The sequence below is a fragment of the Streptomyces sp. NPDC002870 genome (genome assembly GCF_042888505.1).
GTDB lineage: Bacteria > Actinomycetota > Actinomycetes > Streptomycetales > Streptomycetaceae > Streptomyces.
In genome coordinates this window covers 1-53,771 of record NZ_JBIAPW010000049.1, presented here as the reverse complement: position 1 = coordinate 53,771, position 53,771 = coordinate 1, and the positions used below count along the sequence as shown (strand labels likewise).

General features: G+C 70.4%; 19 protein-coding genes and 2 pseudogenes. 6 read left to right on the top strand and 15 right to left on the bottom strand.

Translation table 11 applies throughout. The annotated features are described in order from the left end of the window. Window positions 1-353: 353 nt before the first annotated feature. The 3 genes and pseudogenes from ACFYWY_RS35585 to ACFYWY_RS35575 form a co-directional block, all read left to right on the top strand. Window positions 354-6,728, top strand: a pseudogene (locus ACFYWY_RS35585) (type I polyketide synthase); the annotation flags it as partial. Window positions 6,729-6,825: 97 nt separating this feature from the next. After that, window positions 6,826-17,487, top strand: a pseudogene (locus ACFYWY_RS35580) (type I polyketide synthase); the annotation flags it as partial. Between the two features lie 13 nt (window positions 17,488-17,500). Next, window positions 17,501-18,568 (top strand): ketoacyl-ACP synthase III family protein, encoded by a 1,068-nt coding sequence (locus ACFYWY_RS35575; protein WP_389194803.1) that lies wholly within the window; start codon window positions 17,501-17,503, stop codon window positions 18,566-18,568. 77 nt (window positions 18,569-18,645) lie between these two features. Here ACFYWY_RS35575 and ACFYWY_RS35570 read toward each other — a convergent pair whose 3' ends face one another. The 6 genes from ACFYWY_RS35570 to ACFYWY_RS35545 all read right to left on the bottom strand — a co-directional run bounded on the left by ACFYWY_RS35570 (window position 18,646) and on the right by ACFYWY_RS35545 (window position 25,793). Further along, window positions 18,646-19,419 (bottom strand): FkbM family methyltransferase, encoded by a 774-nt coding sequence (locus ACFYWY_RS35570; protein ID WP_389194800.1) that lies wholly within the window; start codon window positions 19,417-19,419, stop codon window positions 18,646-18,648. 125 nt (window positions 19,420-19,544) lie between these two features. Continuing rightward, a complete protein-coding gene (locus ACFYWY_RS35565; RefSeq protein ID WP_389194797.1) occupies window positions 19,545-20,312 on the bottom strand; it encodes an ABC transporter permease in 768 nt (255 codons plus the stop codon). Between the two features lies 1 nt (window position 20,313). Beyond that, window positions 20,314-21,321 carry an ABC transporter ATP-binding protein gene (locus ACFYWY_RS35560; protein ID WP_389194794.1) on the bottom strand — a complete coding sequence of 336 codons (1,008 nt, stop codon included), beginning with the start codon at window positions 21,319-21,321 and terminating at the stop codon, window positions 20,314-20,316. A 192-nt stretch (window positions 21,322-21,513) separates the two neighbouring features. After that, window positions 21,514-21,729, bottom strand: a complete 216-nt coding sequence (locus ACFYWY_RS35555; RefSeq protein WP_389194792.1) for a DUF5988 family protein — start codon at window positions 21,727-21,729, stop codon at window positions 21,514-21,516. Between the two features lie 119 nt (window positions 21,730-21,848). Then, window positions 21,849-24,767, bottom strand: coding sequence for an AAA family ATPase (locus tag ACFYWY_RS35550; RefSeq protein ID WP_389194790.1), 2,919 nt, complete (start codon window positions 24,765-24,767; stop codon window positions 21,849-21,851). Window positions 24,768-25,019: 252 nt separating this feature from the next. Continuing rightward, window positions 25,020-25,793 carry a thioesterase II family protein gene (locus ACFYWY_RS35545; protein WP_389194787.1) on the bottom strand — a complete coding sequence of 258 codons (774 nt, stop codon included), beginning with the start codon at window positions 25,791-25,793 and terminating at the stop codon, window positions 25,020-25,022. A 321-nt stretch (window positions 25,794-26,114) separates the two neighbouring features. Here ACFYWY_RS35545 and ACFYWY_RS35540 point away from each other — a divergent pair, with 321 nt between their 5' ends. Further along, a complete protein-coding gene (locus ACFYWY_RS35540) occupies window positions 26,115-26,822 on the top strand; it encodes a 4'-phosphopantetheinyl transferase (RefSeq protein ID WP_389194784.1) in 708 nt (235 codons plus the stop codon). Window positions 26,823-26,916: 94 nt separating this feature from the next. Here ACFYWY_RS35540 and ACFYWY_RS35535 read toward each other — a convergent pair whose 3' ends face one another. From ACFYWY_RS35535 to ACFYWY_RS35510, 6 genes are all read right to left on the bottom strand, one after another. Beyond that, window positions 26,917-29,799, bottom strand: a complete 2,883-nt coding sequence (locus ACFYWY_RS35535) for an ATP-binding protein (RefSeq protein WP_389194782.1) — start codon at window positions 29,797-29,799, stop codon at window positions 26,917-26,919. Window positions 29,800-30,545: 746 nt separating this feature from the next. Then, window positions 30,546-32,072 (bottom strand): PucR family transcriptional regulator, encoded by a 1,527-nt coding sequence (locus ACFYWY_RS35530; RefSeq protein WP_389194780.1) that lies wholly within the window; start codon window positions 32,070-32,072, stop codon window positions 30,546-30,548. Further along, window positions 32,069-33,190, bottom strand: coding sequence for a DUF917 domain-containing protein (locus ACFYWY_RS35525; protein ID WP_389194777.1), 1,122 nt, complete (start codon window positions 33,188-33,190; stop codon window positions 32,069-32,071). Before ACFYWY_RS35525 ends, ACFYWY_RS35530 begins: the two co-directional genes overlap by 4 nt. Beyond that, window positions 33,187-34,584 (bottom strand): hypothetical protein, encoded by a 1,398-nt coding sequence (locus tag ACFYWY_RS35520; RefSeq protein WP_389194775.1) that lies wholly within the window; start codon window positions 34,582-34,584, stop codon window positions 33,187-33,189. The genes ACFYWY_RS35525 and ACFYWY_RS35520 overlap by 4 nt, the downstream gene beginning before the upstream one ends. Before the next feature lie 455 nt (window positions 34,585-35,039). Beyond that, a complete protein-coding gene (locus tag ACFYWY_RS35515; protein ID WP_389194772.1) occupies window positions 35,040-35,705 on the bottom strand; it encodes a LuxR C-terminal-related transcriptional regulator in 666 nt (221 codons plus the stop codon). Window positions 35,706-36,256: 551 nt separating this feature from the next. Then, complete coding sequence (locus tag ACFYWY_RS35510; RefSeq protein WP_389194770.1) at window positions 36,257-39,082, bottom strand: AAA family ATPase; 2,826 nt, start codon at window positions 39,080-39,082, stop codon at window positions 36,257-36,259. 932 nt (window positions 39,083-40,014) lie between these two features. Here ACFYWY_RS35510 and ACFYWY_RS35505 point away from each other — a divergent pair. Further along, entirely contained in the window at window positions 40,015-40,761 is a 747-nt protein-coding gene (locus ACFYWY_RS35505; protein ID WP_389194768.1) for a VC0807 family protein, read from the top strand. Window positions 40,762-40,803: 42 nt separating this feature from the next. Here ACFYWY_RS35505 and ACFYWY_RS35500 read toward each other — a convergent pair whose 3' ends face one another. Genes ACFYWY_RS35500 through ACFYWY_RS35490 form a run of 3 tightly spaced genes read right to left on the bottom strand, consistent with a single transcriptional unit; the run spans window position 40,804 to window position 43,984 of the window. Continuing rightward, window positions 40,804-41,571, bottom strand: a complete 768-nt coding sequence (locus ACFYWY_RS35500) for an NAD-dependent epimerase/dehydratase family protein (protein ID WP_389194766.1) — start codon at window positions 41,569-41,571, stop codon at window positions 40,804-40,806. Window positions 41,572-41,573: 2 nt separating this feature from the next. Continuing rightward, window positions 41,574-42,662: a Gfo/Idh/MocA family protein gene (locus ACFYWY_RS35495; protein ID WP_389194763.1), complete on the bottom strand. Its 1,089-nt coding sequence runs from the start codon at window positions 42,660-42,662 to the stop codon at window positions 41,574-41,576. After that, on the bottom strand, window positions 42,575-43,984 hold the full coding sequence (locus ACFYWY_RS35490; RefSeq protein WP_389194760.1) for an NDP-hexose 2,3-dehydratase family protein: 1,410 nt from the start codon (window positions 43,982-43,984) through the stop codon (window positions 42,575-42,577). Before ACFYWY_RS35490 ends, ACFYWY_RS35495 begins: the two co-directional genes overlap by 88 nt. A 365-nt stretch (window positions 43,985-44,349) precedes the next feature. On the opposite strand from ACFYWY_RS35490, the gene ACFYWY_RS35485 reads away from it, so the two are divergent. Beyond that, window positions 44,350-53,771, top strand: a 9,422-nt coding sequence (locus tag ACFYWY_RS35485) for a type I polyketide synthase (protein WP_389194758.1), incomplete at its 3' end; no start/stop codon positions are given.

The window sequence follows — 53,771 nt, the reverse complement described above, 5'->3', positions numbered from 1 at the left end:
CCGGGCCGGAAGCGGTCTCGCTTCAGTTTGCGGACGCTGCCGGTGGTGCTGTGGGGTCGGTCGATTCGCTGGTTCTGCGTGAGGCCTCGGCTGAGCTGCTTGTCGGTGTCCGCAATGGCGGACACCGCGACGGACTCTTCCAACTCGACTGGATCACATCACCGACACCCGACGCGCCCGCCGTGTCCGAGGGCGAATGGGCTGTGGTCGGAGAGCCCGCGGCACAGGACGGCACTGCCCTGCAAGACGCGCTCGCCGTCCCCGTACAGGCGTGGACCGACCTGGCCACGGTGGCCGCCAGTGACGGGGATGCCCCGCAGACGGTTCTCTACCTCTGCGGACTGCCTGACTCCCGGACCGGTCTGGCCGAGACGACTCATGCCGTGACCCGGCAGGTGCTGACGCTGGTACAGGAATGGCTGGCCGAGCCGCGTTTCGAGGGCTCCCGCCTGGTCGTCGTCACCGAGGGCGCAGTGGCCTTCGATGAAGATGCCCCTGATCCCGCCCTGGCCTCCGTCTGGGGTCTGGTCCGGGCCGCACGGACCGAGAACCCAGGCAGGTTCGTACTGGTGGATGTCGACGCGACAACGGAATCCTGGGGCGTGCTCCCGGTCGCGCTGGCCTCGGGAGAGCCGGAGTTGGCCCTGCGCGGTGGGTCCGTCCACGTGCCGAGGCTGGTGCGAGCCGGCTTCCGGCCGACGCCCACGTCCTCCCTGCCTGACGGTGCCGGCCCCCGGCCGACGCCCGACGGACGCACCCTCTCGGACGGGACGGTGCTGGTTACCGGTGGGACAGGCGGTCTGGGCGCGTTGGTGGCGCGGCATCTGGTGACCGAGCGGGAGGTGCGGCACCTGGTGCTGGCCAGCCGGCGCGGGGCGAACGCGCCGGGCGCCGGGGAGCTGGTGACGGAACTGACCGGCCTGGGCGCCGAGGTGACTGTAGCGGCCTGTGACGCGGGGGACCGCAAGACGCTCGAAAACCTGCTGTCCTCGATCCCATCGGAGCATCCCCTGACGATGGTGGTCCATACGGCGGGCGTGATGGACGACGGAGTCGTCTCCTCGCTGACTGCGGAGCGCCTGGACACCGTGCTGCGGCCGAAGGTGGACGCCGTGGCCAACCTCGACGAGCTCACGCAGTCCATGGACCTGTCGGCGTTCGTGGTGTTCTCCTCTGCGGCCGGGACACTCGGTGGTGCGGGCCAGGCCAACTACTCGGCCGCCAACGCATTTCTGGACGCCCTGGCGCAGCGACGCCGCGTTCTCGGTCTGCCGGCCGCGTCGTTGGCGTGGGGCCCCTGGGCGCCGGACGCAGGCATGACGAGTGAACTGAGTGAGGTGGATCTGCGCCGGATGGCGCGAGGCGGCGTCCTGCCGCTGAGCGCGGAACAGGGGCTGGGTCACCTCGACACCGTGCTGGACGGCGGACCGGATCTCGCACGGGCCGTACTGCTGCCGGTGAACCTGGACATGGCGGCGCTCAGGGGGCAAGGGGAAGAGCTTCCCGCACTGATGCGGGGTCTGTCGCGCGCACCGCTGCGCCGTACGGCCGGATCCGGTGCACAGGGCGGCGGGGCCGACGACCTGGTCCAGCGCCTTGTCCCGATGTCCCCGGCCGATCGCGAACGATTCATGCTGGAATTGATCCGTGCTCAGGCCGCGTCGGTGCTCGGGTATTCCTCGGCCGCGGATATCGAGCCGGATCAGTCGTTCAAGGTACTGGGCTCGGACTCGCTGACGTCGGTGGAGCTGCGCAACAGGGTGAACGCGGCGACCGGGCTGCGGCTGTCGGCGACCTTGGTGTTCGACTATCCGACTCCCGCCGCGCTGGCTCGGCATGTGCTGGGCGAGTTGGTGGGCGGCAAGGAAGAGCTCTCCGGATCCGCACTGCCCGCCATGTCAGGGGTGGACGACGATCCGGTGGTGATCGTCGGGATGGCCTGCCGGTACCCGGGCGCCGTGGAGTCCCCTGAGGATCTGTGGCAGCTGGTCGTTGACGGCGGTGAGGGAATCGGCGGGTTCCCGGGCGACCGTGGGTGGGATCTGGAAGGGCTGTTCGACCCGGATCCGGGGAAGCTCGGCAAGACGTACGTACAGAAGGGCGGGTTCCTCTACGACGCGGCGTCGTTCGATGCGGGGTTGTTCGGGATTTCGCCGCGTGAGGCGTTGGCGATGGATCCGCAGCAGCGGTTGCTGCTGGAGACGTCGTGGGAGGTCTTCGAGCGGGCCGGGATCGCCCCGGAAACGCTCCGGGGGAGGCGGACCGGTGTCTTCGCGGGCGTCATGGGCCAGGACTACGGCTCCTGTCTGCGGGAAGGCGTGCACGAGTCCGACGGCTATCTGCTGACCGGCAACACGGGCAGCGTCGCCTCCGGCCGGATCTCGTACGCCTTCGGTCTGGAAGGCCCGGCGATGACGGTGGACACGGCGTGCTCCTCGTCCCTCGTGACCCTGCACCTGGCCGCCCAGTCGCTGCGGTCGGGCGAGTGCGATCTGGCGCTGGCCGGCGGCGTGACCGTGATGTCGACCCCTGACACCTTCGTCGACTTCAGCCAGCAGCGGGGGCTGGCCGCGGACGGGCGCTGCAAGGCGTTCGGCGCAGGCGCGGACGGCACGGCGTGGTCCGAGGGTGTGGGTGTGCTGCTGGTGGAGCGGCTGTCGGACGCCCTGCGCAACGGTCACCGGGTGTGGGCGGTCGTCCGTGGCAGCGCGGTCAATCAGGACGGCGCGTCGAATGGCCTGACCGCGCCCAACGGCCCGTCGCAGGAACGGGTGATCCGTCAGGCGCTGGCGGGGGCGGGCCTGTCGGCGGCGGATGTGGACGCGGTGGAGGGGCACGGCACCGGGACGCCGCTCGGGGATCCCATCGAGGCGCAGGCGTTGCTGGCGACGTACGGGCAGGGCCGGCCGCAGGACCGGCCTCTTCTGCTGGGGTCGTTCAAGTCGAACGTCGGTCACACGCAGGCGGCTGCGGGTGTCGGCGGCGTGATCAAGATGATCATGGCGATGGAGCACGGTGTGCTGCCGCGCACCCTGCACGTGGACGACCTGTCGCCACATGTGGACTGGTCCGCCGGAGATGTGAAGCTGCTGGCGGAGAACACCGAGTGGCCGGAGGCGGACCGGCCGCGTCGGGCCGGTGTGTCGTCGTTCGGTATCAGTGGGACGAACGCGCACGTGATCATCGAGCAGTCCCCTGCCCTCGAAGCGGTTGAGGTCCAGGAAGAACCGGCAGCGACCGGGGACGGGCCGGAGCCGGCGGCCGAGTACGAGCTTCCTGTGACACCGGTGGTGATTTCGGCGGCCGACCCTTCCGCCTTGCCGGGCCAGGCAGAGCGGCTGTGGGCACGGGTGGACGCCGACCCGGAGCTCCGGCTCAGCGATGTGGCGCTGTCGTTGGTCACGACCCGGTCGGTGGCCGAGCACCGTGCGGTCGTCCTGGCCGAAGGCCGGGAGGAATTGCTTCGAGGTCTGCGTGCATTGGCCGTGGGGCAGCCCGATCCCGGTGTCGTCCTGGGGACGGGCGGGCGGTCCGGCCGCCGGACGGCGTTTCTGTTTGCGGGTCAGGGTTCGCAGCGGTTGGGGATGGGGCGGGAGTTGTACGGGGTGTTCCCTGCCTTTGCCCGGTCGTTCGACGAGGTCTGTGAGCGGTTCGACGGTGAGTTTGGGTGTTCGCTGCGTGGGGTGGTGTTCGGTGATGATGCGGAGTTGCTGAACCGGACTGAGTTCGCTCAGCCTGCGCTGTTCGCGCTGGAAGTGGCTCTGTTCAGGTTGGTGGAGTCGTGGGGTGTGCGGCCGGATGTGCTGTTGGGGCATTCGGTTGGTGAGTTGGCGGCCGCGTATGTGGCGGGGGTGTGGTCGCTGGAGGATGCGTGTCGTCTGGTGGCGGCGCGTGGCCGGTTGATGCAGGCGCTGCCCGAAGGCGGGGCGATGGTGGCTGTGCAGGCGTCGGAGGCGGAGGTGTTGCCACTCCTGGCGGGCCGCGAGAGCGAGGTGAGCCTCGCGGCCGTCAACGGTCCGCACTCCGTGGTCGTGTCGGGTGTGGAGGCAGCGGTCGCGGAGGTCGCTGACTATTTCCGCGGTTTGGAGCGTAAGACGACGTCGTTGCGGGTGAGTCATGCGTTCCACTCGCCGTTGATGGACCCGATGCTGGAGGACTTCCGCCGGGTCGCGGAGAGCATTTCGTACGACTCGCCGCCGCGGATCGCGATCGTGTCCAACGTGACAGGCGAACCCGCCACACCGGAGGAACTCACCTCGCCGGAGTACTGGGTCGGGCATGTCCGTCATGCGGTGCGGTTCGCCGACGGCATTGAGCGTCTGGAGGAGCAGGGTGTCAGCCGGTTCCTGGAGTTGGGACCGGACGGCACGCTGTCCGCCATGGCCCAAGCATGTGTTGAGGACTCCGAGCAGTTGCTCGTGCCGGTCCTGCGCAAGGACCGGTCGGAGGCGGGCGCGCTGCTGTCCGCCGTCGCCGCAGTGTTCACCCACGGTGTGCGGGTGGACTGGAAGGCACTGTTCGACCCTGCGCGACCGTCGAAGGTGGACCTGCCGACGTACGCGTTCCAGCGTGAGCGTTTCTGGCCGGACGGCGCGCAGCCGGGTTCCGGACCGGTCGCTTCCGATGGGGCGGACGCGGGCTTCTGGGACGCGGTCGAGCGTGGAGACCTCCCGTCGTTGGCGGGTTCGCTGGGGGTCGACGAGCAGGTGCTGGGTGGCTTGGTACCGGCCCTGTCGTCGTGGCGGCGCGGGCAGCGGAAGCGGTCGCGGGTGGACGAGTGGCTCTACCGGGCAAGCTGGAAGCCCTTGGGCACGGTTTCCGGCGCCGTATCGGGGCGCTGGCTGGCCGTGGTTCCGGCGGGCCTGGAGAAGGACGCCTGGGCCGGATCCGTGATCGAGGGCCTGGTTTCCAGAGGGGCCGGCCTGGAGCCGGTGGCGTACGAACCCGGCATGGGCCGTCCGGAGCTTGCCGCCGCCCTCGGTGCAGCCGCGGGCGAGGCGCCGGTCGCGGGTGTCCTGTCTTTCCTGGGGCTCTGCGGTGCCGGTGACGGCGGGGTGCCGGCGGGACCGGCGGCCACGGCGGCGCTGGTCCAGGCGCTGGGTGACGCCGATGTCCGGGGGCCGGTCTGGGTGCTGACGCGGGGAGCCGTGTCGGTGGGGCGCTCGGACGGGGCTCCGGATCCGGCGCAGGCGGCAGTGTGGGGTCTGGGCCGGGTGGCGGCGCTGGAGTACCCGGACCGCTGGGGTGGTCTGGTGGATCTGCCCGAGGTGATTGACCGGCGGGCGGCGGCCCGGCTGGCAGGGCTGCTCGCAGGTGCCGAAGGCGAGGACCAGGTCGCGGTCCGGGCGTCCGGCGTGTTCGGTCGCCGGCTCGGACGGGTCTCGCCCGGCGGCCTCGGCGGGGGATGGAAGCCGTCGGGGACCGTGCTGGTCACCGGTGGTACGGGTGCGCTCGGCGTACGAGTGGCGAGGTGGGCCGCGGCGGGAGGCGCGGAGCATCTGGTGCTGGTGAGCCGTCGTGGCCTGCAGGCGCCCGGCGCGCCCGAGTTGCGCGACGAGCTGGCCGCCTCGGGTGTGCGCGTGTCGGTGGTGGCGTGCGATGTGGCCGATCGTGACGCGGCGGCAGGGCTGCTGGCGGAGTACCCGGTGGATGCGGTGGTGCACGCGGCCGGTGTGCTCGACGACGGTGTGATCGAAGCACTGACGCCGGAGCGGTTCGCCGCGGTGCTGCGGGCGAAGACCGTTGTGGCCACGCACCTCGACGAGCTGACACGAGAGCGCGACCTGTCGGCGTTCGTACTGTTCTCGTCGTTCGCGGGGAGTATCGGTTCTCCGGGGCAGGGCAACTACGCGGCAGCGAACGCGTATCTGGACGCGCTGGCCGAACAGCGCCGGGCGCTGGGGCTGCCGGCCACGTCGGTGGCCTGGGGACCGTGGGCCGATGGCGGCATGGCGGTTGACGAGGGGCTGGGAGAGTACCTGCGCCGACGTGGCCTGAGCGCGCTGGATCCGGAGTCCGCGTTGGTGGCCCTGGACCGGGTCGCGGGCGGTGAGGAGCCCGCCGCCGTGGTGGCCCAGGTGAACTGGTCGCAGTTCATACCGGCGTTCACTGCCGGCCGGGTGAGTCCGTTGCTGGCGGATCTTCCCGAGGCGCGTGCCGCATGGGATGCAGCGCGGTCCACGGCAGGAGCCGATGGGCTGCGCGAACGGTTGGCGGCGTGCCCGGCCGAAGAACGCAGCCGCATGCTGGTGGATGTGGTGCGGGAGCAGGCTGCTCTGGTGCTGGGGCACGCGAATGCGGAATCGGTCGACGCGGCCCGTGCCTTCCGGGAGTCGGGCTTCGATTCACTGACGGCGGTGGAGTTCCGCAACCGGCTGAACGCGGTGACGGGCCTGCACCTGCCCGCCACCCTGGTGTTCGACCACCCCGCTCCGCTCGACCTCGCCTCGTTCCTGCACAGCGAACTCCTCGGTCCCGACACCGATGCCCCGGAAAGTACCGGGGTCGTCGCTGACGTCGACAAGCTGGCGGCTGTGCTGGCCGCGGCCGGGTCGGCGGAGACGAACGGGGAAACGCACCTGAGGGTCACCGCCAAGCTGCGTGAACTCCTGGCGCTTTGGACGGGCGTCGAGGCTGCGGACGATGCGGGCCGCAAGGTGGCGAGGCTCGACGAGGCCACCGATGACGAGATGTTCGATCTCATCAACAAAGAACTGGGAATCTCCTGACCCCGGTCTCTGTAACGCTCGCTCATACCTCCCCTCAGGAAAGTGGTAGACGATGGCGAACAACGAAGAGAAGCTGCGGGAATACCTCAAGCTGGTCACAGCAGATCTTCGGCAGACCCGCAGCCTCCTTCAGGAGGCGGAGACGCGTCGGCAGGAGCCGGTCGCGATCGTCGGTATGGGGTGCCGGTTCCCGGGCGGAGTGGACTCGCCCGAGAGCTTCTGGAGGCTGCTGACCGAGGGCGAGGACGCGGTTTCCGAGTTCCCGGCGGACCGCGGGTGGGACCTGGACGGGATTTACGACCCGTCGGGCCGGCAGGGGACGACGTACACACGCCGGGGCGCCTTTCTCTACGATGCGCCGCGGTTCGATTCGTCCTTCTTCGGGATATCGCCGCGCGAGGCGGCGGCGATGGACCCGCAGCAACGGCTGCTGTTGGAGACGACCTGGGAGGCGCTGGAGCGGGCGGGCATGGATGCGGGCGCGCTGCGGGGGAGCCGCACCGGCGTCTTCGTGGGATCCAACGGCCAGGACTACCTGGCCCTCATGCTGAACCGGCCCGAGGACGCCGACGGGTATCTCGCCACGGGCATCACGGCGTCCGTGATGTCGGGCCGGATCGCGTACGTGCTGGGGCTTGAGGGCCCCACGCTGACCGTGGACACGGCGTGCTCGTCGTCGCTGGTGGCGCTGCATCTCGCCGCACAGGCCCTGCGGTCGGGGGAGTGCGACCTCGCGCTCGCCGGTGGTGTGACCGTGATGTCGACGCCGAATGTGTTCGTGGAGTTCAGCCGGCAGCGCGGACTGTCGGCGGACGGCCGGTGCAAGGCGTTCTCCGACGACGCGGACGGCACGGGGTGGGGCGAAGGCGTCGGCGTGCTCGTGGTGGAGCGGCTGTCGGACGCGCGGCGCAACGGTCATCAGGTGCTGGCGGTGGTGCGGGGCAGCGCGGTGAACCAGGACGGTGCGTCGAACGGCCTGACCGCGCCCAACGGACCGTCGCAGCAGCGGGTGATCCGGGCCGCCCTGACGGGCGCGGACCTTGCGGCGTCCGACGTGGACGCGGTGGAGGCGCACGGCACCGGCACCACCCTCGGCGATCCGATCGAGGCTCAGGCGCTGCTCGCCACGTACGGGCAGGACCGGGAGCCCGGCCGGCCGTTGTGGCTTGGTTCGGTGAAGTCGAACATCGCTCACACGCAGGCGGCCGCGGGTGTGGCCGGTGTGATCAAGATGGTGCTGGCGATGCAGCACGGAGTGCTGCCCCGCACCCTGCACGCGGATGTGCAGTCCTCAAAGGTGGACTGGTCGGCAGGCGCGGTGGAACTGCTCCGGGAGAACACGGACTGGCCGGTGGACGGGCGTCCGCGCCGGTCCGGGGTGTCGGCGTTCGGGGTGTCCGGGACCAACGCGCACGTGGTCCTGGAGCAGGCTCCGGCCGATGTTCCCGCCGAGAGCGACGAGCCCGCGGCGTCGGGCCCGCTCCCGGTGGTGCCGTGGGTGCTGTCGGGGCGCAGCCGTGCGGCGCTGCGCGCTCAGGCGGAGCGGCTGTCGCAATGGCTGGGTGCCCGCCCTGAACTGAATCCGCTGGACGTCGGCGGATCCCTGGTGACGACGCGGTCGGCGTTCGAGCACCGGGCGGTCGTGCTGGGCGCGGACCGGACTGAGCTGCTGACGGGACTCGATGCGCTGGCGGCCGGTGGGGCCGCTCCGGCCGTGGTCACCGGTACGGCGGGTGGCGCGGGGAAGACGGGCGCGGGGAAGACGGCTTTCCTGTTCGCGGGAGGCGGGTCGCAGCGGCTGGGAATGGGCCGCGAACTGTACGAGACGTTCGAGGTGTTCGCGGACTCCTTCGACGCGGTGTGCGCGCACGTGGACGTCGAGCTGGAGCGCCCGCTGCGGGACGTGGTCTTCGGCGAGGACGCCGGACTGCTGGACCGGATCGACTATGCGCTGCCCGCGCTGTTCGCCCTCGAAGTGGCTCTGTTCCGGCTGGTGGAGTCGTGGGGCGTGCGGCCGGACGTGCTGCTGGGGCACTCGACAGGTGAGTTCGCGGCGGTGCATGTGGCGGGGGTGTGGTCACTGGAGGACGCGTGTCGTCTCGTGGCGGCCCGTGGCCGGTTGATGCAGGCCCTTCCGGCAGGCGGCGCCATGGTCGCTCTCCAGGCCTCGGAGGCGGAGGTGCTGCCGCTGCTGGCAGGACGCGAGAGCGAGGTGGGCATCGCCGCGGTCAACGGTCCCGACGCGACCGTGATCTCCGGCACCGAGGGCACGGTCACCGAGGTGGCCGAGCGCATCCGTGAGATGGGCCGCAAAGCGACGCGGCTCCGGGTGAGCCTCGCGTCCCATTCGCCGCTCATGGAGCCGATGCTGGACGAATTCCGGCGGGTGGCGGAGAGCGTGACCTTCGAGGCGCCGCGGATCGCGATCGTCTCGACCCTCACCGGGGAGTCCGCCAGGCCAGAGGACATCGCGTCTGCGGACTACTGGGTGCGCCACGTCCGGCAGGCCGTGCGGTTCGCCGACGGCATCCGCCAGTTGGAGGCGGACGGCGTCACCCGCTGCCTGGAGGTGGGCCCGGACGGCACTCTGACCGCCATGGCCGCGCAGAGCCTGTCTGTGGACGGCGGGCTGCTGGTCCCCGCCCTCAGCAGGAACCAGCCCGAGGACCGGGCGTTCACGGCTGCGATGGCGGGCCTGTACGCCCACGGGGCGGCCGTGGCCTGGCCGGCGCTGTTCGCCGGGGCCGGGTACCGACGGGTGCGGCTGCCGACCTATGCCTTCCAGCGCCGACACCACTGGTTGCCGACCGCGGGCTCCGCATCGGCGGGGGTCGCGGCAGCGGGCCTGGGCGCCACCCGCCACCCGCTGCTGGGAGCCGCCGTCGAACTCGCCGATGCGCGCGGCATCCTGCTGACGGGCCGGCTTTCCCTGCAGGCGCAGCCCTGGATCGCCGATCGCAAGGTGGCGGGGGCGGTGCTGATGCCGGAGACGGCGCTGGTGGAGCTGGCGGTCCGGGCCGGGGACGAGGTGGGGTGCGGCCTGCTCCAGGAACTGACGGTGCAGACCCCGCTGGTGCTGCCCACCAGGGGAACGGTCCAGTTGCAGATCCTCGTCGAGGCCGTCGACGAGGCCGGGCGGCACGCGGTGACGATCCATTCCAGGCCGGGCGACGAGGAGTTGGAGCCCGAGTGGACGCGCCATGCCGCAGGAGTGCTGGCACCTGAGACACCGGTCCCCTCCTTCGATCTCGGTGTGTGGCCGCCGGAAGGCGCCGAGCCCGTCTCCGTGGAGCGGCTCCACGACCGGCTCGCCGCTGCCGGCTACGAGTACGGCCCCGTCTTCCAAGGGCTACGGGCGGTCTGGCGGCTGGGCGGGGACTACTTCGCCGAGGTGTCCATGGAGGAGCCGGGGCAGGAGGCCGGAGCGTTCGGGCTGCACCCGGCACTCCTGGACGCAGCCCTGCAGACGATGCTGAGTGCCCTCCCGGATCCCGCTGACTCCGCGGAAATGGCCCTGCCTTGTGCCTGGAGCGGTGTGTCCCTGTTCGCCTCGGGTGCCACGGCCGCGCGCGTGAAGCTCTCCGGCGTGGGGACGGACACGGTCTCCCTCGCGCTCGCGGACACCGTGGGCCGTCCCGTGGCCATGGTGGATGTGCTCTCGGTGCGGCCTGTCCCGGTCCAGGCGCTGGCGGGAGCCGGAAGCGCCCACCGGGATGCGCTGTTCACAGTGGACTGGAAACCGGTGACCGTCGTTGCGGACGCGGCGCCGGTCGAGTCGGCGGCCGACGGCTGGGCGGTCCTGGGCACCGGTGGTGTGCCCATGGCGGCCGGGCTCACCGCGGCCGGGGTACCCGCGCAGGCGTACGCGGACCTGGCTGCCCTCGGTGCGGCCCTGGACGCGGGTGCCGCGAAACCACCCGGGGTGGCGGCGCTGGTCCTCGGGCCGGACGCGGACACGGCGGGGCCCGGTGTCGCTGCGGCGGCCCAGGACGCTACGGCGGACGTACTGGCGTTCCTTCAGGCTTGGCTGGGCGACGAGCGCTTCGACGCGACGCGTCTGGCCGTGGTGACCTGCGGGGCCGTCGCCGCCGGAGCCGACGACCCGGTGCCGGACCTGGTGCATGCCCCCGTATGGGGACTGGTGCGTTCGGCGCAGTCCGAGCACCCGGGGCGCATCGTGCTGGTCGACCGGGAATCCGCGCAAGAGCTGCCGCCCGGGGCGGTGCTGAGCGGTGAGACGCAGGTCGCGGTGCGGGCGGGTGAGTTCCTGACGCCTCGGCTCGCCCGGATGCCCTCGCCGGCGGACGAGGGAACGGAGCCGCGATTCCGTGCCGAAGGGACCGTACTGATCACGGGCGGCACCGGAGGCCTCGGCCAGGTGTTCGCGCGCCACTTGGTGAGCGTGTACGGCATCCGGCATCTGCTGCTGACCAGTCGCCGCGGGCCACAGGCACCCGGAGCGGAGCAGCTCCGTGACGAGTTGGCCGCCCTCGGGGCCGATGTGACGATCGAGGCCTGTGACGTGGGCGACCGGGAGGCGCTGGCGGCGCTGCTGGCGGGCATACCGGCCGAAAACCCGCTGACCGCAGTGGTCCACACCGCGGGGACGTTCGACGACGGGCTGCTGACATCGCAGACGCCCCAGAGCGTTGCCAACGTCTTCCGGGCGAAGGTGGACGCGGCGGTGAACCTGCACGAGGCGACCCGTGGCCTCGACCTGTCGGCGTTCGTGGTGTTCTCCTCCGTCGCCGGTCTGCACGGGAACCTGGGACAGGGCAACTACGCGGCTGCGAACACCTTCCTCGACGCCCTCGCGCACCACCGGCGGGCGGCCGGCATGCCGATGACCTCGCTCGCGTGGGGGCCGTGGGAGCAGGCCACCAGCGGGATGACCGCGCAACTGGCCGAAGCGCACATCGCGCGTATGACCCGGGGCGGCGCACTGCCGCTGTCGACCGAGCAGGGGGTCGCCCTGTTCGACGCGGCGACAGCGGCCGACGGGGCGCTTTTCGCGGCGACCCGGCTGGATGTCGCCTCGCTGCGGTCGCGTGCGGAGGACGGCGAACTGCCCGGTCTGCTGCGCGGTCTGCTGCGAGCCCCCACCCGTCGGGCCGTCGAGTCCGCCGTCGGGCAGGCTGATTCCGGGCTCGCCCGGCGCCTGGCCGGGATGGGGCAGGCCCAGCGTCGCCGGGTGGTCTCGGAGCTGGTGCGTACGCAGGTGGCCACACTCCTCGGATACGACACGGCCGAACTGGTCGAGTCCGAGCGGCCGTTCAAGGAGCTGGGTTTCGACTCGGTGACCACGATCACCCTGCGGAACCGGCTGAGCCAGGAGACCGGACTCCGGTTGCCCGCCACGTTGGTGTTCGACCATCCCACCGCAGGCGCCCTGGTGGGGCATCTGCTGTCCGCGCTCGGTCTGGACGGCGACGGTGCGGCGGAGGACGTCCCCGCGGCGATGCCGCCACTCGTGGCGGTGAAGGACGACCCCGTCGTGATCGTGGGGATGGGCTGCCGGTACCCCGGCGGAGTCGACTCCCCGGAGTCGCTGTGGCAACTGGTCGCCGAAGGCCGGGAAGGCCTCGGGCCGTTCCCGGCCGACCGCGGCTGGGACATCGAGGCAATGTACGACCCGGATGCCGACCGGCCCGGCACGACCTACCTGCGGCAGGCCGGATTCCTCTACGACTCCGGTGAGTTCGACGCGGAGTTCTTCGGGATATCGCCGCGCGAGGCCCTGGCCATGGACCCGCAGCAGCGGCTGATGCTGGAGACATCGTGGGAGGTGTTCGAACGGGCCGGCATCGCTCCCGCCTCACTGAAGGGGAGCCGGACCGGCGTCTTCGCCGGGGTGACGTACCAGGACTACGTGTCGGGCATGCAGATGGGGACGGCCGGCAACGTGATCGCCGGGCGGGTCTCCTACGCCTTCGGCCTGGAGGGGCTGTCGGTCGCGATCGACACCGCGTGCTCGTCCGCCCTGGTGGCGCTGCACCTGGGTGCCCAGGCGCTGCGGTCGGGCGAGTGCGACCTGGCTCTCGCCGGTGGGGTCACCGTCATGTCGCAGCCCGATCCCTATCTGGCGTTCAGCCGGGAGAGGACGCTGGCCTCGGACGGGCGGTGCAAGCCGTTCGCCGCGGGCGCGGACGGGACGAACCTCTCCGAAGGCGTCGGCCTGCTGCTGCTGGAACGCCTCTCCGACGCCCGGCGCAACGGCCACACAGTGCTGGCCGTGGTCGCGGGCAGCGCGGTGAATCAGGACGGAGCCTCCCACGGGCTCACCGCGCCGAACGGCCTGGCCCAGCAGCGGCTCATCCGGCAGGCGCTGGCGAGCGCCGGGCTGTCCGCCTCGGACGTCGATGCGGTGGAAGCCCACGGAACGGGTACGCCGCTGGGCGACCCGATCGAGGCGCAGGCACTCATGCTGACGTACGGACAGGGCCGTGAGCCCGGTCGGCCGTTGTGGCTGGGATCGATGAAGTCGAACTTCGGGAACAGCCAGGCGGCGTCGGGTGCAGGCGGCGTCATCAAGATGATCATGGCTATGCGTCATGAGCTGCTGCCGGAGAACCTGCACACGGACGAGCCCACGCCGCACGTGGACTGGTCCCAGGGCGACATCCGGCTGCTGTCGGAACAGACTGCCTGGCCGAGCAACGGCCGGCCCCGCAGGGCCGGGGTGTCGGCGTTCGGTATCAGCGGCACCAACGCGCATGTGATCATCGAGCAGGCCCGCGACGAGGACGGCTCCACGGCCGTCCCGTCCGGTACGCAGAGTGCGGACGGGCAGGCCGGCTCGGGAGACGACTGGTCCGAGCTGTCGGTGGTTCCGCTGCCCCTCTCCGCCCGGAGCGCGGATGCGCTGCAGGGACAGGCCGCCCGGCTGTGCTCGTTCCTGGAGTCCGACCCGAAGCTGCGGCTTCGCGATGTGGGCCTGTCCCTGGCCACGACCCGGTCCGCGCTGGAGCACCGTGCGGTGGTCCTGGCCTCCGGGCGGGAAGCGGCCCTGCGGGAGCTTCGGGCGCTCTCCGAGGGAGATCCCGGCTGCACGGTGGTGCGAGCCAGGGCCAGATCCGGTGACAACGCCCCTGCTGTGGTCTTCGTCTGCCCGGGTCCGGGGCGGCCGGGGCAGGGTCCGCTGACCGCGGCGGCCGCGCAGCTGCTGGAGTCCTCACCGGCGTTCGCCGAGTCGATGGCCCACTGCGAACGCGCGCTGTCCGGATACGTGGACTGGTCGCTGGTGGAGGTGGTGTCGGGACCGGCGAAGCCGGGAGGGCCGGATCGGCTCGACATCGCCCAGCCCGTCCAGTGGGCGGTGACGGTCTCGCTCGCCGCGCTGTGGCGCTCCTACGGAGTCGAGCCGGCGGCGGTGGTGGGCCATTCCGAGGGGGAGATCGCGGCGGCCTGTGTGGCCGGGGCCCTCTCGCTGGAGGACGGCGCGCGGGCGGTGGCACTGCACAGCAGGGCGCTCGCCTCCCAACGGCTTCGCGGGGGCGCGGTATCGGTCGCCCTGCCGCTCGCCGAGATTCAGGACCGTCTGCGGCGGTGGGAGGGAAGGATCTCGGTGACCGAGGTGAACGGACCCGCCTCGGTTGTGGTGTCCGGCGAACCGGACGCACTCGCCGAACTGCTCGCCCGGTGCCGGGCCGCCGGCGTCCCCGCACAACGGGTGCCGGGGGAACGGCCGTTGCCCTCACAGGTCGAGCAGCTGCACGCTGAGCTCGCCGAGGCGCTTTCGGACATCCGGCCGGGTCACGCGCAAGTGCCTTTCTGCTCGGCGGTCTCGGGCGGATGGCTGGACACGGCCGGGCTGGACCCGGAGCACTGGCTGGCGCACCTGCGGGAACCTGTCCGCTTCGCGGATGCCGTACGCACCCTGCTCGACAGCCGGCACGGCGTGTTCGTCGAGCTCGGCACTCACCCGGTGCTGGCCGGCGCGGTCTGTGAGACCGCGGAGGAGGCCGGGACGGCCGCGGTGACGGTGTGTTCGGAAGAGGCCGGCCAGGGCGGTGCTCCCCTGATGGCGGCGGCGACGGCCGAGCTCCATGTGCACGGGGTCGAGGTGGACTGGCGCGCGGTGTTCGCGGGCTCAGGAGCCCGCCGGGTGGACTTGCCGACGTACGCCTTCCAACGCCGCCACTACTGGCTGAAGCAGTCCGCACTGCCGTCCGGCGCGGCCGGCACGCCGGACGGTCCCGGGCGGGCGGACCACCCCTTGCTGGATACGGCGGTGGAACTGCCCGACGCGGACGGCTGGGTTCTCACCGGCCGTCTCTCGCTGGCCTCGCACCCGTGGCTCGCCGAGCACGCCGTCGTCGGCATGGTGCCGCTGCCCACGTCCGTATTCGTGGAACTCGCAGTCCAGGCCGGTGACCAGGTCGGGTACGACCACGTGGATGAACTGACCGTGGAATCCCCGCTGGTGCTGCCCGAGCGGGAGGGCGTTCGGCTGCGGCTGACGGTCGGAGCGGAACAGGAGCCGGGCCGGCGGACACTGCGCGTGTTCTCCCGGCCGGAGGCCGCGCTGCCCGGGGAGCCCTGGACGCGTCACGCCACTGCCACCCTGGCCCCGGCCGCCCCGCACGTCCCGTTCGACCTTGAACTGTGGCCGCCCGCGGAGGCGGAGCCGGTGGAACTCGACGGCTTCTACGACACCCTGTCTCAGGCGGGTCTTGTGTACGGGCCGGCCTTCCAGGGGCTGCGGGCGGCATGGCGCCGGGGCGACGAACTCTTCGCGGAGGTCGTGCTGCCGGAGGAACAGCGCGAGCAGGCAGCCCGGTTCGGCCTGCACCCCGCCCTGCTGGACGCCTCGCTGCACGCGCTGGCATCCGAGGCGGGTGACGGCCGCGCGCCGGGGCTTCCGTTCGCGTGGCGCCAGGTGGCGCTGTACGCCTCGGGCGCCTCCTCGCTGCGGGTGCGGCTGTCCTGGACGGAACCGGACGTGATCACGGCGGCGGTGGCCGACGACACCGGACTGCCGGTTGCGTCGATCGGGGCCGTCGCACTGCGGCCGGTCGCCCCCCGGCAGCTCAGGAGCGCTCGCGCGGAGCAGCGCAGCCGGTTGTTCCGCCTGGACTGGCGCGAAGCGGCGTGCGACACCCCTGAGTCCGAAGCCCGCTGGGCGGTGGTCGGCCATGACGCCCTGGGAACCAGGCCGTCACTGATGAAGGCCGGGGTCTACACGGAGGTGTACGCGGATCTGGCCGCGCTGGGCACGGCGCTCGACGCCGGAGTTCCCACGCCGGAAGCAGTGATCGTCAGCGGCCTCCAGGAGCCTGCGGGATCTGCCGCCCGCCGGGCGATGGAACTCGCCCGGGACTGGCTCCTGGACGAACGGTTCGCCTTCTCCAGGCTGGTGTTCCTCACCCGCGGGGGAGTGGCCGCAGGTGACAGCGCCACCGGTCCGGATCTGGCCGCCGCACCGGTGTGGGGTCTCATCCGCTCGGCACAACTGGCGGACCCCGGGCGGTTCGTCCTGGCCGACCTGGACGGACACCGTGCGTCCTGGCGCTCCCTGCCTGCCGCGTTGGCGGCCCATGAGCCCCAACTGGCGCTGCGCAAGGGCCTCCTCAGGGTCCCGCGTCTCACCAGGACGGAGGACCCCGCGGCCTCGGCGGGCGCCGCCTTCCCGTCCGGCCAGGAAGGCACCGTCCTGGTCACCGGTGCCACCGGTACGCCAGGCGCGGCGGTCGCCCGGCACCTGGTCGCCGAGCACCGCGTGCGGCGGCTGCTTCTCACCGTCCGGCCGGGCCTCGAGGACAGTGCCGACGCCGCCGCGCTCAAGGACCGGCTCACCGCCCTGGGGGCCGACGTCACGGTGAGCGGCTGCGACCCGGCCGACCGCGACGCGCTGGCCGGGCTGTTGGCCGGGATTCCGCCGGAGCACCCGCTGACGGCGGTCGTGCACGCCTCGGGCGCGCCGGACGGCGCCGAAGCTGCCGCAGTGACCCCCGAAGACCTCGACGCGCTGCTGCGCCCGGGCATCGACGCGGCCCTGAATCTCCACGAGCTGACCGCCGATCAGGAGCTGTCCGCATTTGTGCTGTTCTCGTCCATCGAGGGGACGCTGGGAGCTCTCGGCCCGGGCGGCAACGCCGCACTCAGTGCCTTCCTGGACGCACTGGCGCAACACCGGCGGGCGAACGGCCGCGCCGGGCTGTCGCTGGGCTGGGGTCCGTGGGATGCGGGGAACGTTCCTGAGCCTGCGGGGGCAGATCCGCGCAGGGCCCGGCACGCAGGCCTGGCCGAGCTGTCCTGGGCGGAGGGCCTGGACCTGTTCGACGCAGCCTGCCGTCTCGACACGGCAACCGTCGCGCCGGTGCGGTTCGACCTCGCGGCTCTCGACCCGGAGGAGGTCGCCGCGGACGGTTCGGCTCCGCTCAGCGGTCTGCTGCGGACGCCGAACCGGCGCTCCGCGGGGCAGCCGGGCAGTCCGTCGGGGGCTCTCAGCCTCCTCAAGCGACGTCTGGCGGGTCTGCCCGACCCCGAGCGGGACACCCTGCTGATGGACCTCGTACGTGCGGACGTGGCGACCGTACTGGAGTACCCGTCGTCCGACGCGGTGGAGATGACACGGGCGTTCAGGGAGGTCGGGCTCAACTCGCTGACGGCCTTCGCTCTGCGTAACCGGCTGCGGGAGACCACGGGGCTACGCCTGCCCGCGGCGCTCCTGTTCGAACAGGACACTCCCCAGCGGCTGGCGTCGCACCTCAAGGAAGAGCTTCTGCGCCACCGGGCCGCAGCGGACCCGCAACACTAGGGAAAGGCAGTAAATGAAGATAGACGGCGTCTACGTCGACACAGTCGGGGTGCACCTTCCGGACGAGTGGGTGAGTGCGGAGAAGGCAGTTGAGGAAGGCCTCTACGATGAATACTCGATTCAGTACGGCACCGGGCTGACCGGTGCCTACATCGCCGGCGACCTCCCGGCGGTCGACATGGCGGTCTTCGCCGCACGGCAGGCACTGGGCAGGTCGGAAGAGGACGTCGACTCCCTCGACTTCCACATCCACGCCACCTCCGTACAGCAGGGGCCCGAGACGTGTCACCTGCCGGGTTACATCCTGCGGGAGCTCGGGGCAGGCGACGTTCCCAGCGTCGACGTACGCCACCACTCCAATGGGATGCTCGGGGCGTTCGAGATCGCCGTCGGGCAGATGACGGGTGCGGCGGCGGCCTCCTCTGTGCTGGTCACCGGGGCGGAGAACTTCACCTCCCCCATGATCGACCGCTGGAAGGGATTCGGCACCGGCTTCACCGCCAGTGACGCCGGCGCCGCCGTGCTCTTCAGCGGCGAAAGTGGCTGCGCGGCGCTGCGGGCGCTCAATTCCGGCACGCAGCCCGAGCTGGAGCAGTGGCACCGTGGTGAGGAGTCCATGCTGCCGTTCCGGGAGAAGACCGGCGGAGCTTCCAGCGTTCTCGAGCTGCTGTCGTATTTCAACCAGCACGTCGTCCCGCTGGACAAATGCATGGAGATGATCCGGGACTTCGAACTCGACATCGTGTACCGGTCGCTCGTCGACGCCGGTCTCAACGCCTCGGATCTCGCATGGGTGGTGGCGTCCAACACCGACGCCCGCATGATCGACCAGATGAAGATGCAGCCCCTCGGGCTGCCGATGTCACGCTCCAACTGGGAATTCGGTAGGATCTACGGGCACATGGGTGGTTGTGACATGGCCGTGTCGCTCAACCATCTGATGACGACCGGACAAGTCGCCGTGGGCGACCACATCCTGATGACGAGTTCGGGGCCGGGCTGGGTCTCCTCCTCGGCGGTGCTCACCATTCTCGACGTGCCGTCCTGGGCAGGCCAGAACGCTTCGGGCAATCCGGCCTGAGGCCACAACACGCAACGGCCACGACGCGCAACGGCCCGGCACCTCGCTGAGGTGCCGGGCCGAGCTGCCGACGGGCGCTACGGCTGACGCGTGGCGTACACCATGAAGTAGTGGAAGACCTCGGGCAGGTTGGCGCGTTCGACGGTGACGGAGAAGCCGTGGCTCTCCAGGATCCCGGTGATCGTGTCCAGCCGTCCGTCGAGGTCCTGGACCTCGATGACGGTCTGCCTGATCCGCTGCCAGTCGTCCGCGTCCAGGCCCTCCAGGACGTCCAGTTCGGCTCCCTCGACATCGACCTTGAGCAGATCGACCGGGCCGTCCGGAGCCCACTCGCGAAGCACCGTGGACAGTCGCTCGACCTCGACGTCGACCTCCACCCCCTGCATGACGCGGTCGACGGCCTCCTGCCCGATCTGTTCGACCGTGACGTCCTGGCCGACCTTCTTCTGCTCCGGATAGCGGGTCGAGTTGCCGGGGATAGCCGGGTAGAAGGTGAAGCGCACCCCCGGCTCGTGCTTCAGCCCGAGCGCGATCCTGCGGGTGTCGACGCCTTCGACGCCGTGCGCGTCGAGGTTGTTCCGCAGGGCCTGGTGGATGTCCGGTATCGGCTCCAGAGCGAGCACCTGCGCGCCGGGGAACTGCTGCTTGACGAAGATGGTGAAGAGCCCGACATTGGCGCCGGCGTCGACGATCCGCGAGGAGTCCGAGAGCTCGACGCCGTGCCTGAGATAGGTGCGGTCCTCGAATATCTCGTTGTAGATGAATCCGATCTCGGAGAACAGCACCCCCTCCGCCTGCGGTACGAAGAACGAGACGCCGTCGGCGACCTGTACAGACCTGATGTCGGTCATGATGGATTCTCCCGGAACGGTGTGTAGTGCCGCAGGTCATTGGCGCCCGCTGTGGAAGCGTGCACCACCGACTCCCGGCATTTTCCTAAAAGGGCCGTCGATTCAGATGCCGAAGGGCGGTTGGTTCACGCGTCCCGCTTCCGCAGCAGCACATAGCCGCCGACGACCGCCACGCCCACCCACAGCATCATCACGCCGAATCCGCCCAAGGCGCCGTACGGCGAGTCGGAATGCTGCACGACGCGCGCCATCGCCGCGCCCGCCTGGTCCGGGAGGTAACGGGCGACCTTCTTGGTGCCGGGCACGGACGCCAGGATCTGGGTGATCAGGAAGAAGAAGGGCATCAGGATGCCCATGGCCAGCATGGTGCTGCGCAGCATCGCCGCAACACCCATCGAGAGCAGGGCGATCAGTGCCATGTACAGTCCCGCACCGATCACCGCGCGCAGCACGTGGTCCTCGCCGATCGTCGTGCTGTGGGAACCGAGCGCTGCCTGCCCGGCGAAGAAGGTGACGACGCTCGTCACCAGGCCGACGACGGTTGCGACGACCGTCGCGACAGCGAGCTTGCAGACGTAGAAGACGCCACGCCGCGGCACCGCCGCCAGCGAGATACGGATCATCGTGGTGGTGTACTCGCTGCCGACCACCAGCACACCGAAGGCGACCATCGCGAGCTGGCCCAGTACCCCGCCGGCGAAGGCGGTACCGGCGGCGTCGAAGGACAGTTGGTCGGCCTTCGACAGATCGTCGAACTGGCTGTTGGACAGAGCGCAGATCAGGGTGCCGAATCCGACGGTGATCACAAAGGCGGCGGCCAGCGTCCAGCCGGTGGAGCGAACCGACTTGATCTTGACCCACTCCGAGTGGAGGACTGCGGACAGTACGGGCATGTCAGGCATCCTTTCCGGGGGTCGCAGGCTGCTGCTCCCGGCTCGGTTCCCCGGCGCCACGGTGCAGCGGGGCCGCGCCGGCTTCGTTGCCCGGCGCGGTACCGCCCGGCTCGGTGCGGTACTCGGCCGCTTCCCCGGTCATCCTCATGAACGCTTCCTCCAGCGAGGCGTGCTGTGTGCACAACTCGTGCAGCGGCACCTGCTGTTGCCAGGCCAATTCGCCCAACCGCTCCACCGGGACGTCGGACACCTCGAAGGCACCCTCGGAGGCCATCCGCGGTGTGATGCCGGCGCCGGCGAGTGCGCCCTGCAGCTTCTCCGGCTCCGGGGTGCGGATCCGGACGTACGAGTGAGAGTTACGAGCGATGAAGTCGGGCATCGGAGTGTCCGCCAGCAACCGGCCCCGGCCGATGACCACGAGGTGGTCCGCCGTGAGCGCCATCTCGCTCATCAGGTGGCTGGAGACGAAGACGGTGCGTCCCTTGGCCGCCAGATCCTTCATCAGGGTGCGGATCCAGACGATGCCCTCGGGGTCGAGCCCGTTGACCGGCTCGTCGAACATCAGGATCTCCGGGTCGCCGAGCAGCGCGGCAGCGATACCCAGCCGCTGCCCCATGCCAAGAGAGAAGCCCTTGGAGCGCTTCCTGTCCACGGAGGCGAGCCCCACCTCTTCCAGGACCTCGTTCACCCGGGTGAGCGGGATACGGTTGCTCAGGGCGAGGCATGCGAGGTTGTCGTAGGCGCTGCGTCCGCTGTGCATCACCTTGGCGTCCAGCAGCGCGCCGACGTGCCGCAGCGGCTCCTTCAGCTCGGCGTAGCGTTTCCCGCCGATTCGCACATGGCCTGACGTCGGGCGATCCAGGTCGAGCACCATCCGCATCGTGGTGGATTTGCCGGCCCCGTTGGGACCGAGAAAGCCCGTGATGGAACCGGGCCGGACCGAGAACGTGAGGTCGTCGACCGCCACCTTTTTCCCGTACCGCTTGGTCACGCCCGTAAGGTCGATCATTCGGCCAAGGTAGGGGGCACGTCCGAGGCGTGTCTGGGGGGTTCCCAGGACCTTTAGGCGTTTCTTCAGTTGTTTTTTTGAGAATCGGTTCCGGCCCCCGCCCGGCGGTCCGCTCCAGATGCAGGCACGGGCGGCGGCCGGGCTCCCCGGGATGTACGGGGGAGCCCGGCCGTCGCCCGGCCGCCTTGGGAGCTACTCGGCCATGTAGGTGCAGCCTGTCCAGACGAAGACCTGGAGCGTCTGGCCGTTCTGCCGGACCATTTCCGTCGTCGGCTCAAAGTGCTCGTAACGGTTGCCGCATGCGAGTTTGAGCTTGGAGGTCACGTCCTGTACGTAGCGGACCCTCTCCTTGTCCGCGACAAGGTTGGGGCCCCCGCGAAGCAGTACATTCATTTCGTTCATCAGCATGGCCAACTGCCCTTCTTCAAGGCCGTTCGACTGCTCACCGACCGATTTCCGGGAAGGCGATTCATTACAGGCCATTGGAACAGTGGCAGCGCTCGGGAAACCCCTAAAGGCGGGGAGGTCTAACTCCAGGACGGGAGCCCTGTCCGCGGCGACTTCTCCGTGAGCAGGGCGTCGCGCAGCTGAACCCGACCGGTGATGCCCAACTTGCGGTAGCTGCTGGTCAGGTGAGTCTCGACGGCCCGGGGCGTGACGAAGAGCGCCTGCGCGATCTGGTGGTTCGTATGCCCCGTGGCCGCCATCCCGGCTATCTGGTACTCGCTGGCTGTGAGCGGCTGCCGTTCCTGCCGCTGCCCACGTCGCGGCCGGGCACCGGTCGCGCGCAGGGCCGCTCTGGTCGTTTCCGACAGGGCGGTTGCGCCGCACTCTTCCGCCAGGTCGAACGACCGGCGCAGTGTCTTACGTGCCGTTCGCGTGTCGCCCGCGCGCAGTTGCGCCGCCCCGAAGTCGTACAGCGCCTTGGCCAGTTCCAGCGGTGCGGGGGAGTCCTCCAACTGGTCCACGGCCTGGCCGAGCAGGTCGAATCCGGCGTCGCCGCCCGTGACCAGGCCCAGATGTCGCAGGCTGACCCCGATCACGCGTGCCGTGCCCCAGTTGCGCGAAAGACGAAGCTCCTCGGTGGCCATCTCGACGGCCTCATGTTGTTTGCCCAGGGCCGCGTACGCGAGCGCGGCCTGCGACCGCCAGGCGGTCACCGCCGGGTTCACCAGTCCCGCCGCGTCCTGGCGTGCGCCGCAGTAGAGCAGGGTTTCCAGCGCGGCCTCTGTGTCTCCGGAAACGAGCTGCCAGCGGCCCCGGGCCAGCAGGAACGGCCCGCGGTCCCACACCGCGTCGGGGCTGTCGTGGCGGCTGTTCGCCTGCAGCACCTCTCCCGCCGCTCGGAGGTCCCCCAGCTCGATCAGGTTGTTGACGATGAGGGCTGCTATCGGAAGGGCCGAGTAGCCGATGTCGGGGGAACGGTCGAACAGAGCCTGCGCCTGCATCAGCGCGTCCACCACCCGCCCCTGTCGCGAGGCCGTCGAGGCCTTCCCGTACGAAGCACCGATGGATATGCGCTGGGCCCCGCAGCGCATGGCCTGGTCGCTCAACTGGTCATACCAGCCGACGGCTTCCTGCAGCCGGTCGGTCGTGATCAGCCCGAGGGTCGAGAGGGCGAACAGCATCTCCGTCGGCCCACTGAGATTGATACCACCGCGCAACGCACGGTCGGCCAGTTCGTTGGCGTGCGCGGCGCTCTGGTGGCCCGCCATGGCGTGGATCAGCGAAGCCGCCAGCACCGCGCGCTCGCCCGGAGTGTCCCCGCGCAGCGTGGCAGGGGACACGCTCTCGATGAGCGGGCCGACCAGCTCGATCGTGCTCTGGTCCTCGTACGCCACCTGGATGAGCTGTGCCTTGAGATGGAGCAGCAGTTCGCGCTGCGGGCCGTTCTCCGGTGGGTCTCCGAGACCGGCCACCGCCTGCTGGAGCACCGTGACGGCCTCCGGGCCGCGCTGTGTCATCTGCAACGCGGCGGCGAGCATCGCCGAGACCCGGCCGCGGGCCGCCGGATCCTCGATGATGAGCAGGCTCTCGCGCAGTCGGCCCACCGCGGACTGTGGCACGAGCATCAGTTCGTCGGTGCCGAGCTCGACGAGGACTGCTGCCCGCTCGTACTCGGACAGCGGTTCGTCCAGAGCCCGTTGCAGATAGCGGACCGCGGCGTCGGGCGCGCCACGGTGCCGCGCGACGCGCGCCGCATCCTTCAGCACCTCGGCCGGCCAGCTCCCCGCCCCGGGCTCGCAGTGCATGAGGTGCGCGGCGACCTGCTCGCTGGAGGCGCCTTCCTGGTGGAGGATGCGGGCGGCCCGCACGGAGCCGGCGGCCAGGTCGTCGGGGGTCATCGTGCCCTCGATGATGGCGGTACGGATCAGCGGGTGCCGGAATCGCGTCGGGGAGTCGTCGTGCAGTACGCCGATGCGGCGCAGCACCAGCTCGTGACTGGCCACCTCGGACGCGCCGAGCCCGGAGAGTGCCGCGGCGACGCGGGTGGGAGTGTCGTCGCCGAGAATGGCCAGGGCGCGGGCGAGTTCGACGGTTTCCCGGGACTGGCGCCCGACGCGGTGGAGCACGGTGCGGGCGAGGACGTGCCCCCGGAATTCCTCCACGGCCTCGATGTGCTCCGCGTAGGGGGGCACCCCGTTGTCGACGAGGGTGCGCAGCAGCTCCACGAGCAGAAGGGGGTTGCCCTCGGAAGCCTGCTCGCAGGCACGGCAAAACGGGTCGTCCGCGTCGCCGTCCGTGGCAGCGCGCACGAACACGGCAACCTCCGGGCCGGTGAGCGGCGAGAGGGGGATGACCCGGCAGTCGGGCTGGGTGGCGATCTCCGTGAGCTGGGCGCCGGTGGGGTGGTCCTCACCTGTCCGCTCTGTGAGGACCAGCAGGACGGGCAATCCCTCGATGCGGCGGGTGATGTAGGAGATCCAGCGCAGCGACGGCGCGTCGCACCAGTGGGCGTCGTCCACGACGATGACGAGCGGGCCGCGGGCTGCCAGATGGATGAGGAACCAGTACAGACCGTGCAGCAACGCGAACGAGGCGTCGCTGCGCACCGGGCCAGCCTCCGGACTGCCGTCGTCCGCGCCCAGCGTCCGGGCAGCGAGCTCCGCGGGCCCGGCCAGCAGCTCTGCGCGCTCCTTCGCGTCGGCGTCGGCCAGGACCGGGGCGAGTAAATGGCGTACCAGCGAGAACGCGAAGTCCGTACGCGTCTGGCCGCAGGTCGCGCGCAGGACGCGCATGCCGTTGCGGCGCTCGATGCGGACCCAGGCATCCACGAGCGAGGTCTTGCCGATGCCGGCCCCGCCCTGGACGACAGCCACACCGGCGCGGCCGTCGCGCGCGTCGGCGGCGAGGCTTCGCAGGACTGTCAACTCGGCATCCCGGCCCAGCAGCCCGTCGGTACTGCGTCCGTCGGAGCCCGGGGAGTGCTGAGTCGATTCAGCCATAGTCGCCGCCGTTTCTGCATCGTCCCCCTCGGAACGCCACGCTGCGCGCCGGGGCAGGTGGCGACCACCCTAGTTGCAGTGGGTGTTCGACTGGTGGCGGGAACGAGAATTCGGCGGCCCCCTGGCGGGACCGGTGACCGCCGAGGGCGGCGTCGGCCTGCTCAGCGGGGAGGCGTCACCTCGGTCCCGGGAGCGGCCAGGGCCTCGGAGAGGTGGCTGCCGCCTCGTCCGCGGTGGAGTTCGGGCAGGTGATCACGACGGGCGGCCGGACACAGCGGTGGAGGCGAAATGGTCGCTGAGCAGCCTCATGACCTCGGTCTGCTGATGGGTGAGGTAGAAGTGCCCTCCCGGCAGGACCTGGAGATCGAATCCGCCGCTGGTGTGATCTTCCCAGGCCAGTGCTTCCTCGAGGGAGGTCTTCGGGTCCTCGTCCCCCACGATCGCGGTCACGGGGGAGCGCAGCACTGCCTCCGGCTCACAGCGATAGGTCTCGATCGCCCGGTAGTCGCAGCGCAGTGCCGGCAGGACCATCCGCAGCATCTCCTCGTCGCCGAGGACCCTGGCGTCCGTACCGCTCAGCTTCTTCAACTCGGCGACGATCCCGTCGTCTTCGCGCTGGTGCACGTTCTCGTCGCGGTAACGGGAGGGCGCGCGGCGCCCGGACGCGAACAGCCGCAACGGCGCCACGCCGTGGTCCTCCACGCGGCGGGCGACCTCGAACGCCACCAGTGCGCCCATGCTGTGGCCGAAGAAGGTCAGCGGCCGGTCGGTCCACGGCCGCAGAGCGTCGAAGATGTTGTCGGCCAGCTCGCCGATCGTGTCGATGCCGGCTTCCCTGCGCCGGTCCTGCCGGCCCGGATACTGCACGGCGAGTACGTCCACGGCTGGGCTGAGCGCGGAGGACACCGGGAAGTAGAAGCTCGCCGAACCTCCGGCGTGGGGGAAGCAGACCAGGCGGTCACCCGCGTCAGGAGCCGGATGGAAGCGCCGGCACCACAGACCCTCGTCCACGGAGGATGAACTCATGGGGCTGATCCGTCCTTTCCAGTAGAGCCGACGCCTCGGGAGTCGGTACGAAGCGGGCGACGGTTTGTCCCGAGCCGATCGGGAGATGCGGGCTGTTGCCCTGCACGTATCCAGGCAGTTCCGGGTCCGTGGCGCAAGGGCTGTCCGCAGGATGCGGGGTAAGTCTGGTCATTTCCCCGGTACTTCGACGACTGTCTTCGCCTTCGGTGGTCCGCTCGGTGAGCGCGACCTAGTCTCACTGTGGCCGAGCACGGCGAGTGGCTGCTCCGGGCCGGAGTCTCGTGAGGTCAGCCACCACAGGTGCACCGACGGGAGGCTGCGATGATCGACGAGTTGCTGCCGGACTCGGTCTCCGTGGCGGAGATCTTCGGCGACCCGCCGGCCGGAGCGCTTCTGAGCGAAGAGGAGTCCTTCGTCTCCCGCGCGGTCGACAAGCGCAAACGGGAGTTCGCGGCAGGCCGCTGGTGCGCCCGTCAGGCAATGGCCGGGATCGGCGCGCGGCCGGCACCGATCCTGCCGGGGCCGCGCGGGGAACCGCGGTGGCCGACCGGGGTCGTAGGCGCCATCACCCACTGCGACGGGTACGCCGCCGCCGTCGTGGCACGGCCACGGGACGTGCTCGCTGTGGGCGCCGACGCGGAGCCCGCGGGTCCACTGCCGGACGGGATCCTGGAGGCCGTGTCGTTGCCCGGGGAGCGTGCCGGTCTTCTGCATTGCCGTCGCCGCGAACCGTCGTTGCCCTGGGACCGGCTCCTGTTCAGTGCCAAAGAGGCTGTCTACAAGGCGTGGTTCCCGATGACCGGACGTCCGCTGGAGTTCGAGGACGCGTTCATCACCTTCGACCAGGACGGCGGGACCTTCACCGCACAACTGCTGGTGCCCGGATGGCGGCTCGGTGACTTCGTGCTGACCGGATTCGAGGGGCGCTGGGCCGTGCGGGCGGGCCTGGCGATGACGGCAGTCGCCGTACCCTCCGATCGCTCACGCACGGCGTACGGAGCCGGGGTCGCGACGGGGGTACGGCGCTGACAGCCTGCACACCCGACCCGGACCCAGACCTCGACGCCGACGGCCTCGGCCCAGGAGGCGAAGCCGTCGGCCGCCCTGTCCCGCGGTCGGGGGGTTACTGCGCCCTTCGTTCGGCGCCGAAGAACGTACCGAGACCCCGGCGTCCGGACACCCCGAGCTTGCGGTACACCGACGTCAGATGCAGCTCCACGGTGCGCTGGGTCACGAACAGCTCTTCGGCGATCTCCCGGTTGGTCTCGCCGGCGGCTGCCAGTTGAGCCACCTGGGCTTCGCTCGGGGTCAGCGACTCCAACCCGCTCGACGTGACGGTGCGCGGCCGGGCACCAGTGGCCAGCAGCGCGTCATTGGCCTCGGCACGCAGCACCGTGGCGCCGATCGAGTAGGCCAGATCGAGCCCTTGGCGCAGCGTCTCCCGCGCCGCCTCGGTGCGTCCGCACGCATGGAGCGCGGAGCCGTAGTCGACCAGCACGCGGGCCCGTTCGAGCCGTGCGGGGGAGTCCTCCAGGACCGACATGGCTTCCTCGAGGAGGGGAAGCTTCGCGGTGCCGCTCTCCGTTTCCGCGAGGAGCCGCAGGCCGGCGCCGAGCGCGTCGGTCAGGTTCCCCTTCCGGGCTCGTGCCACGGCGGTCTCCGCGAGCTCCCGGGCGGGTGCGAGGGCTCCCATGGCGAGGTGGGCACGGCCGGCCCAGGCCCACCAGGACGAGACGGCAGGGCTCGTCCTGGTCCACTGGTGCTGCCGTCTGCCTGCCTCCAGGAGGAACACCAGCGCCGCCTGCGGTTCGTTGTGGGCGAGCCGCAGCCGTCCCCTCGCACACAGGAATTCGTTCCACTGCCAGGTGTCCAGGCTCGTCGGCGGGAATTCCTGTGCGGCCGCCGCATCGGCGCTCGCGAGGTCACCGGAATCGATCAGCGCGTGTATCTGCGTCGCGATGGGCAGCGCCAGTGTGCGGCCCCAGGTCTCGTGCGGCACCACGTTCAGCGCCGATCTCGAGGCCGCCACCGAGTCGGACAGCGCGCCCACCCGGTACAGCGCCTCGGCCCGCAACGCCAGGCACAGGCCGTACAGCTGGTGCTGGCTCTCCCGGGTGCCGTCGAGGACCCGCTTGTAGGCGGCATCCGCCTCGTCCGACAGGCCCGCGTACAGCAGTGCCGTCGCCGCCGTGGCCAGGAAGAACGGCGAGTCGATGCCGGGCACGCTGCGCTCCAGCATCCGGCGGGCCGCGGCAGCCGACTCCGCCGCCCGCTCCTCACGTACGGCGCTGAGGCCGGCCCCGGCGGCGAGCAGGGCCCGTTGACCCGGGGAGTCGCCGGGCAGGCTGATGTCGAACGGGTACTCCGTCAGCGTCACCCCGAAGCTCTGCAGGTCTTCCGCGGAGGCCAACAGCCTCTGCCCCTTCAGAAGTCGCTGCAGATCGCCCGTGACGTCGTGGACCGTCGACGCCTGCTCGGCGAGCAGGCGCACCGCCTGGAGGGACTGCTCACTGCGGATCAGGCCGGTGGCCAGTGAGCTGAGCAGGAAGAAACGTGGCAGCGGTTCGTGCACGTACTCCAGGGCCGACTGCAGATGGCGGACACTGGCCTGAGGGTCCACTCCCGCCTCGGCCAGCCCCAACTCCACCAGTACGGCCGCGTCCTCGGGCACCTGCACCTGCTCACGCAGGCAGTGCCGCAGCAGATCCACGGCCAGCGCGGGGGCGCCGCGGACCGACGCCTCGCGGGCGGCCTCCCGCAGCACGGTGACCGCCCATTCCTCGGTGGCCGGCAGAGCGGTCATCAGGAGGTGGCCGGCCACCTGCTCGGCGCGCGCCCCCGCGTCCAGCATCAGGCGGGCGGCGCGCTGGTGCGCCTCCGCGCGCTCCTCCGGCGGTATGTCCGCCACGATGACTTCCCGGATCAGGCCGTGGTTGAAGGACCATGTCCGGCCGTCGTCGACCTCCGAGACCAGGCCGTTGGACTGCAGTGCCTGCATCGCGGCGAAGTGTGTCGCGTCATCGAGCCCGGCCAGCCGTGCGCATACCTCCGTCATGGCCTCGTCACCCATGACGGCCATCGCGCGGGCCGCTGCCACGGCGGACTCGGGTTGTCGCCGCAGGACGGATCGGATCGCCTCGTTGAAGAACGCACCGTCGTGGGCGGTGACATACTCCAGGCCGCCGACGCTCGGCGGCTGGCCGCCGAGCCGCAGTACGGTCAGCAGGGAGTGGACGAGCAGGGGGTTGCCACCGGTGATCGCCAGGCACGCGTCGTGGAACTCGTCGTCCGCCTCGTGGTCGAAGACGGTCTTCACCAGCTGGGCGACCCCGTCGGCGGTGAGCGGACCGGGACGCAGGACCCGGCAGAGCGGCTGTCCGGCGATGTCGTCGAGGAGCGCGGCGTCGGTCGGCTCGTCGCCGGTGCGCCGGGACAGGGCCAGCAGGATGGGGAGCCCTTCGATCCGCCGGGCGAGGTGGGTCAGGAAGCGCAGCGAGGCGAGATCGGCACAGTGCGCGTCATCGACGACGATGACGATCGGCGCCTCATCGGCCAGGTTGCAGGTGAACCAGTACAGCCCGTGCAGAACGGCGTACGACACATCCTCAGTCAGGGGCATGACATCACCCTGCAGCGCTTCGGTGCTGAGCGCCTGCGCGGCCGTGCGGGCACTGCCGGCCAGCAGCTGCGCCAGCTGTGGTTCGTCGAGTGTGGCGAGCAGCGGCTCGAAGAGCTGCCGCACCACACCGAAGGGGAAGTCGCGCTCAAGGGCGTCGCAGCGTGCTTCCAGCACGCGCAGACCCTCGACGTGGGGTGTGGACGCCAGCCGGCGCAGCAGCAGACTCTTGCCTATGCCGACGGAGCCCTCCAGCAGGGCGATACCGCCTGACCCTGCGCGGGCGTCCCGTAGGAGGGAGGAGAGGACGGACATTTCCAGCTCGCGGTTGACGAGAGTCAACTGATCCCGCTGGCATTCGCACGTTCCGATCGGCATCCCGTCGGTCATCGGGAGTCTCCTGTCCGCTACTGTGCCCGGCACGGCCGTGCCGAGCGGTCCCCGGATGGCATGCGTGCCCTGTTCGGGTCAACTCGGGCGCGCGCGTTCTCTGTTCCGCCGGCTGGGGCACAAGATGCTGAATGCCGGCAGCAAGGGGTGGGGCCCGCACGGGGACGTAGCGCCGTCGCCCGGGGCAAGGCCGCTCTGTACTGTGCCGAGGTCATCTGGGCCTGGCCGGAACCAGCCACACCAGAGTCACCCCTGTGTGGCCGGCCTGTGTCCGGGAGGACTTCGGCGCGGTGCGCCACGTTCACTGGGCGCCGTTGTCCGGTCGGATTTCGCCAGGAAGAGCAGTGCCCCGAGGCATACGACCCGCGCGGGCAGGTCAATACCCCGCAATGCTCCCGGCACCTGACGATGCATGTCGGTCATGAAAGGCGCCCCCCATCAGCATCGCGCGCCACATCTGATACGACCTTAGCCCGATCCCCCGTTCGGCAGTGGGCCTTGTGCACAACGGAGGCCGGGCACACTGTGTCGACGGCACATTTGCACTGCCGTCAGAGGTGTCATCCGGTACGGCATCGAAGTGTCGATGGCGCGTGTCGCTCCAGATGTCCCGGAATATGGACTCGAAAGGGGTCTGGTGGCCGCGCATTCTTCACTCTTGGGCGGTGCTCCCCGAACATCCTTCAGTGCTGCGTCTGGCCTGGCCTGCTGACGCCGACGACAACAACACCGCACAGTGTGGCTTCTCAGGTGTTCAACAGTGTGTAGCAGGCGACATGGAGGGCGAGCCGCTGATCGGGCGACTCGAGGTCCACCCCGCAGGCCCGGATGCGCTCGATCCTGCCGAGCATGGTGTTGCGGTGCAGGCCGAGCCTGGCGGCGGCCTGGCCGGTCGAGCCCCCGCAGTCCAGCAGGGTCGCCAGCGTGGTGATGAGGACATCCGCCTTCGGGTCCGCGATCAGATCGGCGAGCAGCACCCGCGCCGCCGTCGCGACATCCGCCACCGGCAGGCAGGCCAGGACCGCGCGGGGGCCCAGATCGGCGTACAACTCGATGGGTCCGCCACCCAGTTGCCCGGCCGCGGCCGCGGCCAGCTCCGCCTCGCCCACGGAACGACGGATACCGTCCATGCCTTCGCCGACCCGGCCGATGCCGACGGCCAGGGGGATGGGGAGGCGTGCTGAGGCCCATTTCCGCCCGACTTGCTCCGCGACCTCGCGCGGCTGCACCGCCTCATCGGTGAACCAGGCCACCCAGCGGTTCCCCCGAGGCACGATCGGTGCGTACGGGAAAGCCTCCTGCCAGGCAGCGACCACCACGGGGACGGCCGCTTCGAATGCGGACGCGTCCGGATCAGCGGGCCGCAGGGCCACGGCGACATGGGTCCCCTCGACGCGCCACCCCGCTTCGCGAGCCAGTTGTCGGGGGTCATTCGTCGCGTCATCCCCGGAAGGCGACCCGGCACCGTCAGCGCCGGGCGCCGAGTGGGCACCCCGCAGCAGCGTCTCCAGCAGCAGGCGGTCCTTGCTCGCCTGCTGCGCGAGGGAGAGGCGCAGCCCGGCGACGGAGGCGACCAGTGGGGCCCGCGCCAGACGCAGGATCGTCTCGACCGTTTCCACCCAGGACGGGGACCAGGCGGCGAGCTGTGCCACAAGAGTCGCCCAGGGGCGTCCGTCGGGACCCGGTACCGCGACCCGCACCCGGGACGACTCCTCGTTGTCCGGCCGGCCGGCGGCCGACCGCCCGACGAGCAGATGCCCGTCCTCTGTGATCAGTGCGGCGCTCACCCCCGGCACCTCCGTGTTGATCACTCCGATGATGTCCCGCAGACGCCCGTGCTCGCCGAAGAGGACGGCGCAGCGCGCCATCAGGCGGGCCCGCGCAGCTTCGGTGTCCGCGATTGCAGCCGCCAGCTCCAGCGCCTGCTGCGCCGGGTCGGCCACGGTGAAGAGGGGAATCCGCAGCCGCTCGGCGAGCTGGATCGTCGAGCTGGTCACGGTGATCTCGGCCGGTGCCACGACGCACGCGGCGTTCCGTTCCCAGGCGTGGCGCAGCACCGACTCCAGCGCCCAGATGCCATGCGCCGCCGCCGGGTGCACGACCAGCGCCGTGTTCGGCTCGCACCGCTGCGCCTTCTCCAGCTCGGAGATCAGGAGCACCCCGGTCACCGGCCGGTCCAGGTAGCGAGTGGCGAAGGAACCTGCCCGCGCCAGGGGACCGCAGCGCACCAGCTCCGCCACGGTCAGCGGCTCGGACGAGCGGCTGCGGTTCACCGCGAACCATCCTCGGTGGGGTGACGTACGGGGATACCGAACGCGCGCGGTCCGGCCAGAGCGAGCCCGGCGGGCGTATGCCACATCGGCGCCGCGGGTACCACGAGTACGTCCACATCGTCGGCAACGGCCACCCACTCCAGGCCGACGATTCGCAGCTTCTGACGGTCGAACAGGCACAGGTGATCCGGCACCGCGGCAGCGACCGCCCCGTCTGTCAGCGCGAGCAGCAGCTCGTTCTGCGCCTCGAGGCGGACGATCCGGTCGGTCCCGCCATGCTCGGCCACCACGATGGTGCTCGGCATGGACGGGTAATGACGTGTGCCCTCCGATCGGGTGGCGCGCTCGATCTCCACGACCCGGCCGCTTGCCAACACGCCCGCACCCACCGTCCTGGCCAGGCCGCCGAGCAGCGTCCGGCGGTCGGAAGCCGTGGTCAGGATCTTGCCGGCCCGCATGATCCGGCTTGTGGAGCCCAAGATAGCGGCCCGGCTCAACTGCCCGGCGGTCGCGGGGTACATGGCACAGATCATGAAACCGCCCGAGGCGTCCACGACACCGCGCAGCAGCGGATCCGCCCGAGCCGAGCCGGTCTCCAGCACCACCACATCGCCGGTCTGGCTCACCGCTGCGAGCGGCGTGACCGGAAGCCCGGCGAGCGCGTACGTCGTCTGGTGGATCAGCGGCAGGATCCGCCCCATACCGTCGCAGTCGACCAGCGGAAGCCCGAGCGCGGCCGCCGCGGCGATGGGGAAGAGGGCGTTGGGCCCGGCCGCGTTGAGTGACACCAGGGCGTCTATCCTGCGGCCGACACGCGCCTCCAGGGCACGTACCGCCAACACGAACTCGTCCCCGCATGGGGGAAGTTCGATCAGCGGGGCGAATCCCCCGACGGCGCCCACCGAGGCACACAGCGCGTCGGGCGGGAGGTCGTCGATGCCGACCAGCGACACCGGGCCGTGCTGCTGGAGCAGCTCCTCGACGCAGACCGTGACCCCGTCCACGCCTGCCGCGCCCGTGGCCGAGCACATCAGCTGGTTGCCGGCCACCATGGCGGGCAGATCCTCGGCCGATATCCGTACCGGTTTCGCCGGAGCGATCGCCGTGTCGTCGTTCACCGCTCGTCCTTCGGCTCGGGCCTGCTGCTCGCACGTACTTGCAGCCGATAGAGGCTGGCGCGGAGGTAGCCGACCACCGTGGCCGACGATCTGACGATGCGCTCACTCCCCGGGCTGGCGCCGTTCGCCGCGACCAGGGTGCATGCCTGCTGTTCGGCCCGTGTCTGCAGCTGATCGAGCTCCTCGGTGCCCCGGACCGCGACCAGCAGGTCGAGCCAGGCGCCCGGTTCCGTGCAGGCAGCGCCGACGGCGCTGAGGTCGGCACCCGGATCCACCAGCACCGGCACCTTCCCCGCGGCGCCGTGGATCTCCTTCGCGACGTGCGACCCGCCCTCGTCGAGCACGGCGATCACATCCGTCGTACGGCGGCTGTGGTCGTTGAGCAGGGTGGCGAGGTCGGATGCCCCGTCCACCCGGCTCGAGGTGAGCACGGGCTGCGGTGCGGACATCCGTACGCCGAAGATCCCCGGGAGGTCGGACTCCACGTGGGGCAGGCCCTCGCGTATCTGCCCCATGGCGATGCCCGACGCGCCGGTCAGTACGACCAGCGCGTCCGCGCTGCCGGACAGTGTCGCCGCTCCGATCAGCGCGGTCGCGCCGCTCGCGGTCAGCCCGGAGACGGGGGACCGGCGCAGCCGTTCGGCGGGCACCCGGCCGCCGTCCCCCGTCGCGAACCAGCAGGACGTCCGGCCGGAGCCGAGTGACCTTGTGGCGCGCTCGCTCCGGCCGACCAGCTCCTCGGCCACATTCAGCAGCGCCGCGTTGACCACCGTCGTCGCCTCGCGCTCGAGCAGCCCCAGGCCTCCGGCCTCGTGCGACAGGCACAGCCGCAGGTCGGGGCAGCGCTCCAGCAGCCGGGCCGCGACGGCTTCTTCGTGGGTGGCCAGTGCGGCCGCCCCCGTCGCGGTGATCGCCAGTGTGGTCAGCCCCGCCGACCGGGCGCTGTCCGCGCACCGGTCGGCAGCCGCCAGGTCGAGGTCGGCGAGTTCGTTGCCGAACAGGTCGTGTCCACCGATGACCGTGTCACGCCAGGCGACCAGTGCCCCCACCAGCGGCGCAGGATGTCTGCGGGCTCCCGAGAGGCTGCTGCGGGGTACGACTCGCACCGCTGCCACCGACTGGGCACGCAGGCGGCGTATCACCGTTGTGGAGTCGGAGCCCGACAGGGTGCCGGTCGCCGCAGCCTGTTCGAGAGAGGCTTTGAATACGGCGGACACATCCCAGGTGACCGAATCGACGGCGGCCGGAGCCGCAGCGCTCAGTTCGTGAAGCAGGGTCGCCAGCGGCTCCGTCCAGACCGTGGCGAGCGGAACCGAGGCCGAGGTGAGGACGCGCTCCTCGTCCACGAGCGCGGCATGCGCCCGCGAGGGAGTCAGCCGGATCCCGATGCGCATGCGGTCTCCCAGGCGTTCTCGGCGGGCGGGCGGGCGGGCGGGCGGGCGGGCGGGCGGGACGGGGCCGGTGCCCGGCGGACGGGCAGAGGGGTGTCCCTTCGGCGGGGTCGCCGCCCGCGTCGTTTTGCGGGGGCGAGCCCACCACATCCTGCCCGAAGAGCGCAGAAAGGGGGATGGTCAGTACGCAAGCGTCGATCGAGGGCTACCTCTTCGGCAGCCGATATCGAGAAGCGACCGCCCGTGCGCAGTCCGCGCCGCACACCGGCCCCGCGAAGACTGGGCCGTCCTCGCGGAGCCGGGTGCGCCTGCGGCCGGATATGTACGGTGCCGGCCGCGCCGCCGTCCCAGCTGCTCCGGCCGCCGGAGGGGGGTGTCCGGACCATGAGCAGCAGCATCAGCGGCATCCCCATCTTCGCCGGACTCCTGCTGGGGAAAACCCCATACCCAGGAGCGGTCTACTGGTGGGGAGTTGCGCGGGCGGCCGCCGGGCGCTGCGCGGGGGTGTCCGGCCTGCGACCGCGCCGGTTGTCGGCGTCCTTGACGAACTCGGAGAGGACCCGGGGCGGCCAACTGCCGACCGTGAGCATGCCCATGGAGTGCGCCCGCGCGACCAGCGCGGCGCGGTTGGGCGCCTTGAGCCTGCGCAGCATCAGGCCGACGTGGTACTCCACGCCCTGCCTGCTGAGGTAGAGCCGGGCGGCGAGCTGCACCGTGGAGGCACCGCTCGCGACACCCTCGAGTATCTGTGCGTCGAGCTGGGTGAGCAGCTGTTTGCGCTGGGCCGGCGCGTCATCCTGGCCGACGGGGGAAGCCGACTCGTCGTCGGGCCGGACGACCACCACGAAGGACGGTGCCTGTTCGGACTCGCTCCGCACTGCTACGCCGGTGATCTCGCCCGAGAAGGGCGCCGCCTCGCTCCGGATCCCCACCATGCGTTCCACGAACCGTGCGCGGCGTCCCTCGGACAGGCGGGCGAAGTGCCGGCTCAGCAGCCCGGGAGCGCTGGGGTGAAGAAGCGAGTAGAGGCTGCGGCCACACATGTCGGTGGCGTCGCGGCCGAAGAGCCGAAGAAAGTCCGCGTCGGCGGCGACGATCGCCAGCGAGGCGTCGAGGCTGGCCATACACGCCCGGTGGTGCTCGGGTGAGCGCCGCCCCACCCCGAGGGTGGGTTGGTCGGGCGCGCCGGCGGTGTGGGGGGGTGCGGCGTGAGGGGCCGCCGCAAGGGTCATCGGGTCCGCGTAATGGTGGGTCAAGGGAGCTACCGTCTTTCTGCGGTCGGCGCACCGGGAAATCTGACAGATCGGATGAGGCATTTGGTCTCCCCGCTCCGTCAATGTCTGGAGCGAAGTGCCTTTCTGTGCAGTGGTATTCCGCGGACCAGAGCGTAGGAACGCCGCGTCCCGAGAGTCAACGAGACATGTGCTAATGAGCAAAACACTGTGGTGTCTCGGTGCGATGGTTCGGTCCCCGTTGCGGGGTTCGGTGCAGTGGTTCGGTATCAATACGGTGGAGTAGTAATAACTCTTTGTTGCGACCGGATTACAGGAGAGGGGATCGAGGTGCCGCAGTGGAGCCTTGGTGGTATCGCAAAGGGAGACGCTGCGCACAGCTGCAGTGGAACAGCGGGGACGCCCGATGTGATTGCTAACTGGTCAGTAAGATTACTGTCCGGTCAGTAACAGGTGGCCGTCCAGGGAGAGTTGGACTCCCGGTCGAGTTCCTGCAATGACGCGGCGAGAACTGACCGACCTTTGATTGACATCTTCCGGTAACAATTCGTCAGATGCTTTTCCACGGCGCGGCATGAGATGTTCAGGTCGTCGGCGATCACCTGGTTCGTCAGCCCCGAGGCGGCCAGCTCGGCAACCCTCCGCTCCGCGCGGGTCAGTCGACCGCGCGGGGCTCGGGTGCTCGGCGCCGCCTCAGCGAGGCGCGCCTCCGTGCGCCGGGCCAGCCAGGGGACGTCACACTCGACGGCTTCCGCGTACGCGCGGTCCAGAGCCGCCCTGCCACGGACGTCGGCCGGGCCGCACCGCTCGCCGAACTCCAGCAGGGCCAGGCACAGTTCGTAGCGGTTGGCGGACAGTTCCAGCACGTCGACCGCCTCCAGCAGCACATCAGTGCTCCCCGGGCCCTCGACCATCCGGCTGTGCACGCGCAGGGCCCGGCCGAGAGCCGCCGGCGCGCCCCAGGCACTAGCCTGTTCCAGCTCCTGGGCACTCAGCTCCGCGGCCTGTTTCCGGTCGCCGAGGCGAAGGTGCACGAGCGCGGCGGACGACGCCCAGGGGAGCAGTACGGGATTGCACCAGCCGAGCTGTTCAAGACAGTGACCGACATCGAGGAAGTGGGAGATGGCAGTGTCCAGATCACCCTGCCGGGCTGCGCTCTTCGCCCTCAGCATGGTGAGCGCCGACCACAGGTACGGTTCCTCCGCGGCCCGGTACCTGCCCGCGAGCAGCCACTCGGCGAGCTTGGAGTCCCGGGTGTGGATCGCGACCGACGCGAGGGCGATCGCCGAGACGGTGAAGACCTCCTTGTGCTCCGCCCCAGCCAGTTCGTAGGCCGCGATCGCCCGCTCCTTCGCCTCCGTGACACGGCCGCGGGCCAGTGAGACGAGCGCCTGCTCGGTGCCGATCAGCGCCTGTTCCAGGGGCGTTTGCCGCCCGGCCGCGTTCTGCTGGGCCGCGTCGAGCCAGGAACCGAGGGTCTCGATGGAGTCCGCCGCCACGAGGTTCGTCACCACCATGGGCAACGTGGTGTGCACATACGCGGGGAAGGCCGGCTCGCGTTCCAGGATGCGGTTCGCCAGCCGCGCCACCTCCTGTGCGGGCAGCGCGTTGGCGAATGTCGCGGCCCCCAGCAGCGTCGCCAGTAATTCCCGCTCGGCCCGGGTGCCGGTGCTCGGCTCGGGGCCCAGACCGTCGAGCCGAGCCACGGAATCGGCCAGCTGCGCAGGGACCGACAGGGCGGATTGCCTGATACGGGCCTCAAGGCGCAGCGCCAGCTCACGGTCGGGCCCCCGCAACCGGTCGGGCCCCAGAGCGTCCGCCACCTCGCGCAGCAGCTCATGGACGGGCCGCACCGTCGAGGAGAAGGCGGTCGGCGCCAGTCGCACCACGGCCTGGGCACGCTCCACCGGTTCATCGAGCAGCGTTACAGCCTGGGCGATGTGCCGTACGGATGCGGAGGGAGCGAAACTCCGCTCCGCCGTGGCCAGATCGACCAGCAGCTTCGCCCGGTCGCTGCCCGGCGAGCCGCCCAGCAGCGCCCGCCGCAGATAGCGGGCGGCGGCCTCGGGTGCGCCCCTGCGCTGCGCGGCGTAGGCCGCTGAGCGCAGCACCTCGGCGGCCCATGCGTACCTCGGTGCGGTGAGCGCCATGAGATGCCTCGCCACCTGCTCGGACGGTCGGCCTGCCCGGTACAGCAACTCGGCCGCGAGCGCGTGCATGGTGGTCCGTTCAGCCAGGGGCATGCCCTCTTCCACGGCCTCCTGCACGACGGGGTGTACGAATCGGGGGCGTCGCCGGTCGGTCGTCAGGCCGAGCGAAGAAAGGTGCCGGAGGGCTTGATCGCGTTCGACCGTGTCCAGCTCGGCCAGCCTGCTCAGCAGCTCCAGGTCCGCGTCGTCGCCGAGCACGGCTACGGCCCGCGCAATTCGCCTGACCTGCTCCGATTGCGCGTCCAGGCGCAGCAGTAGCCGGTGCCGCAGCGGTGAGGGCCGGAGCGCGGCGGCGGCTTGCGCATGCTCCGCGGTCGGATGGAGGCCCCTGGACGCGGCGTCCGCCAGAAGGGCCCCGAGGAACAAGGGGTTGCCGCCGGAGGCCGCGTGGCAGGCGATGACGAACGCCTCTTCCGCCTCTTCCCGGTAGTGCCGCCGGATCAGCTCGCGAGAGTGGTCGAGAGTGAAGTTCCTTGGGCGCAAGGCGTGCGTGGCGTACCCGATGACGCCCTGGACGGCCTGATGCTCGGTGAGCGTGTCGCCCTGGCGGACGGCGCAGACGAGCAGGACCGGCATGGAAGCCAGCCGCCCGCCCAGGTGCCGCAACCAGTGGAGAGTCGCGGGATCCGCCCACTGCAGTTCGTCGACGAGCATGAGAATCGGATGGTCGCGGCCGATGTTCTCAAGGAGCGCGGTGAGGCCGCACAGGACGGGCCTGTCCGGTTGCGCGCCGCCGAGCCAGCCGGCGTCGAGTGCGGTACGAGCAAGTCGCGCAGGCCCCGAGGTCCACCGCGCCAACGTCTCCCATGAGGCGTGCCGCAGTGCCGGTTCCAGGAGCTGGCGGGCGACCCCGAGGGAGAAGTCACGCTCCATCGGAGCCGCGCTCGCCCGTAGGCGTACGAAGCCCTGAGCTGCACCGACTTCGCCGATGGCGTCGATGAGGGCTGATCTGCCGATGCCCAGTGGGCCGCTGACCAGCATCAGAGCGCCCCGCCCAGTCCGCGCGGTGCGCATGGCGGCGGCCGCCAGGCCCAGCTCGGCCTCCCGGTCCAGCAACATCAGGTTCAGATCCCTCCAGACCGCGAGGTTATGTCGCAGCGGTGCATGCGGAGCGTGTCCACCCTGTGTGCGCAGTGTGGGGACGACAGGAGGGCCGCGCAAGTCCGATGTATTGAACCGGGCACCATGGCGCGCGAAATCCACAGGGCGTACATGGATACGGGCACGGCACCGCGATGATGCGGGCACGACTGGCAGGTGGGTCCGGAAAGACGGAACTGCGGACAGCCAAGTTCTTTGGCGCTTCCCGCTGCTTCACCAGCCAAATGGAGTGTGCTGCAGGGGTGTTTCTTCGCTCTGCGCGCCAAGGTTGCCCACGAGGTTCGGCGAAGCCCATTGGAGGGGTGGCGAACTCTTCGTGCGGGCATTAATCCGTGAGCGGCCCTCCCGCCCCCGGAAGGGTCGTACGAAACGCCCGACGGCCGGATTGCCAGGGAGAATTGAGGGGCGTTCAGCATGAATTCTTCGTGGGGATGCATGCGTAGTGATGCCCCGGCTCCGAGCGGCGCCCGCGTACTGCGGATCACGCGGCGACGGCAATCAGAATTCCGGCTTCAGGATTACTGAGGCGCAAACGGTGTGACCCATGATGCGCACGAAACTCGGGTGCGGGGCAACGCTCTTGAGGAAGATCTGAGGGTCCGCTTTTGCCGGGAGGGTTGTCGGCGGCGGCTTGTGGTCGGTCAGATCGGGCGCGCTGGGGGGTGGGAACGGGCGGTCGTGTCCTCAAGGCCCCACTCCTGTCTGGCTGTCTGACAAGTTCAGGAGTCATCGTGGAACCTGGGGCAGGAGGTGTCAAGCGCATCGCCAAGCCCGCGTCGCAGGAGGGCGGCCCGCCGGCTCCCGGACGTCAGGTCTGCGTCAGGGTGCCAGGTCCAGGGAAAACCCCAGTGCGAACGCCCGCAGAATCGATGTCAACGCAAGGAGCGCACATGACTTCGGCACGCCAGGACGACCCGGTACCGGAAGGGAGGAGCGGCGACGTCACCGCTTCCCCGGGCGGGACGTTCGGGCGGACCATCCTGTTCGACGTGGCGCTTCCCGTCGGGCTGTATTACATCCTGCGTGCGTTCGGCCTGAGCGAGTTGGTGTCCCTGCTCCTCAGCGGAGCGCCGCCTGCCCTGCACACCGTGCAGACGATGGTGAGGCACCGCAAGGTGGACACCATCGGGCTGTTCGTCCTCACCGTCGTGGCCGCCGCCGCCGTCGGCTCCCTCATCAGTGGCGACCCGCGTCTGGCGCTCGCCCGGAGCGGCTGGATCACCGGCCTGGCCGCACTGTGGATGCTCGCCACCCTGACCTTCAAACGGCCCTTCACCTACCGGGCTCTGGAAGCGCTTGTGTCCGGCAGGGCGCAACTCCTCGACCGGCTGTGGTGCACCACTCCGCTCTTCCGCAGGGTGTGGCGGGGACTGACGTGGCTGTGGGGCCTGGGGCTGATGGTGGACGCCGTGCTACGCGTCGTCTTCGCGTACACCCTGCCCGTCGACACCGTCCCGGCGCTCGACGGCGCCCTGTACGCCGTCACCTATGTCGTCCTGCAGGTGATCACGCAGATCGTCCTGGTGAGAACAGGCACCCTCCGGATGATCTTCGGGGAAGCGGGCGACGACGAGCCGGACCGCGAGGAGGCACGTCCGGACCGGGCGCCCGGTTCCGGCACCGGAGACACCGCCTGAACACCGCGCCACGTGGGAGGACAGTCGGCGCGGGTCATACGCTCACGCCGCCGGCAGTGACGCGTAGTACGGCAGGTAGGCGTCCAGTATCCGTTCCAGGTAGCCGGCGCCGACGCGTTCCGCGCCGAAGCCCGGTACGAGCTTTTCCAGCTGCTCCGTCGACACCAGTGTGCGCGCCACGCTTCCCTGAGCCGGCACCAGTACCCGCATGGGGGTGAGGCCGAGACGCTCCTCGATGCCGTCCACCAGCCGATCCACCGGGACGGGCGTTCCGGACACCACATTCAGGGTGTCGCCCTCTGCGCCGTCCTCCAGCAACCGCCCGGTCACGTACACCAGATCGCTGACGTCCAGCAGATCGCGGTAAGCGCTCTCGTAAACCGTGACGGAACCCGACTGCACCTGCCGGGTCATCGCGGGCAGCAGTTGATGCGCGCGCTGGTGACGGCCAACGAGATGGCTGACCCGAAGGATCAGATGCGGCACCCCCGCCGACCGGATACTGGACTCGAGCGCCAGCTTGTGCCGGCCGTACGCCGTCGGCGGGAAGAGCGGCCCGTCCTCAGCGGCCGGCTCCTGCCGCGACCCGTACATCGCGAACGAGGCCGTGGAGAAGAACAGCAGCACGCGACGCTGCTCCCGGCACCGCCGCAGCACCCTGTAGAGCAGTGCCGCCTCGCGGTCGAATTCCTCCGCCGCGGTCACCGAGGTGCTCGAGACCCCGGCCGCGAAGGCGGTGACCTCGGGAAAGCTCCCGGAGAACGCCTCGGAGAGGTGCCGGGCCAAGAACCCCTTGCCGACGATGTCCATCGCTACTCCTCACCTTGGACGCTGACGTGCACAGCCCGCTCACGGATCGCGTCCACCAGCTCCATCGTGGCCACCGCCCCCGCGCGCCAGGTCGCCTCCTCCGGCGAGGCGCCGCCGCCGGCACGTACCGCCGCAGCGAACGACGAGAGGCAGCAGGCGAGTTGGTCGGCGGCCGGCAGCCGAAACGTCTCCTCGTGGTCCTGTTCCTCGAGCACCACTGAGGGCTGATAGGACGCGGGCGGAGTGAAGGCGCGGTCCACGGTGACCCGGGCGCGGCTGCCCCACAACGCGTACCGCGAGCCATACGCGTGCTCGAAGCCGAAGGTGAGACTCGCCAGCACCCCGGACGGGGAGTACACCAGCGCCTCGCCCGAGAGATCGAGCCCGTCCGAGGGCCGCACCCGCAGCGCCGCCCCTGCCACGCCGAGCCCCGGACCGAGCATCGACAGTGCGGCGCGCAGCGGGTATACCCCGACGTCGAGCAGCGCCCCGCCGCCCAACTCCGGCACATAGCGGATGTCCGAAGCCGGGAGCGGCGGGATGCAGAACGAGCTGCTGAAACCGCGCAGGTGGCCCAGCCTGCCGGAGGCCACCATGTCGCGGACGGTGTCATGCTGCGGATGGTGCAGGAACATGAAGTTCTCCCGCAGCACCAGTCCGCGGGCCTCGGCGAGCCGCACCAGCTTCTGCGCCTCGTCCGCCGTGGTGGCGATCGGCTTCTCGACCAGGACGTGCTTGCCCGCCACCAGCGCCCTCGCCGCCCACTCGGGGTGCGTGGCAGTAGGCGTGGAGATGTACACGGCGTCGATGTCCGGGCGGGCGATCAGTGCCTCGGCGTCGGCATCGGCGGAAACGCCGAACGGGTGCGCGAAGCTCTGAGCCTTCGCGTGGCTGCGCCCGGCCACCGAAACCAGGTCGACGTCCTCGTTCGCGGCCATGGCCGGCAGCACGCGTCGCCGGGCGATGGACGACGTACCGAGGACGCCGAACCGGACCGGCCCGGTTATGGGAGCGTCCTCAAGCCGACGACCAGGGTTCTGGCCTGCACGTTCAGTTGGTGGCTGTACTTGAGAAGCTCGTTGATCTGGCACAACGTCACCCAACGGAAGTCCTCGGGAGTGGCGGTCGGGAAGTCCTCGTCCACTTCGATGATCAGGTAGCGGCTCTGGGCGTGGTGGAAGCGGCCTCCTTCCTCCGACAGCACAGCATCGAAGAGCGTCCGCTCCGGGCGGCGGTCCAGTACGGCGTCCAGATACCTGGGGCGCTCCTCGGACGGCAGATGGGCGTAGCTCTCCGGGGTGCACTGGACAGTAGGACCGAGCTCCACCACATCGAGGAACCCCGGCTCGACCCGTGCGCTGAACAGAGCGTGCTGCACGCCGCGGATCCGCTTCACCAGCAGCGCGGACACCGCCGGCCCGTGCGGTTCGAGCAGTGGCTGCGACCAGGCGGGAACCTCGCGCCGGTGCGAGCTGACATCGACAGCGACGATGCTGAAGAAACGCCCGCTCTCGTGCGAGATCGCCTTCTCCGAGCGGTGCCAGCCCTCCGTCTCCCGCAGGGGCAGCGGCTCGGTGGTGATCTCGTGCCAGGCTCGCCGCCCGGTGACCCAGCTGCGGATCTCCGTATCGGAGTGCAGCCCGACACCGGCTTCCGACCCGGAATCGACCCGCCAGTCGGGGAAACAGGAAAGCACCGTACGGGCATCCATGTTGATCAGATCCGGGTGGCGCAGGAGCGCGCCGAGCTGTCCCAGAGTGAGCCAGCAGAAGTCCTCGCCCGCCTCGACCTCGGGGCCCACCTCGACCACCATGTTGCGGTTGCGCTTACGGAAGAACCACGAACCCTGTTCCGACTGGAGCACATCGGCCACGACCCGCGGCGGATCGGGGTCGATGAAGCAGTCCAGGTACGGGACGGCGGAACCGCCGTGCACCCGGGTGTAGTTGCTCTTGGTGGCCTGCACCGTGGGAGAGAGCTGCACCGCGTTGACGTTTCCCGGCTCCGGCTTGGCCTGCATCAGACAGTGCAGCACCCCGTTGATTTCGCGGACCGCGATGCCGAGGATGCCGATCTCCGGTTGGTGGATGATCGGCTGGCACCATTCGCGGACCGGCCCGTAGTCGGAGCGGACCCGGAGGCCTTCGACCGAGAAGAAACGCCCGCTGTCGTGCCGCAGGTTTCCGGTTGCGGGATCGAAGTTCCAGCCCTGCAGTTCATCGAAGGTGATGCGGGTGACCCGGAGCGCGTGCTTGCGCTGCCGCTCCTCGAACCATGAGTGGAACGCGTCGTTGCTCATCACCTCGCCTTCGGTGGCCAGGGCGGAGACGGCCAGCCGGGAGGACAGCGAGGCAGCCGGCTGGGACGACAGTGCGGAGCCGGGTGTGCGCAACAACTCCGCTGCCCTGTCCATATGCATCGCTGTGCCTCTCCGTGCTGGCGTGTGTATGACGGGGGACCCTCGCCCTGTCCCGTTGCAGCCTGCACCGGGGTGTACCGGCATTCACCTAGTCTCTGCGCCTTGTCCGCCGACGGCCGCGCGGCTATGGAGCGTGCGGTACAGCCGAGCGGTACACCGGGGCTCGGGTGCGCGAGACCCCCGGGCCGGGGGCCGGGTAGCCGGTCGGGAAGCCCTGTTCAGGGCGGTGCGGAAGTGCCCCCGCCCCGCCTAGGAGTTCCCCTAGAGCATGCCTTCGACCCCCTTTTCGAAGCCAACGCTGTGGAACGGTGACGTCAAGCCGTGACCGTGTGTCGCTTGGGGTGTTGGGAGTGCGATTGATGAACGGGTCGGAAACCGCGGGCTCCACCATTCCATCGCCGCACAGCGAACCGATCGCGGTGATCGGCCTGTCCTGCCGCTTGCCAGGGGCGGGCGACCCCGTTGCCTTCTGGGAACTCCTCCGCGAGGGCAGGAGCGCCGTCACCGAAGCGCCCCCCGACCGGTGGACCGCCGAACTCCTCGCAGAAACCGGGGTATCCGAGCCCGCACGAGGTGGATTCCTCGACGACGTCGCCGCGTTCGACGCCGGATTCTTCGGGGTGTCACCGCGCGAGGCGCAGGCGATGGACCCACAGCAGCGACTCGCCCTCGAACTCGGCTGGGAGGCCCTGGAGAACGCCCGCGTGCGCCCGGAGCAGCTCAACGGCCGCCGGGCCGGGGTGTACATCGGAGCCACCGTCGAGGACTACGCCATACTCGTGCACCAACAGGGCACCGAGGCGCTCGACCACCACACGCCCACCGGCCTCAACCGCGGACTCATCGCCAACCGCCTTTCCTACTTCCTCGGTCTGCGCGGGCCCAGCATGACCCTGGACACCGCACAGTCCTCCTCACTCGTCGCGGTCCAGACCGCCTGCGACAGTCTGCGCCGCGGAGACTGCGAAGTCGCCCTCGCGGGCGGTGTGCACCTCAACCTTGTACCTGAGAGCACCATCGCCATGGCCCGGCTCGGCGCGCTCAGCCCGGACGGTCTCTGCCATACGTTCGACGCCCGGGCCAACGGGTTCGTACGTGGCGAGGGCGGCGGCCTTGTCGTCCTCAAACCGCTCGCCAAAGCGCTGGAGGACGGCGACCACATCCGCTGCGTGATCCGCGGCGGAGCGGTCAACAACGACGGCGGCGGGGACGGCCTCACGACCCCGGACGTCCGAGCGCAGGAGGAAGTGCTGCGTCTGGCCTGCGAACGCGCGGGTGTTGGGCCCGGCGACGTCGACTACGTGGAGCTGCACGGCACCGGCACCAAGGTCGGCGACCCCATCGAGGCGGCATCGCTCGGCGCCGCTTTGGGCAACGACCCGCGACGCATTGCCCCGCTGCGGGTGGGGTCGGTCAAGACGAACATCGGCCACCTGGAGGGCGCCGCCGGGATCGCGGGACTGCTGAAGGTGGTGCTGTGCCTGGAGCACGGCCGGCTCGTGCCGAGCCTGAACTACGCGGAGCCAAACCCCGACATCGCGCTCGACGGGCTGAACCTGCGCGTGCAGACGGTGTCGGACGAGTGGTCGGCGGTGGAGGGACGGCCGCTCGTGGCCGGCGTGTCCTCGTTCGGCATGGGAGGAACGAACGCGCATCTGATCGTGGAGCAGGTGAAAGAGGCGCCGGGGCAGGCTGACGAGGGGGAGTCTTCGCCGTCGTCGTCGGGTGTTGTGGTGCCGTGGGTGGTTTCTGGGCGTTCTGCTGAGGCGTTGGTGTCTCAGGCGGGTCGGTTGGCGTCGGGTGTGGAGGGTGCTGGGCTGTCGCCGGTTGAGGTGGGGCATTCGCTGGTGGCGTCGCGGTCGGTGTTCGAGCAGCGGGCTGTGGTGGTGGGGTCGGAGGGCGATGATCTGGTCGCGGGGTTGCGGGCGGTTGCGGATGGGCGTCCTGACCCTGCGGTGACGATCGGCGGAGAATCCGGCCCGACTGGCAGCACGGTCTTCGTCTTTCCGGGGCAGGGGTCGCAGTGGGTGGGGATGGCGGTGGAGTTGCTGGATTCCTCGCCGGTCTTTGCTGCGCGGTTGGCGGAGTGTGAGGCGGCGTTGGGGCCGTTCACGGATTGGTCGTTGACGTCGGTGTTGCGTGGGGTTGTGGGTGCGCCGGGTCTGGATCGGGTGGATGTGGTTCAGCCGGTGTTGTGGGCGGTGATGGTGTCGCTGGCTGAGGTGTGGCGTTCGTACGGTGTGGAGCCTGCGGCGGTGGTGGGGCACAGCCAGGGTGAGATCGCCGCGGCGTGTGTGGCTGGGGGATTGAGCTTGGAGGACGGGGCTCGGGTCGTGGCGTTGCGCAGCCTGGCCATCCGGTCGCTGTCGGGCCGGGGCGGGATGGTGTCGGTGGCACTGCCCCGTACCGAGGTGGAAGAGCTGCTGGGCCAGTGGTCGGGGCGGCTGTCGGTGGCGGCGGTCAACGGTCCGTCGTCGGTGGTCGTTTCGGGTGATGCGGACGCCTTGGACGAGCTGCTCGGCGTATGCAGGCGGAACAAAGTCCGGGCGCGGCGGGTCGAGGTGGATTACGCGTCGCATTCGGTGCATGTGGAGTCTTTGAGGGATGAGCTGTTGGAGGTTCTGGCGCCGGTCAGTCCTCGTTCGGGTGGGGTGCCGTTCTTCTCGACGGTGACGGGTGAGTGGCTGGATACGGCGGAGCTTGATGCCGGGTACTGGTTCACCAATCTGCGCCGGACGGTGCGGTTGGAGCCCGCGGTCCGGGCGTTGTTGGCCGAGGATCACCGGGTGTTTGTGGAGGTCAGCCCGCATCCGGTGCTGACGATGCCGGTGCAGGAGACCGCCGAGGCTGCGGGCGTCGAGGCGGTGGTGTCCGGGACCCTGCGCCGGGACGACGGCGGCATGGCCCGCTTCTACACCTCGCTGGGCGACCTGTTCGTACACGGTGTGGAGGTGGACTGGTCCCCGGCGTTCGCCGCCCACCGGCCCCGGGTGGTGGACCTGCCCACCTACGCCTTCCAGCGCGAGCGGCACTGGATAAGGACCAGTGCCGAGCACCCCCGCAAGCCCGCTTCCGACGAGCCCCGTCAGCCCGCCGACGGCAAGACCGACGCCCCCGGACCGCGTCGGCCGACACTCGATCTCGTACGGGACAACGCTGCCGCGGTGCTCGGCCACCAGGATCCGTCCGGGATCAACACCGCGTGGACGTTCAAGGATCTGGGCTTCGACTCGGTGACAGCCGTGGAACTGCGCAACAGGATCAATCGCGTCCTCTCTGTGCAACTGCCGTCGACCGCGCTGTACAACCATCCCTCACCTGCTCGGCTGGCCCGCTACATCGACGCGGAGCTCATGGGCGGCACGAACGACGTCGAGCACGCATACCTCCCCGTGGCAGACGCGGACGAGCCCATCGCCATTGTCGCGATGACCTGCCGCTACCCCGGCGGCGTACGGTCCCCCGAAGACCTGTGGCAGATCCTGCGGGATCGGGTGGACGCGGTGTCGCCGTTCCCCACCGACCGTGGCTGGGATCTCGACGGGCTGTACGACCCCGACCCCGAACGCTCGGGCACGAGTTACGTACGCGAGGGCGGGTTCCTCGACGCCGCGTCCTTCGACGCCGGATTCTTCGGGATCTCGCCGCGCGAGGCACTGGCCATGGACCCGCAGCAGCGGCTGCTCCTGGAGACCTCCTGGGAGGCGCTCGAGCGGGCGGGCATCGACCCGACATCGGTACGCGGCAGCCTCACCGGAGTGTTCGTCGGCGCCATGGCTCAGGAGTACGGCCCCCGCCTGCACCAGGCCGGCAAGAAGGTCGAGGGCCACGTCCTGACCGGAACGACCGCGAGCGTGGCCTCCGGTCGGGTCGCCTACACGCTCGGTCTCGAAGGGCCGGCCGTCACTGTGGACACGGCGTGCTCCTCGTCCCTGGTGGCGCTCCATCTCGCGGCGCAGGCTCTGCGCGCCGGGGAGTGCACACTCGCGCTGGCCGGTGGGGCGACGGTGATGGCCCAGCCCGGAATGTTCGTGGAGTTCAGCCGTCAGCAGGGGCTCGCGCCGGACGGGCGGTGCAAGCCCTTCGCCGCCGCCGCCGACGGAACGGCGTGGGGCGAGGGCGTCGGGATCCTGCTTCTGGAACGCCTGTCGGACGCCCGGCGCAACGGACACCCGGTAATCGCGCTCATCCGCGGCAGCGCCACCAACCAGGACGGCGCCTCGAACGGCCTCAGCGCCCCGCACGGCCCGTCGCAGCAGCGGGTCATCCGCGCCGCGCTCGCCACTGCCGGTCTGCGGCCGTCCGACGTCGACGCGGTGGAGGCGCACGGTACCGGGACGACGCTCGGCGATCCCATCGAGGCGCAGGCGCTCCTCGCCACGTACGGCAGCGACCGGGACGAGGACCGGCCGCTGTGGCTCGGCTCGCTCAAGTCCAACATCGGGCACACGCAAGCCGCCGCCGGTGTCGCCGGTGTCATCAAGATGGTGCTCGCCATGCGACACGGCGTCCTGCCGGAAACGCTGCACCTCCACGAGCCGTCACCGCACGTGGACTGGTCGGCGGGCACGGTGCGGCTACTCACAGAGCCCCAGCCGTGGGAGGAGAACGGGCATGCGCGACGGGCCGGCGTCTCGTCGTTCGGCATCAGCGGCACCAATGCGCATGTGATCGTTGAACAGTCGCCGGCGGAACCGTCGTACGAGAGAGCCGGCGACGAGCAGGACGGCGACGAGCAGGACGGCGCTCCCCACCGCGCGGTCGTGCCCTGGGTGGTGCACGGCCGGACCCCGGACGCCCTTCGTGCGCAGGCGAAGACGCTCGCCGCCCACCTCGAATCACGGCCCGACGCCGCACCGTACGAGGTGGCGCACTCCCTCCTTACGACCCGCGCAGCACTCGAACACCGGGCTGTGCTTGTCGGCGACGACCGGGCCGCGCTGCTCGCGGACCTGCATGCCGTGGCCGACGGCGACCCGCGGCCCAGTACCGCCACCGGATCCGTTCCCACCGACCCCGGACGCGGAGTGGTGTTCGTCTTTCCGGGTCAGGGGTCTCAGTGGGTGGGGATGGCGGTGGAGTTGCTGGATTCCTCGCCGGTTTTCGCTGTGCGGTTGGCGGAGTGTGAGGCGGCGTTGGGGCCGTTCACGGATTGGTCGTTGACGTCGGTGTTGCGTGGGGTTGTGGGTGCGCCGGGTCTGGATCGGGTGGATGTGGTTCAGCCGGTGTTGTGGGCGGTGATGGTGTCGCTGGCTGAGGTGTGGCGTTCGTACGGTGTGGAGCCTGCGGCGGTGGTGGGGCACAGCCAGGGTGAGATCGCCGCGGCTTGTGTGGCTGGGGGATTGAGTCTGGAGGACGGGGCTCGGGTCGTGGCGTTGCGGAGCAAGGCCATCCGGTCGCTGTCCGGACAGGGCGGAATGGTGTCGGTGGCGCTGCCCCGGCCCGAGGTGGAGGAGCTGATCGAGTCATGGAACGGACAGATATCGGTAGCGGCGGTCAACGGCCCGTCATCGGTGGTGGTTTCCGGTGATGGTGACCTTCTGGGCCGGTTGGTGGAGGAGTGTGAGCGGCGTGGTGTCCGGGCGCGGCGGATCGATGTCGACTACGCCTCGCATTCGGCGCATATGGAGGCGATCGAGGACACGCTGACCGACGTCCTGGCGCCGATCACCCCGCGGACCTCTTCGGTGCCGCTCTTTTCGACCAGCACCGGGGACTGGCTGGACACGGCGGAGATGGACGCCGGGTACTGGTACGCGAACCTGCGGCGGACCGTCGAGTTCGCCCCCGCCGTCCAAGCCCTCGCGGTCGCGGGCCACCGGGTGTTCGTGGAGGTCAGCCCGCACCCCGTCCTCACCGTGCCCCTTCAGGAGACTGTCGAGGATGCCGCCGTCGACGCGGTGGTGACCGGAACGCTGCGTCGCGACGACGGCGGGCATGACCGGCTGTACACCTCGCTGGGAGAGTTGTACGCACACGGCGTGGACGTGGACTGGGCGCCGGTGTTCGCCGGCCGCCGTCCGCTCGACGTGGACCTGCCCACGTACGCGTTCCAGCGGCAGTGTTTCTGGCTGGAGCCAGAAGCTCCGGTGGAGTCCGCCTCCCCCGAACAAGAGGCATTCTGGGCAGCTGTCGAGAGCCAGGACGGAAAGGCGCTGGCGGACACCCTCGGGCTTCCCGGCCCCGGGGCGCTGAGCGAGGTGCTCCCTGCGCTGTCATCGTGGCACAGGGATCGGCGGCAGCGCGGTACGGCGGACGGATGGCGCTACCGCATCGCCTGGCGGCCCCTCCCCGAACCGGCTGCCCAGCAACTCGACGGCACCTGGCTGGTCGTGGTTCCGGCCGGGTTCGAGGACGACACGCTGGTGTGCGGTGTCCTCGACGCGCTGGAAGCGGCTGGCACGCACGCGCAGCCGCTGACCGTGGAGGACAGGGCCGGGCTCGTGGACCGGCTGCGCGCCGGGGCCGGACCGTTCACCGGTGTGCTGTCCCTGCTGGCCCTGGACGAACGGCCGGACAGCGAGCACCCCTGCGTTCCCGCCGGCCTCTCACTCACTCTCGCACTGGTCCAGGCACTCGGAGACGCGAAAATCGACGCGCCGCTGTGGTGCGTCACCCAAGGTGCGGTCGCCACCGGTATCGCCACGGGTGAGGACGAGGCGCCGACGAACCCGGACCAGGCCGGGGTGTGGGGGCTCGGCCGGGTCGCCGCGCTGGAGCACCCGGAGCGCTGGGGTGGTCTCGTCGACATGCCCAGCAAGCCTGACGGCCGTGCAGCGACGCTGCTTGCGCAGGTCCTGGCAGCCGGAGACGACGAAGACCAACTCGCCGTCCGGGGCTCCGCAGTGCTCGGACGTCGGCTGATCCCCGCACCGGCCGCAGGCACAGCGCCACGGCGCTCCTGGCGCCCACGCGGCACCGCCCTGGTCACCGGCGGTACGGGTGCACTCGGCGCTCACATCGCCCGCTGGCTCGCATCCAACGGCGCGGAACATCTCGTCCTCACGGGCCGTCGCGGCGCCGACGTCCCCGGTGTCGCCGAACTGAGCGCCGAACTCCGCGACCAAGGAGTCCGCGTCACCGTGGCGGCCTGCGACATGGGCGACCAGCAGGCGGTGGCAGCTCTCGTGCGCCGGATCGAGCACGACGGGGACCCGATCCGATCCGTTGTGCACGCCGCCGGGGTCGGCGACCTGGCCACGCTGGCGGACGCCGGACCGGAAGACCTCGCGGCGGCACTCGCGGGCAAGGTCGCCGGAGCCGACCACCTGACCTCCGTACTCGATCCCGGACAACTCGACACCGTCGTCTACTTCTCCTCCATATCCGGCACCTGGGGAGTCGCCGATCACGGGGCGTACGCCGCGGCCAACGCGCTCCTCGACGCCCGCGCGGAACGGGGCCGGGCGGACGGGCTACCGGTGCTGTCGGTCGCCTGGGGCCCCTGGGCGGGCGGCGGCATGATCGAGGAGTCCATCCAGGACGTGCTACGGCTCCGCGGCGTGCCCGTCATCGACCCGGACACCGCGATCACGGCACTCCAGCAGGCGCTGGATCACGACGAGACGTCGATCGCGGTCGCCGATGTGGACTGGCAGCGTTTCGGCAGCGTCTTCACCTCTGCACGGCGCAGCCGACTGCTCACGGAGATCCCTCAGCTCAGGGCGGAGGGCGACAGCGACGGTGAGGGCGAGGAACGCGGGCCCGTCCTGTCGGAGTTCGCCCAGCGGCTGGCCGGACTTGACGTCCGGCAACGCGCCGCAGCACTGCTGGCTCTCGTCCGCGAACAGGTCGCCTCCGTGCTCGGGCACGACAGGACGGCCTCGGTGGATCCCGAACGCCCCTTCAAGGAACTGGGCTTCGACTCGCTGACCGCCGTCGAGCTGCGCAACCGGCTGGGTAGGATCACCGGCCTGCGGCTGCCCAGGACCGTCGTGTTCGACCATCCGAGCCCGGCCGCGCTCGCCGAGTACGTCGGCGTCCAAGCGCTCGGCGAGCAGGAAACCGCCGCGAAGCCGGCCGCGGTGCCTGCTTCCCCTCCCTCGAGCGATGAACCGATCGCGATCGTGTCCATGGCCTGTCGGTACCCGGGCGATGTGCGGTCGCCCGAGGATTTGTGGCGGCTGGTCCGGGACGGGGTCGACGCCGTGTCTGCATTCCCGACCGACCGGGGGTGGGACCTGGACGGCATGTACGACCCGGACCCCGACCGGCCGGGCGGGAGCTATGTCAGGGAGAGCGGCTTCCTGCGTGACGCCGGTGACTTCGACCCGGAGTTCTTCGGGATCTCGCCGCGTGAGGCTCTGGCGATGGACCCGCAGCAGCGGCTGCTCCTGGAGACCTCCTGGGAGGTCTTCGAGCGTGCCGGTATCGACCCCAAGTCCCTTCGCGGCAGCGCGACCGGCGTCTACATGGGTGTCACCGACCAGGAGTACGGCAACCGGCTGCGGGCGGCCGACCCCGAGCAGATCGAGGGGTACCTCGCGACCGGGGCGGCCACCAGCGTCGCGTCCGGCCGTGTCTCGTACACGCTCGGGCTGGAAGGCCCGGCGGTGACGGTGGACACCGCATGCTCGTCTTCGCTGGTCGCGCTGCACATGGCGGTGCAAGCTCTCCGCTCGGGTGAGTGCTCGCTCGCCGTCGCCGGTGCCGCGATGGTCATGGCTGATCCTGGGCCGTTCATCGGGTTCAGCCGTCAGCGTGGGCTCGCGCGGGACGGGCGGTGCAAGCCGTTCGCGGCGGCGGCCGACGGCTTTGCGCTCTCCGAGGGCGTCGGTGTGCTGCTGGTGGAGCGGTTGTCGGATGCCCGGCGTAATGGCCACCAGGTGCTCGCGGTGATCCGCGGCAGCGCTGTCAATCAGGATGGTGCGTCGAATGGTCTGACGGCGCCGAACGGTCCGTCGCAGCAGCGGGTGATCCGGGCTGCGTTGGCGAATGCGGGTCTGTCGGCGGGTGATGTGGATGTGGTGGAGGCGCACGGTACGGGGACGACGCTCGGCGACCCCATCGAGGCGCAGGCGCTGATTGCTACGTACGGGCAGGAGCGGGACGAGGACCGGCCGCCGCTGTGGATCGGCTCGCTCAAGTCCAACATCGGGCACACCCAGACCGTCTCCGGTGTGGCAGGTGTCATGAAGATGGTGCTGGCCATGCGGCATGGCGAGCTGCCCGCCACATTGCACGTGGATGAGCCGTCGCCGCATGTGGACTGGTCTGCGGGTGCGGTGGAGTTGTTGACCGAGGCGCGACCGTGGGAGGAGGAGGCGGGACGTCCCCGGCGTGCCGGTATCTCGTCCTTCGGCGTGAGCGGGACCAACGCGCATGTGATTGTCGAGCAAGCGGGATCAGCGGAGGGTGTTTCCGAGCCGGCGTCGGGCCCGTTGCCGTCGGGTGTTGTGGTGCCGTGGGTGGTTTCTGGGCGTTCTGCCGAGGCGTTGGTGTCTCAGGCGGGTCGGTTGGCGTCGGGTGTGGAGGGTGCTGGGCTGTCGCCGGTTGAGGTGGGGCATTCGCTGGTGGCGTCGCGGTCGGTGTTCGAGCAGCGGGCCGTGGTGGTGGGGTCGGAGGGCGATGATCTGGTCGCGGGGTTGCGGGCGGTTGCGGATGGGCGTCCTGACCCTGCGGTGACGATCGGCGGAGTATCCGGCTCGACTGGTAGCACGGTGTTCGTCTTTCCGGGGCAGGGGTCGCAGTGGGTGGGGATGGCGGTGGAGTTGCTGGATTCCTCGCCGGTCTTTGCTGCGCGGTTGGCGGAGTGTGAGGCGGCGTTGGGGCCGTTCACGGA

Coding starts and splice junctions, on each gene's coding strand:
- ACFYWY_RS35575 (WP_389194803.1), top strand. CDS start 17,501: ATGAAGATAGACGGCGTCTACGTCGACACAGTCGGGGTGCACCTTCCG.
- ACFYWY_RS35570 (WP_389194800.1), bottom strand. CDS start 19,419: ATGACCGACATCAGGTCTGTACAGGTCGCCGACGGCGTCTCGTTCTTC.
- ACFYWY_RS35565 (WP_389194797.1), bottom strand. CDS start 20,312: ATGCCCGTACTGTCCGCAGTCCTCCACTCGGAGTGGGTCAAGATCAAG.
- ACFYWY_RS35560 (WP_389194794.1), bottom strand. CDS start 21,321: ATGATCGACCTTACGGGCGTGACCAAGCGGTACGGGAAAAAGGTGGCG.
- ACFYWY_RS35555 (WP_389194792.1), bottom strand. CDS start 21,729: ATGCTGATGAACGAAATGAATGTACTGCTTCGCGGGGGCCCCAACCTT.
- ACFYWY_RS35550 (WP_389194790.1), bottom strand. CDS start 24,767: ATGGCTGAATCGACTCAGCACTCCCCGGGCTCCGACGGACGCAGTACC.
- ACFYWY_RS35545 (WP_389194787.1), bottom strand. CDS start 25,793: ATGAGTTCATCCTCCGTGGACGAGGGTCTGTGGTGCCGGCGCTTCCAT.
- ACFYWY_RS35540 (WP_389194784.1), top strand. CDS start 26,115: ATGATCGACGAGTTGCTGCCGGACTCGGTCTCCGTGGCGGAGATCTTC.
- ACFYWY_RS35535 (WP_389194782.1), bottom strand. CDS start 29,799: ATGACCGACGGGATGCCGATCGGAACGTGCGAATGCCAGCGGGATCAG.
- ACFYWY_RS35520 (WP_389194775.1), bottom strand. CDS start 34,584: ATGCGCATCGGGATCCGGCTGACTCCCTCGCGGGCGCATGCCGCGCTC.
- ACFYWY_RS35515 (WP_389194772.1), bottom strand. CDS start 35,705: ATGGCCAGCCTCGACGCCTCGCTGGCGATCGTCGCCGCCGACGCGGAC.
- ACFYWY_RS35510 (WP_389194770.1), bottom strand. CDS start 39,082: ATGTTGCTGGACCGGGAGGCCGAGCTGGGCCTGGCGGCCGCCGCCATG.
- ACFYWY_RS35505 (WP_389194768.1), top strand. CDS start 40,015: ATGACTTCGGCACGCCAGGACGACCCGGTACCGGAAGGGAGGAGCGGC.
- ACFYWY_RS35500 (WP_389194766.1), bottom strand. CDS start 41,571: ATGGACATCGTCGGCAAGGGGTTCTTGGCCCGGCACCTCTCCGAGGCG.
- ACFYWY_RS35490 (WP_389194760.1), bottom strand. CDS start 43,984: ATGGACAGGGCAGCGGAGTTGTTGCGCACACCCGGCTCCGCACTGTCG.